The sequence below is a fragment of the Kouleothrix sp. 19917 genome, from assembly GCF_057073505.1.
Map to the genome: position 1 here is coordinate 461,374 of NZ_CP097099.1, position 57,671 is coordinate 519,044.

At 57.8% G+C, this 57,671-nt stretch carries 41 protein-coding genes and 1 pseudogene (2 of these 42 only partly in view); 16 read left to right on the forward strand and 26 right to left on the reverse strand.

All coding sequences use genetic code 11. The features are described 5' to 3' along the window. The 10 genes and pseudogenes from M1P90_RS01900 to M1P90_RS01945 all read right to left on the reverse strand — a co-directional run. Positions 1-908, reverse strand: partial view of a glycosyltransferase gene (locus M1P90_RS01900; protein WP_483700964.1) — the 5' portion only. 55 nt of this gene lie to the left of the window's left edge; only the first 908 of its 963 coding nucleotides appear in the window; its start codon is at positions 906-908; its stop codon lies beyond the left edge, outside the window. Between the two features lie 328 nt (positions 909-1,236). Beyond that, on the reverse strand, positions 1,237-6,036 hold the full coding sequence (locus M1P90_RS01905) for a hypothetical protein (RefSeq protein WP_483700965.1): 4,800 nt from the start codon (positions 6,034-6,036) through the stop codon (positions 1,237-1,239). A 114-nt stretch (positions 6,037-6,150) separates the two neighbouring features. Then, positions 6,151-7,367 (reverse strand): annotated as a pseudogene (locus tag M1P90_RS01910) (IS701 family transposase). A gap of 372 nt (positions 7,368-7,739) precedes the next feature. After that, positions 7,740-8,054, reverse strand: coding sequence for a DUF7210 family protein (locus M1P90_RS01915; protein ID WP_483700966.1), 315 nt, complete (start codon positions 8,052-8,054; stop codon positions 7,740-7,742). 2 nt (positions 8,055-8,056) lie between these two features. Beyond that, positions 8,057-8,998 carry a hypothetical protein gene (locus tag M1P90_RS01920; RefSeq protein WP_483700967.1) on the reverse strand — a complete coding sequence of 314 codons (942 nt, stop codon included), beginning with the start codon at positions 8,996-8,998 and terminating at the stop codon, positions 8,057-8,059. A gap of 13 nt (positions 8,999-9,011) precedes the next feature. Beyond that, the gene (locus M1P90_RS01925) at positions 9,012-9,395 is read right to left on the reverse strand and encodes a capsid cement protein (protein WP_483700968.1); all 384 of its coding nucleotides are present in this window, start codon (positions 9,393-9,395) and stop codon (positions 9,012-9,014) included. A 1-nt stretch (position 9,396) separates the two neighbouring features. Further along, positions 9,397-10,551, reverse strand: a complete 1,155-nt coding sequence (locus M1P90_RS01930) for a phage protease (protein WP_483700969.1) — start codon at positions 10,549-10,551, stop codon at positions 9,397-9,399. 118 nt (positions 10,552-10,669) lie between these two features. Continuing rightward, positions 10,670-11,965, reverse strand: coding sequence for a phage minor head protein (locus tag M1P90_RS01935; protein ID WP_483700970.1), 1,296 nt, complete (start codon positions 11,963-11,965; stop codon positions 10,670-10,672). Then, complete coding sequence (locus M1P90_RS01940) at positions 11,949-13,712, reverse strand: phage portal protein family protein (protein ID WP_483700971.1); 1,764 nt, start codon at positions 13,710-13,712, stop codon at positions 11,949-11,951. The genes M1P90_RS01935 and M1P90_RS01940 overlap by 17 nt, the downstream gene beginning before the upstream one ends. Positions 13,713-13,740: 28 nt before the next feature. Then, entirely contained in the window at positions 13,741-15,072 is a 1,332-nt protein-coding gene (locus tag M1P90_RS01945; protein WP_483700972.1) for a hypothetical protein, read from the reverse strand. A 152-nt stretch (positions 15,073-15,224) separates the two neighbouring features. Between M1P90_RS01945 and M1P90_RS01950 the strand changes: the two genes are divergently transcribed. Beyond that, on the forward strand, positions 15,225-16,439 hold the full coding sequence (locus M1P90_RS01950) for an IS701 family transposase (protein WP_483696970.1): 1,215 nt from the start codon (positions 15,225-15,227) through the stop codon (positions 16,437-16,439). Between the two features lie 202 nt (positions 16,440-16,641). Here the strand turns inward: M1P90_RS01950 and M1P90_RS01955 are convergent, their stop codons facing one another. Next, complete coding sequence (locus M1P90_RS01955) at positions 16,642-17,085, reverse strand: transposase (RefSeq protein ID WP_483700973.1); 444 nt, start codon at positions 17,083-17,085, stop codon at positions 16,642-16,644. Beyond that, complete coding sequence (locus M1P90_RS01960; RefSeq protein WP_483700974.1) at positions 17,076-17,480, reverse strand: transposase; 405 nt, start codon at positions 17,478-17,480, stop codon at positions 17,076-17,078. Before M1P90_RS01960 ends, M1P90_RS01955 begins: the two co-directional genes overlap by 10 nt. A 282-nt stretch (positions 17,481-17,762) precedes the next feature. Here M1P90_RS01960 and M1P90_RS01965 point away from each other — a divergent pair, with 282 nt between their 5' ends. The 3 genes from M1P90_RS01965 (at position 17,763) to M1P90_RS01975 (ending at position 19,046) form a co-directional block, all read left to right on the forward strand. After that, complete coding sequence (locus M1P90_RS01965; protein WP_483700975.1) at positions 17,763-18,167, forward strand: DUF4279 domain-containing protein; 405 nt, start codon at positions 17,763-17,765, stop codon at positions 18,165-18,167. A gap of 97 nt (positions 18,168-18,264) precedes the next feature. Beyond that, complete coding sequence (locus M1P90_RS01970) at positions 18,265-18,624, forward strand: hypothetical protein (protein ID WP_483700976.1); 360 nt, start codon at positions 18,265-18,267, stop codon at positions 18,622-18,624. Continuing rightward, positions 18,621-19,046, forward strand: a complete 426-nt coding sequence (locus M1P90_RS01975; protein WP_483700977.1) for an HNH endonuclease — start codon at positions 18,621-18,623, stop codon at positions 19,044-19,046. Before M1P90_RS01970 ends, M1P90_RS01975 begins: the two co-directional genes overlap by 4 nt. A 1,692-nt stretch (positions 19,047-20,738) precedes the next feature. On the opposite strand, the gene M1P90_RS01980 is transcribed toward M1P90_RS01975, so the two are convergent. Beyond that, positions 20,739-21,950, reverse strand: a complete 1,212-nt coding sequence (locus M1P90_RS01980) for a threonine synthase (RefSeq protein ID WP_483700978.1) — start codon at positions 21,948-21,950, stop codon at positions 20,739-20,741. Between the two features lie 611 nt (positions 21,951-22,561). Between M1P90_RS01980 and M1P90_RS01985 the strand changes: the two genes are divergently transcribed. From M1P90_RS01985 to asnB, 3 genes are all read left to right on the forward strand, one after another. Further along, positions 22,562-23,542, forward strand: coding sequence for an IS110 family RNA-guided transposase (locus tag M1P90_RS01985; protein WP_483697866.1), 981 nt, complete (start codon positions 22,562-22,564; stop codon positions 23,540-23,542). A gap of 264 nt (positions 23,543-23,806) precedes the next feature. After that, complete coding sequence (locus M1P90_RS01990) at positions 23,807-24,787, forward strand: IS110 family RNA-guided transposase (RefSeq protein WP_483698797.1); 981 nt, start codon at positions 23,807-23,809, stop codon at positions 24,785-24,787. A 98-nt stretch (positions 24,788-24,885) separates the two neighbouring features. Further along, positions 24,886-26,391 carry an asparagine synthase B gene (gene asnB / locus M1P90_RS01995; protein WP_483700979.1) on the forward strand — a complete coding sequence of 502 codons (1,506 nt, stop codon included), beginning with the start codon at positions 24,886-24,888 and terminating at the stop codon, positions 26,389-26,391. Positions 26,392-26,985: 594 nt separating this feature from the next. Here the strand turns inward: asnB and M1P90_RS02000 are convergent. After that, on the reverse strand, positions 26,986-30,258 hold the full coding sequence (locus M1P90_RS02000; protein WP_483700980.1) for a S41 family peptidase: 3,273 nt from the start codon (positions 30,256-30,258) through the stop codon (positions 26,986-26,988). A gap of 262 nt (positions 30,259-30,520) precedes the next feature. On the opposite strand from M1P90_RS02000, the gene M1P90_RS02005 reads away from it, so the two are divergent. The 7 genes from M1P90_RS02005 to M1P90_RS02035 all read left to right on the forward strand — a co-directional run bounded on the left by M1P90_RS02005 (position 30,521) and on the right by M1P90_RS02035 (position 38,734). After that, complete coding sequence (locus M1P90_RS02005; RefSeq protein WP_483700981.1) at positions 30,521-31,564, forward strand: hypothetical protein; 1,044 nt, start codon at positions 30,521-30,523, stop codon at positions 31,562-31,564. A 126-nt stretch (positions 31,565-31,690) separates the two neighbouring features. After that, positions 31,691-31,921 carry a hypothetical protein gene (locus tag M1P90_RS02010; protein ID WP_483700982.1) on the forward strand — a complete coding sequence of 77 codons (231 nt, stop codon included), beginning with the start codon at positions 31,691-31,693 and terminating at the stop codon, positions 31,919-31,921. A gap of 94 nt (positions 31,922-32,015) precedes the next feature. Further along, positions 32,016-32,768: an EI24 domain-containing protein gene (locus M1P90_RS02015; RefSeq protein WP_483700983.1), complete on the forward strand. Its 753-nt coding sequence runs from the start codon at positions 32,016-32,018 to the stop codon at positions 32,766-32,768. 251 nt (positions 32,769-33,019) lie between these two features. Beyond that, a complete protein-coding gene (locus M1P90_RS02020) occupies positions 33,020-35,566 on the forward strand; it encodes a S8 family serine peptidase (RefSeq protein WP_483700984.1) in 2,547 nt (848 codons plus the stop codon). 168 nt (positions 35,567-35,734) lie between these two features. Then, the gene (locus M1P90_RS02025; protein ID WP_483700985.1) at positions 35,735-36,220 is read left to right on the forward strand and encodes a hypothetical protein; all 486 of its coding nucleotides are present in this window, start codon (positions 35,735-35,737) and stop codon (positions 36,218-36,220) included. A 291-nt stretch (positions 36,221-36,511) separates the two neighbouring features. Further along, a complete protein-coding gene (locus tag M1P90_RS02030) occupies positions 36,512-37,057 on the forward strand; it encodes a carboxymuconolactone decarboxylase family protein (RefSeq protein ID WP_483700986.1) in 546 nt (181 codons plus the stop codon). A 3-nt stretch (positions 37,058-37,060) separates the two neighbouring features. Beyond that, positions 37,061-38,734 (forward strand): ATP-binding protein, encoded by a 1,674-nt coding sequence (locus tag M1P90_RS02035; protein ID WP_483700987.1) that lies wholly within the window; start codon positions 37,061-37,063, stop codon positions 38,732-38,734. A gap of 50 nt (positions 38,735-38,784) precedes the next feature. On the opposite strand, the gene M1P90_RS02040 is transcribed toward M1P90_RS02035, so the two are convergent. The 12 genes from M1P90_RS02040 to M1P90_RS02095 all read right to left on the reverse strand — a co-directional run bounded on the left by M1P90_RS02040 (position 38,785) and on the right by M1P90_RS02095 (position 56,633). Then, the gene (locus M1P90_RS02040) at positions 38,785-41,997 is read right to left on the reverse strand and encodes an excinuclease ABC subunit UvrA (protein WP_483700988.1); all 3,213 of its coding nucleotides are present in this window, start codon (positions 41,995-41,997) and stop codon (positions 38,785-38,787) included. Positions 41,998-42,150: 153 nt separating this feature from the next. Next, a complete protein-coding gene (locus M1P90_RS02045) occupies positions 42,151-42,813 on the reverse strand; it encodes a dienelactone hydrolase family protein (protein WP_483700989.1) in 663 nt (220 codons plus the stop codon). 127 nt (positions 42,814-42,940) lie between these two features. Beyond that, entirely contained in the window at positions 42,941-43,705 is a 765-nt protein-coding gene (locus M1P90_RS02050) for a metallophosphoesterase family protein (protein WP_483700990.1), read from the reverse strand. A 278-nt stretch (positions 43,706-43,983) separates the two neighbouring features. Next, positions 43,984-46,941 carry a GAF domain-containing protein gene (locus M1P90_RS02055; RefSeq protein WP_483700991.1) on the reverse strand — a complete coding sequence of 986 codons (2,958 nt, stop codon included), beginning with the start codon at positions 46,939-46,941 and terminating at the stop codon, positions 43,984-43,986. Between the two features lie 231 nt (positions 46,942-47,172). Continuing rightward, complete coding sequence (locus tag M1P90_RS02060; protein WP_483700992.1) at positions 47,173-47,925, reverse strand: ABC transporter permease; 753 nt, start codon at positions 47,923-47,925, stop codon at positions 47,173-47,175. Positions 47,926-48,009: 84 nt separating this feature from the next. After that, positions 48,010-48,951 carry an ATP-binding cassette domain-containing protein gene (locus M1P90_RS02065; protein ID WP_483700993.1) on the reverse strand — a complete coding sequence of 314 codons (942 nt, stop codon included), beginning with the start codon at positions 48,949-48,951 and terminating at the stop codon, positions 48,010-48,012. A gap of 88 nt (positions 48,952-49,039) precedes the next feature. Then, the gene (locus M1P90_RS02070; protein ID WP_483700994.1) at positions 49,040-49,669 is read right to left on the reverse strand and encodes a GNAT family N-acetyltransferase; all 630 of its coding nucleotides are present in this window, start codon (positions 49,667-49,669) and stop codon (positions 49,040-49,042) included. Positions 49,670-49,769: 100 nt separating this feature from the next. Continuing rightward, on the reverse strand, positions 49,770-51,473 hold the full coding sequence (gene betA / locus M1P90_RS02075; RefSeq protein ID WP_483700995.1) for a choline dehydrogenase: 1,704 nt from the start codon (positions 51,471-51,473) through the stop codon (positions 49,770-49,772). After that, positions 51,470-52,306: a MerR family transcriptional regulator gene (locus tag M1P90_RS02080; protein WP_483700996.1), complete on the reverse strand. Its 837-nt coding sequence runs from the start codon at positions 52,304-52,306 to the stop codon at positions 51,470-51,472. Before M1P90_RS02080 ends, betA begins: the two co-directional genes overlap by 4 nt. Before the next feature lie 155 nt (positions 52,307-52,461). Next, a complete protein-coding gene (locus tag M1P90_RS02085; RefSeq protein WP_483700997.1) occupies positions 52,462-54,540 on the reverse strand; it encodes an ABC transporter permease in 2,079 nt (692 codons plus the stop codon). A 5-nt stretch (positions 54,541-54,545) separates the two neighbouring features. Beyond that, positions 54,546-55,574 carry a quaternary amine ABC transporter ATP-binding protein gene (locus tag M1P90_RS02090; protein WP_483700998.1) on the reverse strand — a complete coding sequence of 343 codons (1,029 nt, stop codon included), beginning with the start codon at positions 55,572-55,574 and terminating at the stop codon, positions 54,546-54,548. Between the two features lie 84 nt (positions 55,575-55,658). Continuing rightward, the gene (locus tag M1P90_RS02095) at positions 55,659-56,633 is read right to left on the reverse strand and encodes an ABC transporter substrate-binding protein (RefSeq protein ID WP_483700999.1); all 975 of its coding nucleotides are present in this window, start codon (positions 56,631-56,633) and stop codon (positions 55,659-55,661) included. Between M1P90_RS02095 and M1P90_RS02100 the strand changes: the two genes are divergently transcribed. Then, complete coding sequence (locus M1P90_RS02100; protein WP_483701000.1) at positions 56,632-56,772, forward strand: hypothetical protein; 141 nt, start codon at positions 56,632-56,634, stop codon at positions 56,770-56,772. The genes M1P90_RS02095 and M1P90_RS02100 overlap by 2 nt on opposite strands. A gap of 205 nt (positions 56,773-56,977) precedes the next feature. Continuing rightward, positions 56,978-57,671 carry the 5' portion of an IclR family transcriptional regulator gene (locus M1P90_RS02105; RefSeq protein ID WP_483701001.1) on the forward strand. It continues 89 nt past the right edge of the window, so 694 of the gene's 783 nt are visible here — the first part of the coding sequence; its start codon is at positions 56,978-56,980; its stop codon lies beyond the right edge, outside the window.

Sequence of the window (57,671 nt, forward strand, 5' to 3'; positions counted from 1 at the left end):
TGATATTGTTTCTTGACCGTTTCTGTTGAATAGAGTGATATTGCTCGCTTCCTGATGTATCTGGGATTTAGTTTCTCAACATCTTTCACTGCTTGTACGAACTCTTTGAGTGTTCGACATCTGAACCCTGTTTTGCCTTGCTCAACTGTTTCGGCGAAAGCTCCCCAATCGGTACATATAACAGGTGTGCCACATAACTGAGCCTCTACGTTCACTCCTTCAAATGGTCCGACATAGAGTGTAGGGCAAATAAGGGCTAATGCTTCACTCATAAGCTTACCGCGCTCCTTGGCATTGACAACACCGCGATAGTCTACGCCTTTTGGTGGTATTCCTTGACCTGCAACAACAAGGTTCTTACCGGCCTTCTGAGCGATTTCTACGGCAATGCTTAGACCTTTTCTATCAATTAGCCTTCCGACGAATAACAGGTAGTCTTTCTTTTTGGCTCGATATGGGAAGTCTGATACTGAAAAGTAATTCGGAATTACACAATCATAGAAGTTGCCGTTGGCACTATACGACCCGTAGAGTTGACCATATACTGTATGCATCCAGGCATAGCTTTCAAAAACTCGGAAATCGCTAAATACTCCACTGTATCCCACACCGGCCTCAACAAAGAGTAGGTCGGTAAATGCGTCTTTTATTTGTTTGTCTGCTATACCTGCAAAAGATAGGATGAAATCCTTTTCTTTTTTGTTCTCGGCGATATGCTGTATGACCCTTTGATGGAATAGTTTCCATATTGGCATATCTGGGTTGAAATCATTTTTTAAGTAGTCGTGAGGACCATTGAATCCATACTCCCACTGTTCTTTTTTAGAAATAACGGTAACAAGGTGTGCGGTTGTCTCATTTTCTTCTGAGGCATAAAGAAGTACTTCGTGTCCGAGGGAAACAAGCATATTAGAAAGCTTGAGAACTTTCTGAGTGTATGCACAACGGCTATATTCTTTTGTTACTTGAGTGTGGGGAAGTCCTAATAGGTGGAACCGAAATGGTTTCATTTATGGATATATTTTTGAAAGAGTCATTTTGATAACCATAGAATAAGAGTTATCATCTCTTTTTATCCATTGAGGAGAAGCAACTATCTCAAAGCCTTGCTCTTGGCACAAACGCTGATAGTCTTCTAAAAACTTTTGCTCTGGGGATATCGCGGGCGATTGAGGCTGAGCGGGAACTTTTTTCTGATATTTATCGGATGTCATTTTGTGAAGTATAACAAATTTTTTACCAAGTTGCTATAGATGCACGTTTCCATGTATTGGTGGCAGTACAAATATATATATAGTTCGAATCCCATGCAATTTGTCCTTGTGTTCCCGTATCTGTCGCTGAAGCTGGTGTTTTAGCTGTTCTTATCCGAATCGAGCTATCGTTTATGTCTAATTTGCTTCCTGCTGGTGAGTTTGTTCCAATACCTACTTTATCGGCTGAAGCGTCTAAGAAAAAAAGGTTGGCATCTGTGTCGCCCTCAATTCTAAAATCTTGATTACCTCCATCATCATTAATTACCACAAAGTCCTCACCGTCTGAACCTTCGCCTCTTATCTTGATTATTTCATTTCCGCTATCTACAGTGTTGCCCCTTCTAAAATTCCATTCACCGTATGCGCCAAGAACATGAGAACCACTTTCTAGCTTCATATAGTTTCGTTGTGTGCCACCAAATCCTGCGGTGGACCAGACTGATAAATAAATGGGTTGCCCTGCTGCTTCAAGGTCCAATGCTCCCCCTGATGTCCTAAAGCGGTACTCTTTACCCGGTGTCGTGGAATCGCTGACCTGCAAGTTTCCTATTACATGAAACTTTGTAGATGGCGTACTGGTCCCAATTCCCACCCTGTCGGCTCCTGCATCAACGTATACTAGATTAGCATCTGTGTCGCCCTCAATGCGGGTGTCAACATCTGCACCTGGGTCGTTTATTACTATTGTGGAACCGAGCGCCATTCTTTCTACAGTTCCAGCCGTAAAAGACATAAAATCCGTACTGTGGTTATAGCCAATTTGGCCGACATCTATATCGTCTGTGTCTCCAAGATGAATAACAGAGAATCCAGCGTTTCCACCTAATATGGCAACGATTGAAGCATTGCCTGTTGAGCCGTTTCTTTCAAAAAGCCCTATTGTTCCAGTGCTAAGAGTTGGCACTGTAGAGCCACCCCCTACAACATGAAATTTTGCTGAGCCTGTTGCTGCTCCCACAATGACACGATCATTTGTGCCATCAAGATAAAGAAGGTTCGCGTCGTTGTCGCCTTCAAAACGAGTATCAACCGCAGCACCATCTTCGTTCACGACTATTGAACGGTAGAAGGTCGTAATGCCTGTTGAGCCTTCCATTATCATTCTATCGGTAAATGAACCTGAGAAGTTTTGAGATGTTATCTTTAACTTTGATGTCAAACCACTTGTCGTATCTTGGCCTATGATTGCTTCAATAGAACCTTTGCCTGGGGTTGAGCCGTATGTCTTGCCTGTCGCTTTGATGTATGCACCATTTAGGTAAGTATCAGCGCCAAATATTCCATTCTGTGCATTGGTTCCACTCCCAAAAATACCAGAATTATTTTGAATAATTTTATAAGCTCCCACGGTTAAGTCTGTTTTCATCTCTGCTTGGTTTCCACCACCATATCCGTAGGTATTGTTGTAGTCAGCCATGGCGGTATAGGAATCATACTTCGTGCGTGAGCCGTAGGAACCCATTGAACGTACTGCGGTTGTTCCATAGAGCGTTCCTGTGGTTGCGTAGTCTGTGAACTTAAAGTGCATCCACGCCCTGACTGTTGGATACATACTTTCAAGCTGGGCGACCATTGCGATGTTGTTTACTGCCTGTGTAGCAAGAGAGGTACTGGTGTTGTCGCTTCTGGAGCTTCCCCATTCAGTAATCAAGAACGGCTTGTCTGTTGCCGCCTTCATGTCACGTTCAAGATTGTCAAAGGCATTTCCTCGGTAGATATTGACACCCCAAATATCAATGCTTGGCACAAGGTGTCCATACGTTGCAATTGTTGAAACCTCGCCGTGTGCTGAAGTAAATATCTTGTCTGGAGCTATAGCTTTTCCTGCAACGATAGCTTCCTCTACAAGAGTGAACCAGTCTGTTAAAGAGGTCGAGCCGAGGTTGTAGTTGTTCTCATTTCCAAACATAAACCCGACAACCGAATCATGGTCTTTCAAATTGGTAATCATGCCAGTGAACTTAGCAATTGCTGCTGTTCTGTTGGCACTTCCTGTAGCAACAGAATAGTCGGTACCGTAAGTGATGAAACGATTAAGCATGACCTTAGCTTGTGGGTCGTTTGCAAGGAGTGTGTCCAAAGCTGATAAGTGAGAAGATTGGTTATTCTCGTCTGCATATATGCGGTATAAGTGCATACCTGCCGCTGCTATGTCTGTCACGTCGTAGGAGATTTGCCCTGTCTCTGTGTACCAAGGAAGTGAGCTAGAGCCACCGTTATAGATTGAAGTGTAATTTGTTCCTCGTAACTTATCAATCGCTATTAAAGGGTCACTGTAGTCTGCGTTGTTTAGTATTTGATTGGTCGTATTACCTGATTGATCGAGGATAGAACCCGTGACGTGTTCTGAAGCAAATACGTGATTACCATCAATAATGTTGTCTTCTGCTCCAGCGTCCAAGATTATGCCCAAGTCTTGAGTTTTGGTTGCTTGTCGATCAAACACTCGATTTCCAATAACTGAGTTCTTGTCTCCTGATATTCTGACACCTGCAAATGTACCTGCTCCTCCACCAAAACCGGCATTGAATACTACATTTCCTTCAAATCGATTTCCATTCCCTTCAATCTTTACCCCGTCGGCTGCTGCTGCTTCAAAGTAGTTTCCTATAACAATATTGTTTGCTCCTGTAATCTTGAGGTCATTAGTTCCACCACCTGATATGTGACAGCCCATGAATGTAGTTTCGTCGTTACCTAGACCAACAGCTGCTTCGCTTGTCGAGGAGCCGAATATACAATTTAAGACGTGATTATTTGGCGCATATGCACCAAAAACAAGATTAAATTGTCCTGACGCTGTATCTTGAACTCTACAATTACGGAACCAGTTGTTTAGGGCGATATTCGATGTTCCAGTAGCGACTACATCAATGCCATGCTCGGCTGTATCTTTGACAAATACGTTGTCAACAAGCCAGGTATGTGAATATTTCATGTAAATACCGCGTCCTGAACTGTTGTTTGCTTTGTTTCCATCTATACATAGGTCTTTTATGTTTACAAAGTAGATATTACCTGTCGCCGAAGCTGGACTCCTGAGAACATTTACATTTGCGCCATTGGCAAGCTTGATAATTGTTGCGTTTTTACCTGAACCCATAAGAGTCATATTGTCTGAAAGTTCGATGGAAGCAGTAACAGAAAAGGTACCTTCACTCAAAATCACGTACTTACTAACTGCGAGAGCTGCTAGGATTTGAACATGGTCGTCTGTACCGTCACAAACATAATCAGCACGAGCAATAACTGTTGCTGGAGCATTTGAGGCTGCTACAAGCAATGATGCTGAGCCTAGCCCAGTAGGTCCAGTTGGACCTGTAGCTCCTGTTGCACCTACTGCACCAGTCGCTCCAGTTGCACCTGCTATGCCTATGGGGCCGGTAGCTCCCGTCACTCCAATTGGTCCGGTAGCTCCGGTTGCGCCCGATGGCCCTGTAGGTCCAGTAGCTCCCGTTGCTCCTCCCGCTAGAAGATCATATTCTGTTCCTGCCCCATCTTTGTAGTATGGTTTGCTATCGGATGATTTGATATAAAACTTTCCATATCCTGACGTTGCTGATGGGGCTGTACCTTCCTGGATTATCAATCTCGGTACAGTCGTGTCTCCTACAACAATAAGCGCGTCGTCTGTCTTGAGAACATTTGCAGCGCTTCGATAGAGATTTGTGTCTGTCCCAAACGTAATACCTCCTGCCAATGTACCGCCTGTATCCGAGAGTTGAAGAGCATAGTTATTAGTACCGCCCGATGGGGCTGCGATACGCAAACCGATAACGCTTCCTCCGGTCGCCGTCACGTTTGATATATCAATACCAATGGCTCCGCCTGTATTTGTGTTATCTGTATCAACAAGAAGACCTTTTATCTGGGAGGTATTGTTTCCATCTCGATCTATTTCGACTGACGCGGTTGTGCCAGTATCGTCGTGGTCAACATATATGCCTCTGGAGTTTCCATTTTGGTCAATGCTGACACCTTCACCTGTACCGTTGTTTATCGTTTTCAAGACTGCTCGTGTTGTGCTTGTCGAAAGCTGCTCCAAAAGTACAAGCTCTGAGTTTGTTTGAGCTGCATTTGAATAAACGTGGAGTCCTCTTTTGCCGCTTCCTCCGCTAACTTCCATATTTATTTCGATACCATTTCCGTTGGCAGCACCGTGAGCTATGTTAATAGAATCTCCACCATCACCGTTGTTATCAATGGAAAGTCCACGAGAGTTTTGCGTAATTGTTCCTGATGTCTGGGTTTTATCTACTACTATTTCAAAGGAATGGTTGCTTACTGTGTAGCTTAAACCATCTGTAACAACGGGCTGATTTTTGAGCTGAAGAACTCTTCCTGCTGACATCGAAGGGCTTGTGGGGTTGTTGAATACAAAGTTTGAGCTTCCTGCTAGAACGCCGGCGTTGTTATATTGAACTTGGGTGGTACTTCCTCCCGGGGCTCCAGTAGGTCCTGTAGCTCCTGTGGGTCCCGTTGGACCCGTTACTCCTGTTGGTCCTATAGGACCAGTAACACCGACTGGGCCCGTCGAACCAACTGGACCTGTAGGACCGGTGTTGCCTGTAGGTCCAATGTTTCCTGTTACTCCTTGTGGCCCTATGGCTCCTGTGGGGCCTGTTGAACCAGTTGGCCCTGTAGGTCCAGTATTACCCGTTGCTCCAATTGGCCCAGTAGGTCCTGTAGCTCCTGTGGGTCCCGTTGCTCCAACTGGTCCACCTGGCCCTAGTCGAACCTGCAAATCATTCTCTGGAAAGCGAATAGTTAGTTCTGTCATGATGTGCGTTGTGTAACATCGGCTACAACGGTCAATACCCCCGGATATGAGGATTGAATAGAGCCATCTGCGTACTTAATTTGTAACTAAGGTTTTGCAGAAATAGGCGAAAGCTCAGGGTAAAGCCAAACGGAGCTTGATATCGGACAGAGTCATGCCTTGGTGCGATTGTTCGATGGCCCAAGCAAGCGTTTTGCCCAAGGTCTCGCGAGCGATGGTGCGACAGGACTCGCCAATGGTCATCAGGCGTGTGTGAGCCCATTCGAAGGCACGATCATGCTTCAATTGGCGCATCAGAGCCGTGTACGCCAGGACGACGAGGTGCATGTGCCTGGTCTGGCCCATCCCGTCCCTGAGCTGACACTCGCCCATGCCCAAATGCTGCTTCCCGTCCCGATGAAAGGTCTCCGTCCCTGTCCAGCGCTTTTTGTAGACCTTCAAAATGCGATGAGCTTCCCACTGGGTTCGGTTGCTGATCAGGATCTTGCGTGGCGTCGCAGCTTCTGCTTCTGACCACAACACCAGAATACGCACTGGGTGGTTGACATTGGGCAGACGAACGGACTTGGTGAAGCTACCATTGCGTGTGACCGCCGACCGTAAACTTGGTGCGAACAAGCGGCGTGAGCGTTTTGACCCACTCAGTCACGCTGGTCTGCTTCCCGCTGACTACAATCACTCGAGTTGGCTTTCAAATCACCGATGTAGCTGCGACCTTTGGCGTGGAGGGTGTTCATAATTGGCGCGTTGGTGAAGTAACTGTCGAAGGTGAAGTCGCCCGGTATGTCCTCAGCGACAACCCAATCGATCAGTTCCTTAGCGAGGTCGGTGTGATTCTTGAACGGGCGCTCGTCGTCGCACTGCTCGCGCTTGCGGAAGCGCCGGAAATCGAGCGGATAATGCTTCCCACTCGGGTTGACGTAGTTGGCAAACAGGTAATCGTGGGCGATCAGGTGGCGTTTGTCGGCATGGTCCCAGAAATAGCCGACATCCTCTATCAGTTTGCCGTCATGATCTATCAAAGTGTTATCGATCGCGATAACGCCGTCGTGACGATAGCGCGTTGCAGCGTCCTGTTGAAGCCATTCGAGCCGGTGCGCGTTGATGCGCTGGACATCCCAGGGCGCTTCAGTCAACCATCGATTGAGAGTGGATTGGTCGGGTGGGGCGGCAAACTCTCGCGTGATACCGCTCACGGTCTTGTGCTCCGCTACAAACAGCCCGGTCAGGTATTCGGCAAAGTGGCGGCGTGAAGGCTCATTTGGAAACAGGTCGGCGAACTGGACCAGCAGTTCCTCGACCACCTGTGGTATCGCGACAATTGCTGGCACCTGTGCCTCCCAACTGGTAGACCAACGCTCGCCTGATCATATGCTCAGAAGCTTGTTGCCGCAAATCTGCAAAAGTCCAGTTGTAAATCCCAATAGTATTCTCCTGCGGAGAGTAGTTCGGTGGTGGCTGACGGTACAACTAAACTTGTGAGGCCATTGGTGGGGTCAGTGTGTGAGGGCTGAGAAATAGAGACAACTGCGTTTGCATCATCGTCTGCAATGTCCTCTTTGACTGTGAAGAAAAGAGTGAAGCCAGTTATATTAACGGGTAAATCATCAGTATCAGTAATAGTTAGGTTAAAGGGGACCGTATCACCTCGTACAATGCGTAATCTATTGTCCATGTACCTATTATAGAATAGTTGTGTACCGTTATGCTAGGTGGTTTTCTTGAAGAAGTCTAAATATCTCGTCGCGACTTAACGTCTTATCTACTTCAAACTCATTTGCTTTTGCATAATCCAAAAGAACCGTTTTGGAAGCATTAGGCTTTGGCTTCTCAGCCTCTAATACTTCTTTTGGTGTTTCTTTTTCCTCTTTGGAAGGGACATCTTTGCCGTCTTTCGTTTCCAGAACACCAGCATCAATTAAAGCTTGTAATTGCTTTTCATTCATCTCTGGAAGAGCTTCGCCTGCTTCGTAACGTTTGCCATCATGTTCAACTGGTGAAAGAACAACGTATTTCATAATCAAGCAACTGCATTTTTAATCAAGTATCCTGCTTCTGTTGCTACAGTAAATGGTTGGAAGAAATCGTTGCCTCGAACGAATTCAGATTTCTTTGCTCTCTCATCCCATCGATCAACAAAGCGTGCGCTTTGTCCTTCTGGTGCAAGCTGTAACGTGTATCCTGGTGCGATTTGGTCAATTTCTGAGTTCGTTGGATACTGACCGATAAAGATATCTTTGCCCCATACATAAGAGAGTGATGGTGTTTGGCCTTCTTTAGCAGTATTGTATTTTGCTCGACCTACAATTACTTCATCGACATCAAAGAGAGATGCTAATTGAGCGGTTGTTAATGGTGTTCTTGTACTTGCGTTCCCAAGTCTGTTAATGAGTGCTGTGTGATTGCGAAGTTTTGTCCATACTTGATAACCCATAAACATCTTAATTTTCTCTCCGGAGATACCAGTTGCATCAATGGTATCAAGTGCCGTTTGGATAGTCGAAAATGGATCTGATGTATAGTCGCTAAATTGGCCTGAGCCTGAAAGAGTTACGTTCTGTGTGATTATGGAAGTATTTCTGACAGTATCAGCAACCATCTTTTCATGGTTTAACATGATTTTTGTCATTACGTTGTTCGTTGCACTTCTTCTTGCTCGATCTTCGCCAAGTGTTCTTTTCTCATCGTCAGTGATACCTTGCTCAAGAGAGTGTTCGAGGAGTGGTCCATAAGGTGCGAGAGTTAAATTGTAATCTACTCTGTTTGCTCGTGTAATACCTGATCGGAGGTCTTTTTCGATAGTAAATCCAGTTTTTGCACTATCTAAAACATAGTACTTACCGTTTTCACTATCAACATTGAGTCGTGGAAATACTTGATCTGCAATGAAGCTTTCGTTTGACCAGCTCTTTGCAATTCGTGTTAAAAGTGGATCTATTACGTAATCAACTGCTTGTGCCATATAATATTAAAAATTAGTAAATAATCTTTGCCCCTTCTACTTCTATAATGTCTCCTGATACTCCTGCTTGTCGAGCAACAGCAAATACCCATGAGCCTGGTTGTGCTCCTGCGGTTGCCTGAGTTGCCGAAACAGCTTTGCCGTTTGAGTCAGAAACTAATGGTGCTCCAACTGCTACAGTTCCACCAAGGATTACTTTGAAATTTCCTTCGACTGCGATTTCTGCTGTCTCTCCTGAACGTGGTTTGTTTTGGAGGGAGCCTAATACTTTGTCAGTTGCTGCGGAAGAAAGATTGCATGCAGTATCAGATGTTTGTTTTACCAAGTAATATTGCTTAGTGGATAGGTCGGCTGCTGCCGAAAGATTTAATGATCGTGGTGAGTTTGATACTGCCATGTTAGTTATTTAATTCTTCTTTATATTGATTCCAAAGTTCTTTATGTTCTCGTTGTACCTTATCCTGTGCTTGTGTCTCAGTAATTGTACCGTCTGCTGCTTTGTAATCTTCTATAATTTTCTCAACTTGTTCACGGGCTGTCAATAGGGATCTTTTGTCTGTACCGTCCTCTGCCTCAACATTTTGTACTGGCAATTCATTTAAGATAGCAAAAAGTTTATCTTTTTGTTCATCTGAACAAGTCATAACAAAGTCAACGAGTGCTTCTTTTTGTTTTGGTAACACTCTAAGATTATCACTTGCCATAAATGTATCAGTGATTTCTTTCTCTACTGCTGATTTTTTAAGCTCTTCTTGAGCAACAAGATACTTTTCCTCGATTTCTTTTAATCGGGAAAGTTCAGAAGCTTCAACTTGTACTTCGTCTTTGTTTTCTGGTTCTGGTGTTGGCTCAGGTTCCGGTGTAGGTTCTGGCTTAGATTCTGGTGCTGGTTCTGGTGTAGGATTTAACACTTCAGCAAATTTTTCTTTGTCTTCAGTAGAAAGTTCTTCTTGATGGGATTTAACGAATTCGATTTCCTCGGTCGTTAATTCTGAGGGGGTTTTGGAAAGTAGTGTTTGCAAATCCATATTAGTGGTATTTGCTAATAATATCATGACGCTATTAGGCTCTGTCAAGTGGGTATCGGTACTTTCACTTGCAACTAGTACCGGAAGTTCTTTAAAAAGAGGTCTATTAGTAAGTGAACCGGCAATAAGTACTGCGCCATGGGTGGTTCCATGTTCTGGGTCATGGTAATTAAAACTCCACTCTGGACTAAATAACCGATACTCTTTATTTTTAAGAAGCTTTTCACCATACTTTGTCCATTCGACATTTGCATAGAGTCCGTCGAGCTTTTCAATGAGACTGTTAATCCAGCCTGCTGCTTTTCCTTTGTCGTGGTCTACGTCTATAGGAACTGCGCGCCGAACATTCGCTGTGAAGTTGCTGATAATTTCTGTGATATGGTCTTTGGTTACTGATATCTTGCCATATGATTTTGTATTCCATGTTCCGAGAGGCAGTACTTGGATTTCTGACGGAAGTTTTCCGCTGTCATCTGCCTGAATATTTGAGAGGGTTTGAAACTCCTGACCGTTTAAAATGTCCATATTTAGTTGTTGTACCAGTCGTCAAATGAGAGTCCTGAACTGGTAAATACTTGATACATAATCTTAGCAAGCGGTACATTGTCTTGCAATCCCATAAGTTCTATAAAATGTTCTAGTGTCATTGTTCTACCACCATTACCTGACTACGCTTGAACACAACGTATTCGGTGTGGCCTCCTTCCTGCAATATTATCGAATCGTGATTTGCTTGTATATCCTTAATATATCTGCCAAAGTCTTTCCTTATCAGTCCATAGCCCCGCTCTGATTCTGCAATCATTTCCCTCGAACTGGTTATCTTAGGATTGGTGATATTGATTTTGACTGTTAGAGTATGCGGGTCTTTCTGATTCCTTGCGTAACTGTTAGCGACTGTGAGGTCATCTGTAAAGTATGACCCTTTCCCTGCCTTGCCCCAACCCGTTCTAAAGCCGTACTCTTTGATGCTTGATACATCCGCTCCTTTAGTGCCGTGGAAGACATCCTGAGTAATAACTGAGTTTTTTGAGAATTCTTCTGCTTCTGTACGTGTTCCGGCCGCTTTCCAGCTTCCATTTGCAGGTCCGATAAATATTCTTTTCCCACTTCTGAGCGTAACCCATCCGCCGTGTAGGATCTCTGAAGCTTGTATCTCACCTGGCATGAAGATTTTTACAAGGCAACGACAATTAGGATGTCTGGGTGGTGCATCGTATTCACCATCAAAAAGCTCGTCGAGGGAAACGACTTTGTTGTCCAATGCCTGACATAGTGGACAGGGCCCTACCGTAGCATCCCACATCTTGTGTGTAGCCCCGATCTGGCGAGCTACTTCCATTCTTCCAGCGCTGAAGGCTCTGACTGTTTCAGTGTGTGCAATACGGGCTGCACGCTTTGGGTCGTCTATAACACTTGCCAACCTACTTACTGCCTGTGTTTGGCTTTCTCCGTTTTGTATTGAAAGTGCTAAAGATTGGCGTATGCGTTTCTCGGTAGTATCAGTGAGTTGCTTGGCCAGTTTCACCGTGTATTTATTCAGAAACTCTATGGCTGGATGCTCTTTCGAACTCCAACCAATATCAATACCTGTTTCTTTTTCAAGAAGATTACCGCCTGCGGTAATGGCAAATACCAGTGTACCGGTCAGAATAACCCTGAGATTAAGGGCCTCTTCGTCCCAATTGGCTAAGATGAAGTCTTTAATTGAGGCGGTTAGTGCTTCCCCTTGATATGCGTTCCAATCGATATACTGTTCGATACGTGAAGCGAAGTCCTTGAAGTAACTGGTGAGCTGGTTTTCAAGTTCTGTATCAGTTCTGACAACATTCCTAAATATGCTCTTTTCCTTACGGTAGTCTTTGTGGAACTCTTCACCTGGCAGTGCTGAGGCGTAGATTGTGGATGCTTCGTAGGCGATATCAATTAGTGTTTTCATGACGGTCAATCAGTCGGTTGAGCCTTTGAATAGCACCTGAGAGAATAGATGCTTTTTTGACCGGCTGTTCTGGCTGTTGACTTTGTGCGTTGTCTTTAATTTGTGATATTTCCTCTTTAAGCTTTCTGATTTTGCTTGCTAGAACTTCCTTCTTGTCCATGATTTCTAGTTGCTTTTTCGCTTGGTCTTCTGGAGAAAGCTTTATACCCTTAGCTCGAAGCTCTAACATCTCGCGTCTTACCTGAGCGCTGAAGGCTCTGACTTCCCCTTGTAGTGCTGCGATTTCCTTTTGGCGGCTTGCAATTTTGGGGTCTTTCTTCTTTTTAGCTTTGCCTGTTGTTTTACCCCCGTGGAGTTTTTTAAGTGCTTCTGAGATTTTGCGCTTTGTTTCCTCTGATAGTGGCTGGCCGAGCACACCACCGTACAAGGTTATATCAATGCCTGCTTCACTGGCTTTTTGTAAAAGCTCTTCGCCTGGCTGTTCTGGTTCGCCTTCACCTGATAAGTCGGCCATTTCGCTATTTAGGTCATTGAGTATGTCGTCTGCCATTGTTGGGTCTGCAAGATTATCCCCTACCTCTTCGGGCAAATCCATAACATCTCTGACGTGCCGTTTAAGGGTATCGTCAACCGCGACCAGTCCAGCGGTAACAACTTTAGTGAGTGATTCCGAAAACGCTGCAAGGTCAATCGAGCCTATTTTGTCGTATACCAATTCTGGGTATGCATCAACGGTGTAGTTGTAATCGACAAGCTTTTTAATAACATAGCGGTTGAAGGTATCGCACACATAGCGGGCTACTGATTCCAGCGAAAGAATGAAAAGTGCGCTCTGGTCCTTGGAAAGTGCAAAGCTTCCTGTTGATGTTGCACCAAGATTGAGAAACTGAGCAAGTACGTTTTTGGCTATTTGTCTATCGTGGTGCTCGATGATTTCTTTCGGGCTTTTGGTCGTGCCTGACTTCATGTCGAGGAAACCTATTTCAGTACCATAGGGCATAATCACATAGGCTTTCTCATTGGCACGCATATTTTGAAGTATTTCCTCAGTTGCATCTGTATCTACTGAGTTTGAGGGACCAGTAGGTTTGGCATAAGGAACACCAATACCTTGGCGTTCTACCGCTATGGCTTCGACAAGATATAGCTTGTCTTTCATGTACCAGTGTTTGTAAGCTGAACGGTAGATACTGACACCTTCCCAATTGTCGCCTTCTTTTTGGTTTACAAATATAGCCATCTTCTCAATAGGAATTGAGAATTTTTCAAAGCCTGAGACTTGGGTCACTCCATCTTTTCCGTCGGCGGTTTGCCATTCGTAGATGGTGTCTGGCCAACGTGGGGCAAGCTTACGCAGTCCTATGAAACTCTGTTCCTTGCGGTACTCGTAGACAAGCTCGAAGGGCATAACTCCGTAGTCGAGGTACAGAAGCACATCGCTAAGCATTTGCTGCCAGGTCTTTGTACCGTTGTCAAAAAGTTCTTTTTCTATCGCTTCGGCGACTTGGGTATCAAGGCGAGATTCTGAGGCCGGTTTAATATCCCATCGAGCAGAGAGAAGAGGTAGTTTTATTGCTAGTGATGTTGCGTTCACAGTTGCATCACCTAAGCGCATAAGGTCATACTGTCTGATTCTTTTGATTCCGGTTAGATTGCTATTGTAGTCTCTACTGGAAACGTAACCGCTGTATCTTTCTTGATTTGTCCTTCCTAATTCTTTGAGGTTAGGTTTTGTACCGCTTGGCATATAGCAATCATATCATTTTTAATTATATTTATCTCCAGTCATTAGAGTTAGTCATACCCGAGAAAACAGGTTTATCTTGGGTCTTTCTCCGTTCCTCTACTTGGGAGTGCTTCTCTGGGTCTGACTTTTTATCTCCGAAAGCATTGGTGAAAAGCATAGCATAGAGTGCTGCAAGTCCGTAGTGGGTAGCATCTGAGCCATGGTCGTTTTTCTTCTCTGGTAATTTTGAGTATGTACCGTCTGCATTTTTCTTCCATTTGTATGCTTGTAGTTCCCATCTGAAATTTACGCATTTATCGGCAAGCATGAGCCTACCAGATTGAAGAAACTTTTTGACTAACTTGATTCCATTATCAACGGTATACAAATCACTATCTTCATTTTTGGGAAGTATTGGTGCACCTCGTATGGTTCTATCGTGTATTTCTGTGAGACCGTGGTAATCGCATGCCCAACCTTTGAGCTCTGATACTGTGAGGTTGTATTCCTGAAGTTTGCCAACTATGGAATTCCAAATATCATCAGTGCCGTATTTTGTCATATACAGCTCGTCAAAGATAACCAATCTATCTGCTTGAGGCGGTATCCACACGAACAGGACAGCATCTGGATGGTCATCGCCATACCCAAAGTCCTCGAACAAGTAGACACCGCCCAAAGCAGACGGATCTGGGGACCAACCATATAGTAGGTTATTGTCATCTGAATAAGAAGTACCATAAATAAGCCCTTCTTTACCTGGGCGTAAACACAACCATTCTGTTTCCCAGGTTTCGCTATCAAGCGATTTGTACTTTTGGATTGCATCACTCCAAGTGTAATAGCCGTTTGCCTTTTGGACATTTCGGGGTAGTGCTGAACCGAAAACATCAAGGACGCGTTGATGTTTATCCTTTTCCTCGGGTAGCTTTTCTATGACTTCCCAGATACACCACTGATAGGTTTTGATTTCTCGTGTGTTTGCCTCATCTAAAATGCGCTGCATAGGGCCTGCGCCAAACTTGCGGGTTGATGTAAGAACTGTTTTAGCTTCTACCCCGTGCTTACTCTGAGGCATTGAGAGAGCTTGTTGAAGCACCTGCCATTGCATGAGGTCTATTTCGTCTAAAAAGAGAAGTTGTGGATGAGGTGAATTCACACCACTCATAGTACCCACAAGAACCTGAACCGATGAGTTGTTGACACAATCGGTTTGCTTCATTGTAAAGCGGTCTATATTGGATATAAATGGCTGTCGTTCTGAAAACCCCTTGAAGTAGTCGTATGCTTTTTGTGCTTGGAACTGGATAGCTCCGACTGTAGCTATTTCCGTTTCGTCTGCAAGAAATGCCATGATTGCATCGAGCATGCCGAAAATCATGGTCTTGCCACCTGAACGATTAGCAAGGGCTACAGCGTCTTTGATATTTCCGAAGAGGTAATCTGATACAAACTGGACTTTTGCAGATTTGCGGCAACAAGCTTCTGAGCATATGATCAGGCGAGCGTTGGTCTACCAGTTGGGAGGCACAGGTGCCAGCAATTGTCGCGATACCACAGGTGGTCGAGGAACTGCTGGTCCAGTTCGCCGACCTGTTTCCAAATGAGCCTTCACGCCGCCACTTTGCCGAATACCTGACCGGGCTGTTTGTAGCGGAGCACAAGACCGTGAGCGGTATCACGCGAGAGTTTGCCGCCCCACCCGACCAATCCACTCTCAATCGATGGTTGACTGAAGCGCCCTGGGATGTCCAGCGCATCAACGCGCACCGGCTCGAATGGCTTCAACAGGACGCTGCAACGCGCTATCGTCACGACGGCGTTATCGCGATCGATAACACTTTGATAGATCATGACGGCAAACTGATAGAGGATGTCGGCTATTTCTGGGACCATGCCGACAAACGCCACCTGATCGCCCACGATTACCTGTTTGCCAACTACGTCAACCCGAGTGGGAAGCATTATCCGCTCGATTTCCGGCGCTTCCGCAAGCGCGAGCAGTGCGACGACGAGCGCCCGTTCAAGAATCACACCGACCTCGCTAAGGAACTGATCGATTGGGTTGTCGCTGAGGACATACCGGGCGACTTCACCTTCGACAGTTACTTCACCAACGCGCCAATTATGAACACCCTCCACGCCAAAGGTCGCAGCTACATCGGTGATTTGAAAGCCAACCGAGTGATTGTAGTCAGCGGGAAGCAGACCAGCGTGACTGAGTGGGTCAAAACGCTCACGCCGCTTGTTCGCACCAAGTTTACGGTCGGCGGTCACACGCAATGGTACTTCACCAAGTCCGTTCGTCTGCCCAATGTCAACCACCCAGTGCGTATTCTGGTGTTGTGGTCAGAAGCAGAAGCTGCGACGCCACGCAAGATCCTGATCAGCAACCGAACCCAGTGGGAAGCTCATCGCATTTTGAAGGTCTACAAAAAGCGCTGGACAGGGACGGAGACCTTTCATCGGGACGGGAAGCAGCATTTGGGCATGGGCGAGTGTCAGCTCAGGGACGGGATGGGCCAGACCAGGCACATGCACCTCGTCGTCCTGGCGTACACGGCTCTGATGCGCCAATTGAAGCATGATCGTGCCTTCGAATGGGCTCACACACGCCTGATGACCATTGGCGAGTCCTGTCGCACCATCGCTCGCGAGACCTTGGGCAAAACGCTTGCTTGGGCCATCGAACAATCGCACCAAGGCATGACTCTGTCCGATATCAAGCTCCGTTTGGCTTTACCCTGAGCTTTCGCCTATTTCTGCAAAACCTTAGTTATAATTGGCGGTGCTGCATATATCGCAATCGATTCGGCAACTCGATATGCACGCGAACATCCGATCAACTGGGGAAATTATTATAAGTCAGATACTTCGACTGAAGAGGAATATGATGAAGACTCAAGCATTGATCGACCCCTTCAAACGGGTGGAAACACTATGAACTAAATTAAACTTCCGCGATAAGGCGGCGGAGATTAATCAGGGCGAAGGCAATATGGTGAAAGCCCAGACAATAGGCTGCTTTGCGCTCGAAGCGGACTAACAACGTCTTGAATTTGTCAATCCAGGCGAAGGTACGCTCGCTCACAAAGCGATGCTGATACACCTCAGGATTGAAAGAGCGTTTTCGTCCACGTTTCACAGTTTTGCGATTACGTTTGTTTTCGGGAATGTTGGGTTTGACGCCGCGATTCCATAACAGCTTCCGCGCTGCGCGTGTGTCAAAGCCACTGTCCATGTTGAAGATCGCACCCTGATAGTTCAAACCACAGCGTTTCAGGTCGTCGAATACCTGCTTGAGCTTCTGTACAAGCTCATAACTATCATTGTGATTGCCGGCAATCACCCCAGTTGTGGCAATAATCAAGCCATTCGCATCCGTTACCGGCAAGATGTTGCTCGTCTTGGCCTTCTTGCGACCTTGATAGGCGACTTCTTCGCCCCCTTTTTTGCAGCGCTGTGGCTGCCATCGAGGTTGAGTTCAGATAAATTCAATTCGCCCTTGACCGAAAGAATACTTGCATCAAAGAGGCGCTGGAGGCTCCCATCCTTGCTCCATTTGCGGAAATGATACGAGGGAACTTGAAAGGACATCACGGGTAGACCATCTGGCCCTTTCTCGATCGGTAATGCCGGCCAGGGGCAGCCAGTATAGAGTTTATAGAGAATGTGATTGAATATTTGATAGAGCGGTTGTTCACTCACAAAGCCGTGCTTTGCTTTTGACAGATATGCTTCAACGTATGTCTGAAATTGCAACTCGGTTAGTTCTGTCGGGATTTTCATCCAATTCTCCTGGCTTTATTCTGAGCCTCTTGCAGGCTCCTCTCTGATCCCCGCAGGGATCGTGCCAGAAGTTTAATTTAGTTCTATTAAAAACAACACTGCCAATGCTCTAAACAAAGCCCATGACCTGGATTTGAGTAGACGTGAATGGGGACGAGCTCTTGAGGCACTGAAAAAAGACACCGGTTTGGGAAACAATCATCACGGCAAAATAATGGAGTCGGGTGATTATGTTGATGCTGATACTGGTGAGTACCTGGGTAATTTATTGGACTATTTGCCATGAACAGCTCTCACGACCAACATATCGCGCGAATCGAACTTGTCATCACGGGAGATATACTCGTACCCGACGATGTCACGGCTACTTTAGCAATTTCTCCAACGCGTTCATTTGCTAAAGGGGATGCTTCTTCCAAACACGATGTTAAGCGGAAACGACCTTGGGGTTTATGGGCATTGGAGTTTGGAGGAATGGATGTTCAGGAGCTTGCAGAATGTCTTCTAGAAGCCTTGCGCGGAAAAGAAGAAGCTTTAAGCAAGGTTGCCGATATGAGTGGAGTGCAAATTGCGATCGCAATCTGGTGGGATCCTGCTGAAAACCAAGGGGGATTTACTTTATCATCTGCAACTTTAGCGCAACTCTGTAATTTGAGTACACAAGTCCATTTTTATTTTCCTGGCTGAAACCAAGTGCCGAATACGTCCTTTTCGGCACCTACCGCCGAGCGCGCAGCATGGTACAATATCGCCATCACTCAATGCTGCCCGCAAGGAGAGATCTATGACGATTGAGCTGACCATTCAAGTTCCCGATACCCTTGGGCGTCAACTCCAACAGATTTCCGGGCGCTTGCCCGAAGCGCTGGAACGCGGTCTGCGCGAAATCCTTGCCGAAACGACCACTGCGCCCCATGACGAGCAGACCATCGTCGCGGTCTTGGCCAGCCAGCCAACTCCGGATCAGGTACTGGCGCTCCATCCATCCCCAGAGCTGCAAGCTCGCGCGAGCGACCTGCTTGCACGCAGCAGCGAGGGCTTGCTTACCGCACACGAGCATGCCGAACTCGAACGCTACCTGCTGCTCGAACATCTGGTGCGGCTTGCCAAAGCCAATGCCTATCGCCGCCTTGCCGCGTCATGACCAGCTACATCCCCGTAGCGCTTCGCCAGTTCGTGATCGAACGGGCCGCTGCTTGCTGCGAGTATTGCTACTATCCCCAGGATGCCGGCTTTCTGGCTTTTGCCATCGATCATGTCATTGCTGAAAAGCATGGCGGGTCGACGACAGCCGAGAATCTTGCGCTGGCGTGTGTATTCTGCAACCGCTTCAAAGGCACCGACCTGGGTTCGCTTGATCCCGAAACCGGGCAACTCACAGCGTTTTTCAACCCACGCACCCAATCGTGGGAGGCGCATTTTCGCATCGAGAATGGCTCCATTCTTCCGCTCACTCCAGCAGGGCGGGTGACCGCCGCAATTTTGCGCTTCAACGACCCTGAGCGCGTGCAGGAACGTTTGCTGCTCATCGAAGCCGGGCGGTATGGTGTACAGCCGGAAAGCTGACCCATAGCCATGCCTTGGGGCGAACACACGGTTCGCCCATACAGCGTTCGATGTACGCTGCCAGCCTTTGGCACAACGGAGGCATGGTGGCGAAAAGAGTGTTTGTCGGGGTCTGCGCGACCCCGTGCCCCGCGGTCAGGGGCCGACGGCGGCCCCTAACAACCCCACCGTCGGGGCGTTGCCCCGAACCCCTCAAAGAACGTGATCTAGAGATGAAGAGCAGTACGGTCATGCCTCCGTTGCGGGATGCGCTGGCATCTTGCGATGTAGTACGTGCTAGATTGAACGCTTCTATAACCAACGATGCTTTCTTCGTCCGTTGCCAGCTTTTTGGCACAACGGGGGCATGGTGGCGAAAAGAGTGTTTGTCGGGGTCTGCGCGACCCCGTGCCCCGCGGTCAGGGGCCGACGGCGGCCCCTAACAACCCCGCCGTCGGGGCGTTGCCCCGAACCCCTCAAAGAACGTGATCGATAGATGAAGAGCAGCACGGTCATGCCTCCGTTGCGGGATGCGCTGGCATCTGGCGATGTAGTACGTGCCAGCTTGAGTGCTTTTACAAACAACGATGCTTACTTCGTCCGTTGCCAGCTTTTTGGCACAACGGAGGCATAGCGGCGAAAAGAATGTTTGTCGGGGTCTGCGCGACCCCGTGCCCCGCGGTCAGGGGCCGACGGCGGCCCCTAACAACCCCGCCGTCGGGGCGTTGCCCCGAACCCCTCAAAGAACGTGATCGATAGATGAAGAGCAGTACGGTCATGCCTCCGTTGCGGGGTGCGCTGGCATCTGGCGATGTAGTGCGTGCCAGATAGAATGTTTCTGTAAACAACGCTGCTTCTCTCATCCGTTGCCAGCTTTTTGGCACAACGGAGGCATGGTGGCGAAACGAGTGTTTGTCGGGGTCTGCGCGACCCCGTGCCCCGCGGTCAGGGGCCGACGGCGGCCCCTAACAACCCCACCGTCGGGGCGTTGCCCCGAACCCTTCAAAGAACGTGATCGGCAAACGAAAAGTAGCACGGTCATGCCTCCGTTGCGGGGTGCGCTGGCATCTGGCGATGTAGTACGTGCCAGCTTGAATGCTTCATAAACAACGATGCTTACTTCGTCCGTTGCCAGCCTTTCGGCACAACAGAGGCATGAAACGCCAGCACTGCGGAAACCAGCCACATCAAATTTGGGGTTCGGGGCGATAGCCCCGACGCCGGGTGCCGGGGCGGCGCGAGCCCCGGCGGCCCTGCGGCCCGAGCAAACTGGCTTGGGTGAGTTGTTTGTGTTTATATCGCGGCACGCCCAAAGGGCACCCGGCCCCCGTGCCCTCCTTCGACAGGCTCAGGACAAGCCGACCGGAGGAATCCTTGCCGGTTTCCCGAACCCCTTCCGGCAATGAGCGCCAGTATCAAGCGCAACGCTCGTGATCCTGCCTTGGGGCGAACACAAGCCAGTAGAGTTTTGTGAGCAGAAGCCTCTGTCGGATACTGCCGGCTTTTTGGCACAACGGAGGCAGGACATCTCGCACAGGGCGCGGGGCATTTCGCACAGGGCGCGGGGCATTTCGCACAGGGCGCGGGGCATTTCGCACAGGGCGCGGGGCATTTCGCACAGGGCGCGGGGCATTTCGCACAGGGCGCGGGGCATTTCGCACAGGGCGCGGGGCATCTCGCACAGGGCGCGGGGCATCTCGCACAGGGCGAAACTCACACCTCTGCCCTCCAATCCCCATTCCCTTGTTCCTGCGACCCCCACAAGTGCGCATACTTCAGGCCAGTGCCGGTATTGAACAGCACCACCGTCTCGTCGGGGGCGATCCAGCCCTGGGCCAGCAATGCCACCTGCGCGGCCAGGCACGCGCCGCCCTCGGGCGCGGCAAAGATGCCGGTATGCGCGCCCATCAGGTTGGTGTGCTCAATCATCGCGGCGTCGTCGACGGCGAGGGCGGTGCCGCCGCTGGCGCGAATGGCGCGGATGATCAGGAAATCGCCGACGGCAACGGGCACGCGCAGCCCATCGGCGACGGTGTGCGCGCCCTGCCATAGCTCCGCGTGCTCTTCGCCGGCGCGAAACGCCTGCACGATTGGCGCGCAGCCTGTGGCTTGCACACTCACCATGCGCGGGCGGCGGGGCCCGATCAAGCCCATCGCTTCCATTTCGTCGAAGGCCTTCCACATGCCCACCAGTCCTGTTCCTCCACCCGTTGGGTAAATGATGACATCGGGCAGACGCCAGCCAAACTGTTCGGCCAGCTCGTAGCCCATGGTCTTTTTGCCTTCCAGGCGGTACGGCTCCTTGAGCGTGCTCAGGTCGAACCAGCCGTGTTCGGCTGCGCCGGCCCGCACGCGCGCGCCACAGTCGTTGATCAGGCCGTCGACCAGGGTGACGCGCGCGCCCAGCGCCAGGCACTCGGCGCGAAAGGGCTGCGGCACGTCGGCGGGCATAAAGACGTGCGCGGGCAGCCCGGCCAGCGCGGCATAGGCGCTCATGGCCCCGGCGGCATTGCCCGCGCTGGGGATGGCCAGCTCGCGCGCGCCCAGCTCGGCGGCGCGGCTCACGGCCACGCCCAGGCCGCGCGCCTTGAAGCTGCCGGTCGGGTTAAGCGATTCGTCTTTCACAAAGGTGTTTGGGCAGCCGATCCGCTCGCCCAGGCGCGCAGCATGGAGCAGCGGCGTCCAGCCTTCGCCCAGGCTCAGGCGGCGCTCGGCGCTGCGCACGGGCAGCACTTCGGCGTAGCGCCACAGCGTGGGCGGGCGCTCGCGCAGCGCCTCGGGCGTGAGCGTGGCGCGGGCGCGTGCGAGGTCGTAGCGGGCGAGCAGTGGGCGCGCGCAGGCTGGGCACAGGTTCCACAGCTGGTCGGCTGGGTAGGTTGCGCCGCACATGCCGCACTCCAGGTGCGTGAGGGTCGATTCGATCATTGCAGGCTCATTTCTCGTTCGGGTGGAAGCGTGCCCATGGTACCACGCGGAGCGGGGGAGCGGTCGGCAGGAGGCAGTGGGCAGGAGGCAGTGGGCAGGAGGCAGTGGGCAGGAGGCAGTGGGCAGGAGGCAGTGGGCAGTGGGCAGTGGGCAGTGGGCAGTGGGCAGTGGGCAGTGGGCAGTGGGCAGGAGGCAGGAGGCAGGAGGCAGGAGGCAGGAGGCAGGAGGCAGTGGGCAGGAGGCAGTAACCTGCAACGTGCGAACGTGGAACCTGTAAACTGGTAAACCTGCAACGTGCGAACGTGGAACCTGTAAACCTTCAAACGTGCAAACCCTCCGTGCCTCTGTGTCTTGTCTAAAAAGCCGCCAAGTGGGGCGGGTCAACAAAAGACCAATGAAGGCTCGCAGAAGTGGCTTGGCTCTGCTATCCTATGCCTTGATGCATCTCAAGGCCGCAAAAGACCGATGCGCTCGACGCTGTCACAGAGAATGGCTTTCGATGCATCGTATCGCTTGTTTCACAAGACCGTGTAAGATCCCAGTGCCCACGAGCACGTAGCCTCAAGACTGGTCCGAAACAAGCTCCTTTTCTTGTCCTTTGGAGAGCTATCATGCACATTCTCGGCATTGACCTCGCCAAACTCACCTTCGATGTCACCCTGCTGCGTGAGGGTGGCGACCGTCGCCACAAGCAGTTTCCGAACACCTCCGCTGGTTTTGAGCAGCTCCAGCAGTGGCTTCGCTCCCAGCACATTGAGCACGTGCATGCCTGTATGGAGGCAACCAATGTCTATTGGGAAGCGCTGGCTGCCTTCCTCGCCGATGCTCAGCACATCGTCAGTGTGGTTAACCCTGCCCGTATCAAGGGTTTTGCCCAAAGCCAGATGATGCGCACCAAGACCGACAAACAGGATAGCCGCATCATTGCGTTGTTCTGCTTGCAATGCCAGCCCGAAGCCTGGACACCACCCTCTGCCGCCCAGCGCCGCTTGCGTGCGCTCACACGCCATCGCGACGACTTGCTCCAAACGCGCACGCAACTGTCCAATCGCTTGGGCGATACCAGCGACACGGTGGTGCGCACGTCGCTTGAAACGGTTCTGGCAAGCGTAGAGGAGCAGATCACAAGCGTCGAGGCACAACTCAAACAGCATCTCAAAGACGAGCGTGACCTGGGCGAGCAAGCTGCGCTTCTCACGGCGATTGTCGGAATAGGTACAATCACTGCCGCTAAGTTGCTGGGGGAGTTCTGCGATATCGACGCGTATACATCGGCCAAGGCGCTGGCGGCAGACGCGGGAGTAACACCGGCGCAGCACAGATCGGGAACGAGTGTGCGGCGGCGAACACACCTCTCGAAAGTGGGCAAGGCGAGCGTGCGAGCGGCGCTGTACTGGCCGGCAATTGTGGCGATGCGACGATGCGAAGGGTTCAAGGCGTTTGCGGAACGGCTGGCAGCGCGCGGCAAAGCCAAGGGTGTGATCATCGGTGCGGTGATGCGCAAGTTGTTGCACGTGGTCTATGGTGTACTCAAGCATAAAACGCCCTTTGACCCAAACAAAGTCCTTGGCCCGACCCGTTCTTCAACGTAATATCTTGTCTAAAAAGCCGCCAAGTGGGGCGGGTCAACAAAAGACCAATGAAGGCTCGCAGAAGTGGCTTGGCTCTGCTATCCTATGCCTTGATGCATCTCAAGGCCGCAAAAGACCGATGCGCTCGACGCTGTCACAGAGAATGGCTTTCGATGCATCGTATCGCTTGTTTCACAAGACCGTGTAAGATCCCAGTGCCCACGAGCACGTAGCCTCAAGACTGGTCCGAAACAAGCTCCTTTTCTTGTCCTTTGGAGAGCTATCATGCACATTCTCGGCATTGACCTCGCCAAACTCACCTTCGATGTCACCCTGCTGCGTGAGGGTGGCGACCGTCGCCACAAGCAGTTTCCGAACACCTCCGCTGGTTTTGAGCAGCTCCAGCAGTGGCTTCGCTCCCAGCACATTGAGCACGTGCATGCCTGTATGGAGGCAACCAATGTCTATTGGGAAGCGCTGGCTGCCTTCCTCGCCGATGCTCAGCACATCGTCAGTGTGGTTAACCCTGCCCGTATCAAGGGTTTTGCCCAAAGCCAGATGATGCGCACCAAGACCGACAAACAGGATAGCCGCATCATTGCGTTGTTCTGCTTGCAATGCCAGCCCGAAGCCTGGACACCACCCTCTGCCGCCCAGCGCCGCTTGCGTGCGCTCACACGCCATCGCGACGACTTGCTCCAAACGCGCACGCAACTGTCCAATCGCTTGGGCGATACCAGCGACACGGTGGTGCGCACGTCGCTTGAAACGGTTCTGGCAAGCGTAGAGGAGCAGATCACAAGCGTCGAGGCACAACTCAAACAGCATCTCAAAGACGAGCGTGACCTGGGCGAGCAAGCTGCGCTTCTCACGGCGATTGTCGGAATAGGTACAATCACTGCCGCTAAGTTGCTGGGGGAGTTCTGCGATATCGACGCGTATACATCGGCCAAGGCGCTGGCGGCAGACGCGGGAGTAACACCGGCGCAGCACGAATCGGGAACGAGTGTGCGGCGGCGAACACACCTCTCGAAAGTGGGCAAGGCGAGCGTGCGAGCGGCGCTGTACTGGCCGGCAATTGTGGCGATGCGACGATGCGAAGGGTTCAAGGCGTTTGCGGAACGGCTGGCAGCGCGCGGCAAAGCCAAGGGTGTGATCATCGGTGCGGTGATGCGCAAGTTGTTGCACGTGGTCTATGGTGTACTCAAGCATAAAACGCCCTTTGACCCAAACAAAGTCCTTGGCCCGACCCGTTCTTCAACGTAATATCTCTGTGGTTGATATCCCAGTCGTCGGCCTTGTACCGCGCGGCGGGATCGGGTAGTATACGCGGCACCCGAACAGGCCACAGAAGGAGTGCAGCAATGTGCGGAATTGCAGGGCTTTGGGGCGCGAACGACCCGGCGCCAGTGCGGCGTATGCTCGATGTGCTCAGCCATCGCGGGCCAGATGACCATGGCCTCTACCAGTCGCCGGGCGGTGCAGGCGTGCTGGGCCACCGGCGGCTGAGCATCATGGACCCACAGGGCGGCCACCAGCCGATCTTCGACGCCGGCGGGGCGCGCGCGCTGATCGCGAATGGCGAGATCTACAACTACCCGCAGCTGCGGCCCGCGCTGGCGGGGCGCTACACCTTCCGCACCGCCAGCGACAGCGAGGCCATTCTGCACCTGTACGACGCGCACGGCCTCGGCGCGCTGCGGCACCTGGAAGGGATGTATGCCTTTGCCATCGCCGAGGGCGACCGGCTGGTGCTGGCGCGCGACCCGATCGGCATCAAGCCGCTCTACTATGGCGAGCGCGACGGCGTGGTGCTGTTTGCCTCCGAACTGAAGGCGCTGACTGGGCAGTGCGAGAATGTGCGCGAATTCCCGCCCGGCGCGTGCTACAGCTCCGACAGCGGCTTTGCGAGCTTCTACGAGCTGCCCGACACGCCGCCGATTGACGACACCGCCGAAGCGTATATCGCCGAGCTGCGCGCCACGCTGGAATGGGCGGTTGGCACGCACCTGATGAGCGATGTGCCGCTGGGCGTGTTTCTTTCAGGCGGGCTCGACAGCAGCATCATCGCCGCGCTGACGCGCAGGCAGATCAGCAAGCTGCACAGCTTTGCGGTGGGCGTGGCAGGCAGCCCCGATCTGCTGGCGGCGCGCGCGGTGGCGCAGCACCTGGGCACGCAGCACCACGAATATGTGATGACGGCCGCCGAGGTGCTGGCCGCGCTGCCGACGATCATCTACCACCTTGAGTCCTTCGACCAGGATCTGGTGCGCAGCGCGATACCGTGCTACTTCACCTCGCGCCTGGCCGCGCAGTATGTGAAGGTCATCCTGACAGGCGAGGGCGCGGATGAGCTGTTTGCCGGCTACACCTACCACAAAAGCATTGGCGACCACGTCAGCCTGCACCGCGAGCTGCGGCGCTCGATCACCACGCTGCACAACATCAATCTCCAGCGCGTCGACCGGATGACGATGGCGCACGCAATCGAAGGGCGCGTGCCATTCCTCGACCTGCGGATGATCGAGCTGGGGCAGCGCATCCCGGCCGCGCTGAAGCTGCCGCACGCGCACGCGCAGGAGAAGTGGATTCTGCGCAAGGCGTTTGAAGATCTGCTGCCGCCCGCGATTGCGTGGCGGCGCAAGCAGCAGTTCGACGAGGGCAGCGGCGCGGCCGACCTGCTGCCGCGCGTGCTGGCCGGGCTGATGAGTGAGGCAGCGGCAGACGCGCACCGCCGCCGCCACCCCGAGGTCTACCTGCGCTCGGCCGAGGAGTGCTACTACCACCAGCTTATGCTCAGCGTGTTCGAGCACCCCGCGCCGATTGTGGCGAATGTTGCGCGCTGGGCCGAGCGCCCGCTGGCAGCATAGCGAGGGTAGGTTTGAGTGCTGAGTAAGGTTGCCGCCGGGGCGTATCGCATACGCCTGTTTCAGGTTGGAAGGTTGCAGGTTGGAAGGTTGCCGCCGGGGCGTATCGCATACGCCTGTTTCAGGTTGGAATGTTGCAGGTTGGAAGGTTGCCGCCGGGGCGTATCGCATACGCCTGTTTCAGGTTGGAATGTTTCAGGTTGGAAGGTTGCAGGTTGGAAGGTTGCCGCCGGGGCGTATCGCATACGCCTGTTGCAGGTTGGAAGGTTGCAGGTTGGAAGGTTGCCGCCGGGGCGTATCGCATACGCCTGTTGCAGGTTGGAAGGTTGCAGGTTGGAAGGTTGCCGCCGGGGCGTATCGCATACGCCTGTTTCAGGTTGGCATCCTGAGTAGGCCGTCAGGCCGTATCGAAGCGTGCCAGAATTCCGCATCCCTGCGCTCTTTGCGCGCTTTGCGGTGAATATTTCGGTTGGTCGTTCGTCATTCGTCGTTGGTCGTTCGCCTGTCATCGCTGGGCTAAAAGAAAAGGGTGAAAGGATGAATTTCTCACCCCTTCACCCTTTCACCCCATCACCCTCTCACCCCGTCACCCCGTGCTCACCCCGCGTCGATCTGCGCGAGCAGCGCTGCCGCCGCCGCGTCGAGCTGGCGGTCGATGCCGCGCGCCCACTCGCCCAGCGGCAGCTCGGCGTCGATGTCGACGGTGCGCCCTTTGCCTTCGAGGTCTTCGCCCTCGGGCGTGGCGACCTTCTGGCGCGGCAGGCGGAAGTTCGTGCCGTCGATCAGCGGGTAGTCGTAGGTGCCGATCACCGCGCCTCCGCTGGGCCGACCCACCACCTTCCCCAGGCCCAGCCGCCGGTAGCTTTCGGCCATGATCTCGGCGTTGGAGTGGGAATTTTCATTGATGACGAGAATGGTTGGTTTATTGAGCAGGCGATTGCCGCTGGCGTAGCCCGCATCGATTGGGCGGCGGTTGCGGAAGGTTTTCAGCAGCACGCTGCGCCGCGCCAGCACATCCAGAATGAAGGTCGAAATGAAGCCGCCCGGGTTAAAGCGCAGGTCGACAATCACGCCGGCCTTGCTGTGGTTCTCGCTGTCGAGATCGACCAGGAACTGCTGGTAAGAACCGTAATCCATGCGCCGAATATGGACATAGCCCAGCCGGCCATTGCTGACTTTATTGACATAGGCTTTGTTGGCATGCACCCAGCCACGGTAGCGCAGCTGATCGTAGGCGGCGGAAGCGACCGGGCGCAGCGCCAGCTCGTATGGCTCGCCGCCAGCGGGGGCCAGGCGCAGGCGCACGCGCCGGCCGGCCGTGCGGTGCAGCAGGCTGTCGATATTCGCGCCGGGCTGGATTTCGATCTCATTCACGGCCAGCAGCTCGTCGCCGGGCGCGATGGTGCGGCCATCCACCGGCAGGGCGGCCGGGCTGTCGGGGATGATCGACGCGACGACCAGGCGGCCGCTGCGCGCCTGCTCGGCGGCGTCGAACAGAATGCCCACATAGCCGTCGTGCTCGTCGTAGCCGCCGCCGCCGCCAATGCCCAGGTGCGAAGCGCGCAGCTCGCCAACCATCAGGCGAATGACGGTGTGCAGGTCGTCGGGGGTTTGCGCGCCGGCGGCGAGCGGCGCAAACTGCGCGTGGGCGGCCCGCCAATCGAGCCCGCGAAACGTCGGGTCGTAGAAGCGGTCGCGGATCAGGCGCCAGCACTCGTCGAAAATCTGGCGCTTTTCCTGCTGGAAGTCGATCACGACCTCGGCGGCGATTGGGATCTGCGTCTGGTCGCCGCTGGGGAATTTGCGCGTAAACACCTGGCCGTTGTCGAGGTAGAAATAGCTTTTGCCATCGGGCGCGAACTGCACGCACCACTTGCCGCCCGGGCTCACGGTCAGCTGGCGCGGCGGCTGATCGCGGCGCGCTTCGTCGAGCGGCTGCGTCCACAGGTTCGATTTGCCGGCTACGCTGGCGCGGAAAATCATGTCGCGGCTGTCGGGGCTGATGCATTGCAGCCAGGCATCCATTTGCGTGGGCGTCAGAAAGCGCAGCCGGCGCGCAACGCCCTCGAACACGATCTCGACGCCGGGCTGCGCGGGCGCTTTTGGCTCGGGTTGCGGCTCGGGCGCGGGCGGCGCGGCGGGCTGTGGTTCGGGCTGCGGCTCGGGCGTGGGCGGGTCGAGCTGCGCTGCGGGCGCGGCGTCGGCGGTGCTGGCGGGCTGGGCCGGTTCGCTTGGAGGTGAGTCTGGCAGTGGCGCGGCAGGTGGCTGCGGATCTTTCGGCTCGGCACGCGGCTCTTTATTTTCAAACAAACGGTCGAACTCGGCCTCGCGGAAGAAGGGCGCGAGCGGCTGCAAATCGACGCGAGCGATCTGGGTTTCGTTGCGATACTGGCGCGTGCTGAACAGAATGAAACGTCCGTTGGGCGACCAGATTGGGCTATAGCTGTCGATGTTGCTGAGAAAGGTGATCTGGTGGGCGCTGGTTTCGCCAACGCGCTGGACATACAGGTTTTCGAACTGCTGGTCGTCGAGCGCGGTAAACGCCAGCCAGGCGCTGTCGGGCGACCACGAATAGTCGGTGTGGTAGTCGCGCGGGGCGCGCACAAAGGGCGTGTCGGCACCAGTGGCAACCTCCAGCAGGCGAATCTCGTCGTCGCCGCAGGCATAGGCGATCCACTTGCCGTCGGGCGAGTGAACGGGCGCGTGTTTGGGGCCAGGGCTGTCGGTCAGGCGGGTTTCCTGGCGCATCAGGAAGTCGTAGCGGTAGATTTCCTCGTCGCCGTTTCGATCCGAGGTGTAGGCCAGCGCGCGGCTGTTGGGCGACCAATCAATGGCCTGCTCGCGCGCGGGCGTGTTGGTGACGCGGAATGCCACGCCCTGGCGCTGCTCTTTGTCGGTTTCTTTGTCGGCAAAATCGGCAAACACCTCGCCGTGCCAGACAAACGCGATCTTCTTGCCATCGGGCGCGAGCGCCAGCTCGCTGGCACGCGTGAAGGTGTCGGTATACACTGGCGTGGCGCGGCTGTCGGCGCTGACGCGCAGCGCGATGGGCGCGGCTTCGCGGCTGGGCACATCGAGCCGCCAGATCGAGAAATCGCGCTCGAAAACGATGGTGCTGCCGTCGGCGCTGATCGAAGGCCACAAGAGGCGGCCTTCCGCGAAGCGCGTGATCTGCTCGGCCGGGCCGCCCAGCGGCTGAAACCAGATGTTTTCGATGCCGTCGCGGTCGGAAACGAAAAACAGCCCTTGCCCGTCGCCCGCCCACATCGGCCAGCTGTTCAGGCCCAGGTAATCGCTGATCTTGCGGTAGTCGGTTGCGTGGGGCGCGTTGCTCACCAGCCACAGATCCGAGCCGCCGTAGGGGTTTGGCCCGCGCCGCCACCAGCGGTCGCGCACGACGTTGAAGGCCAGCGTGGCGCCGTCGGGCGCGGGCGCAAGGTTGCTGATCTGCTCGTAGGGCTGGCTGAGCCAGGCCACTGGCGTGCCGCCGCCCGCTGCCACGCGGTAGATCGCCGCGCTCTGGTGCTCGCGCCCCGACGTGAAGTAGATGAACTGGCCATCGGGCGACCATGCCTCGGCGCTGTTGCCGGCGCGGTGTGCCGTAATACGGCGCGTCTCGCCGCCGTCGAGCGAAAGCACGTAGATATCGAACGACGTGGCGCGCCACGAGCTAAAGGCCAGCTGGCGGCCATCGGGCGACCAGCGCGGCGCGCTGTTGCCGGCGCGGTGGGCGGTGATGCGCTCGGCTCCACCGCCGCCAATCGGCGCGAGCCAGAGGTCGGCGGCGTAGAGAAAAACCAGCTGCTGGCCATCGGGCGAGATGCTTGGCGTGCGAAAATATGGTCGTGGATGTGGTTGTGCTGCAGTCATGCTGCCCCCATTGTGTTGCGTAGCGCGATTGAGGAACTGCACGATTATAGCAAATTTTTGCGCCGCCGCACGACACAGGTGCGTAGGAAATAGCGAGGTAGTTCCAGCCCCGTGCTGACCATTTTGTGCGACCATAGACGCAACTCTTTAGTAGCTCCGGACGTCAGCTTCAGTATTATCACCAACACTATGCATAAACGAAGCTCTGGCGCAGCTGGCCGGAGTTGTAACTGGTTTATATCATATGGTGGGAGGTATGCGTATGCTTCGTCATGATGGTGAAGGTGCCCGCGCATCGCGGAACGAAGGCTTCGTGCTGGTTGTGTTTGGGCTGTGGCTGATCGCGTTTCTGCTGAAGCATGGCGGTTCAGCCTGGGACGTGGCCTGGCATTTCCGCTACCCGTTTGGCGTGTTCGAAGCGCCACATCTGGTGAACATCAGCGGTTCGGCGATTGCGGCCGCGCTGATTGTTTTTCATACGCTGACGGGCAAAGGAACCGATCGCATCGGCTTGATGATCATGCAGGGCGGCTTCGCGCTGTTTCTCCTTTCGGTGCTGCTGGATGCGCTGAATCACCTGATTTTTGGTCTGGATGTGACGGTGTGGAGCCCAAGCCACCTGCTGACCTTTGCAGCTACCACGATCCTGCTGCTGGGCGTGATCTGGGCCATGCTGCACACGCTGCCGGCTGGCCGCTGGCGGCTGGCGTTCGGCCTGGCATTCTGGGGGCTGCTGCTCGACGACGCGCTGTTTCAGCTGAGCCAGCAGGAATATGGCGTGCTGGCAATCGACGCCTACCTGCGCGGCCAGTCGCGCGCCAGCGCGGAGCTGCTGGCGCTGGCCGGCCGCAACCCAATCGCCTTTATCGAGGGTGGCATTCCGCACTGGGTGTACCCACTGTGGCTGGTGGCGGTGGGCACGCTGGCCATGGCGACGGCGCGGCCGGTGCTGGGCTGGCGCTGGGCTGCAACCGCCACGGCGCTGATCTACCTGCTGGGGCGGGCGCTTGCCTACGCCGTGCTGGCGCTGGCCGAATTCCCTTTGTCGTTCATCCCGGCCATGTTGCTGCCGGCGGCGTTTCTGATCGACCTGGCGGGGCAGCGCCACTGGCGGCCGCTGGTCGCCGCTCTGGCGCTCACTGTATGCTTTTATGGCGGTGCGCTGCTGGTAGGTACGCTCACGCTGATGCCGCGCTTCGCGCTCAGCACGGCCCCGCTGGCGTTCGCTTTGCTGTGGGCTGGCTACGCGGCTGCACCCTCCCTGGCGCGCTGGCGAACGCGACAGCATGCGGTTCCGGCATTGTGATGCCGTAAACCGCAAGTCGGAGAATCGCGGTACGCATGTTGCAAAGGAAGGCCTGTATCTGCCAGCGTGCAGAACCAGGAGTACAATGTGCGGCCAGCGCGCCGCCACCTGAGAGAGGAGAACACAATGTATCCGAAGAACCGTTCGAGCGCCCTGCTGGCGCTGCTGGCTGCCGGTGGCCTGTATGCCTGGCGCAACCGCGATAAGATTCAGGGCTGGATCAATAAGAATGCGCCAACCAGCACTGACACCACGCCAGCAAGCTACCCGGCCTTTGGCGAAACGCGCCGGCTTGGCGCGGATGGCAGTGGCGCCGAGCCCAGCACCAACGAAACGTCGTACGGCTCGGGCATCTAGCGCAACCATCGCATGACGCGCAACGTCTCAGCGGGTAGGGCCTTCTGGCTCTGCCCGCTACTATTTTCGCCCGCTGCGCTGCCCGAGGAGAATAATGATACAAGCATTGATTGCTGGCCTGGTCTATCCATTTCGCGCCCTGCGCATAATCGGTGGCACGCCGCGCCTGTGGCGCTTTGTGCTGGTGCCGATTCTGGTGAATGTGCTGGTGGGAGCGACACTGTATGCTGGGTTGCTGTTCGCCGGTTTTCGCGCAATCGACGGCGCGGTGGCGACGCTGCCGGGCTGGGCGGCGGCGTTTGGCGCGCTTCTGCGGGTGGCGCTGATTGTGCTGCTGCTGATCGGCACGGGCTTTGTGCTGGTGCGCTTTGGCGTGGTGCTGGGCGCGCCCTGGTATGCCCGCATGTCCGAGCAGATCGAGCAGATGCAGCGCGGAACCCTGCCCGAGGCTGGCAGCGGCCTGGCCATGGCGCTGCGCGACCTGGGCCGCGCGCTTGGCTTCGAGATGAAGAAGCTTGTGCTGGTGCTGCTCGTTGGCGCGCTGCTGCTGCTGCTGAATTTTATCCCGGTTGCCGGCCAGGTGCTGGCCACCGCTGGCAGCATCGCGCTGGGCGCGACGATCGCCTGCCTCGACTTTCTCGATTACCCGCTTGAGCGCCGGCAGCTCGGCTTCCGCCAAAAGCTGGGCGCGATTCGCCGCCACCTGCCTGCCACCGGCGGCTTTGGCCTGGTTGCCCTTGGCCTGGTCAGTGTTCCCCTGCTCAATCTGCTCGCCATTCCGATCTGTGTGGCTGCCGGCACCCTGCTGTTCTGCGAGCGCATGGCGAACGACGTGCAACGCGTCTGAGCATACCCCACTCCATCCGCGAATAATTCAGGTGCTGCGTTCCCCTTTCGCCACAGCGTAGCACCTGAAACGAAACGGATCAAACGGGTTTGGTATCACACTTCATTCACCACGCGTAACTCCTTTGCTGCGCCAAGAGTTAGGATAGATGGGCTATGGCACGAGCACACGAAGTTGTGTAGCATGGGCCGTATCCGTCTCTCTGCATATACGCCCGCGTTTCTTGGCCGATCGGAGGATTCATGCGCGTCGTGAAGGTCTTGATTCTTTTTGCATGCTGTCTTGCCTCGGTGGTGGCGGCAGGGGCGCAACCTGCAAGCGCGCCGCCCTTGTTACTGCACCGCGCACGCTTACGCCCCAACGCTGCGCCCGCGCAGGCTGCCAGCCAGCTGCTTGCCGGCGCATCGGGCGAGTACCAGATTATTCAGTTTGGTGGCCCAATCGCCACTGCCGACCGCGACGCGCTGGCGGCCACGGGCACCGAAATTCTTGAATATATTCCCGAATTTGCCTACGTGGTGCGTGGCACGCCTGCGCAACTTGCTGCCGCCGCGCAACTTCCCGCAGTGGTGGCGCAGCAGCCCTTCACCCTGGCCGATAAAATTTCCCCGGCGCTGTATGGCGCGCTTGAACGTGGCACAGCGCCCGGCCCACTGCGAGTGATCGCATGGCCCGGCCAGGAAAGCGCGCTGGCAAACCAGTTGCGCGCCGCCGCCGTCCAGCCATCCGCGCTACCCAATACAAACGCGCTGCTGCAAGTGGCGAACCTGTCGGCGGTGCGCTGGGTTGAGCCTGCTGGCAAGCCCAAATTGCTGAACGACGTGGCGCGTGGCTTTATGCACGTCAATGCGGCGTGGCAGGATCGCGGGCTGTATGGCGCGGGGCAGACGATCGCTATCGCCGACTCGGGGCTGGATACGGGCAACCCAGCCACGCTCAGCCCCGATTTCGCGGGCCGCATTGCAGCGGCGCACATTCTCGCACCGGGCGGCACGCTGGCCGATGAGTTTGGGCATGGCACGCACGTCGCTGGCTCGGCGGTTGGCGCGGGCGTGCAGTCGGGCGCGCAGCCGGGCAAGCACAAATACAGCGGCTCGTTCGCGGGCGTTGCGCCCGAGGCCAAGCTGGTGGTGCAGGCGTTTGAAGTCGATGCTGAGAACAATGTCGTTGGCCTTGGCGACGACTACTACCCCATGTTCGCCCAGGCCTATGCCGACGGCGCGCGCATCCATTCCGACAGCTGGGGCGACGAAACCGGCCCGGCCAGCGACCCGGCCGCGCAGTTTGGGCGCTACCCCGCCACTGCCCAGCGCACCGACCAGTTCGTATGGGACCATCCCGACATGGCGATCTTCTTCGCGGCGGGCAACTCGGGGCGTGATGGCGTACCGGGCGGTGAGTATGGCTTCTGCCTGGGCAACGACGGTATAGTCGACCCCGACTCGCTCGTGGCTCCTGGCACGGCGAAAAATGTCATTACCGTAGGCGCAAGCGAAAGCGAACGCAGCGAGGGTGGCTACAGTCAGGTGCTGTGGGTCTATTTCGGCGGCGAGAAATTTTGCCTTTCGGCTGACCCAGTCGCCTCAGACTCGGTTTCGAATAACGCGAATGGCATGGCGGCATTCTCGTCGCGCGGCCCAACCGACGATGGTCGTATCAAGCCCGATATTGTCGCGCCCGGCACGAATATTCTTTCCAACCGCTCGCACGTTGCCGGTGCCGACACGCTCTGGGGCGAGTACGACGCGAACTACGCCTATTCGGGCGGCACCTCGATGGCTACCCCGCTGGTGGCGGGCGCGGGCGCGCTTGTGCGGCAGTGGCTGGCGGCGCGCGGCCTGCTGAACCCGAGCGCCGCTGCCGTCAAGGCCACGCTGCTTAACACCACCTATGACATTGGGCCTGGCCAGTATGGCACTGGCGCTGCGCGCGAAATCCCCACCACCCGGCCCAACAGCGTCGATGGCTGGGGCCGCGCCGACCTGGCATTTATGAGCGCTGCGCAGCCCTATACACTTTGGGTCGACGACCATACGCAGGGCATTGGCACCGGCCAAACTGTTTCTTACACTTCGTCGGCGGCGCGCTCGCTCGACGTGCTCGACAGCTCGCAGCCGCTGCGCGTGATGCTGGCGTGGAGCGACCCACCCGCGTCGCTTTCGGTCGCCAAACAGCTTGTGAACGACCTTGATCTTGTGGTAATTGGGCCGAACAATACCGAATATCGCGGCAACGGCGTGGCTGGTGGCGACCGGCTGAATAATGTCGAAGGTGTGATCATTCCGCACCCGGCCGTAGGGCGCTACACCATTCGCGTGCGCGGCTACAACGTGCCCGTCAAGAGTCAGCCCTATGCCCTGGCTGTGGCTGGCGCGCTCAGTGCCAGCGGCCAGATGCTGCTCGCCGGCAGCGCCAGCCCGGCGGTCGAGGTAAATCCGGGCGAGCTGCTCACCTACACGCTCGCGCTGAGCGCCAACCGCAATGTTACCAGCGCGGTTGCCCTCACCGACGCACTGCCGCCATACACGCAGTTTGTCAGCGCCTCGGATGGCGGCACGTTTGCAAATGGCAAAGTGAGCTGGTCGATTGCGCCCTTTGCTGCGCATGCCACACCAACGCGCACGCTGGTTGTGCGCGTGGCGGCGGGGGCCCCGGCTGGCACGGCAATCCTGAACAGCCACTACCACGCAACTGATGGCGCCAGCCTGCAAAGCGATGGCGCGCCAATTGTTGTGCGTGTGAAAGGGCCGGTTGCGGTCGCGGGCGCGCGCGTGTTCGTGCCGATGGCCGGGCGCTAGCGTTAGAGGTTTCAAGGGTACTCGTGCGGGGGTGGCGCAAGCTGCTCCCGCATTTTTTTGTACCACTTTTTGTCATGCTTTCTGTCAGTCAAAGTGGCCCCAGGGCCAGGCCCCAGCATGGTGTAATGCATTCAGGCAAAACGAGCTGTGAATGCAATGGAGGGCACCATGAACGCAAATCTGCAACTTCGGCCTTCGCTCAAGAAGAACTGGCGCAACTGGCGGTGGATGGAAATGATCGTGGCAAGCATCATCGTTGTGCTGGTAGCGGGAGGGCTGGCCTATCGGCTTGCGCCGCGCAACACACCGCTGCTCTCGGCCCTGCCCGACCCGGCCGCCCCCAGCATGATGCGTTACATTCAGGCGCACGAGGCGCTGAGCGCGCCAGCGGCAATCGACCCGGTGGCGTCGGCAACGCAGAGCTACATTCGCGCACACGAGGTGCTGAGCGCGCCAGCGGGAGTTGACCCGGCAGCTTCGGCAACGCAGAACTACATTCAGGCGCACGAGGCGCTGAACGCGCCAGCGGGAGTTGACCCGGCAGCTTCGGCAACACAGAGCTACATTCAGGCGCACGAGGCGCTGAACGCGCCAGCGGCAATCGACCCGGCGGCGCAGAGCGTGCTCGACTATCTGCGGATGCACGCAAACTAACAGTCGTATCATTCCCGTTGTTTCTCACAACAGCATCCACCGAGCAAGCCCCTCGCTCGGTGGATGCTGTTGTGAGCGCGCCCGCTGCAGCGAGCGCGATCAAAGTGTTTCAGCCGCGCTCCCTGTGCTGGCATCGCCACAATGCGCCACATTATCCCTGATTACGAGTGATGATCGCATATTGTTTTTGGTTTGAATGGGTTCTTCTCTTCTTTCTTGCGCCATTTCAGGGTACCATAGCCATGCCACGACCTGCCTACATCCATGCAGCCATATAGTAAGGAGCAAAGGATGAACACCTTCCCACTTATTCCCGAAGAAGAAGCGACCGATCCTGAAGTGGTGGCAGTGTACGATGAAATTCGGCGCGAACTGGGATTTGGAATGGTGCCGAATATCTTCAAGTCTATGGCCATCCGCCCGACGCTGCTCCGCGCCAACTGGAACAAGTTTCGGGCGACCATTCTGCAAGGCTACCTGCCGCGCACCCTCAAGGAAATGGTTGGTGTTCTGATCTCGCAGGCGAATGGCAGCGAGTATGCGCTGCGCGTGCACCTGCATGGCCTCAGCGCGCTTGGCATGTCGGAAGAAGTGCTGCACATGCTGGTGCGCGACTACGAAAACTGCCCCTTGCCCGACCGCGACAAAAGCATTTTGCGCTTCGGCCTGCTCGCCGCCACCGATCCGCTGAAGCTCAGCGAAAACGATTATGCAGCCTTGCGCAAACACCACCTGAGCGACGAAGAAATTTTCGAGGTGATTGCGACCGCCGACATGTTTTCGTCGGTGAACGCCTACACAGACAGCGCTCGTGTGCCGATTGATAATCTTGGGTAGGATATGCCGCGTCGCGTTGTTCGCCCGCTGCCATCGCTTGAAAATCAGCTGCACGAGCTAGACTCGGCTGCGCTGGTTGGGCAGGTTCGCTCGTTACTCGCTGAAGCGCAGGCTCTTTCGGCGCGCCTGGCTGCGCTCAACGAAGTAACGCTGGCGATGCAGACCGACCTTTCGTTTGAGGGCGTGCTGCAGGTGGTAACGCGCGAGGCGCGCTGGCTGCTCGATTTCCAGTATTGCTCAGTTGCGCTGTGCAGCAGCGATGGCGCGACGTACCAGGAACAGGTGCTGCTTGGCGAGCAGGATGCTACACGCCGGCGAACGTATGCGCGCGAGGCCGGGGCAATTGGCCAGGCGTTGGTGAATGGTCATGCCCTGATTCTCCATGAACTCAATCAGGCCGACGCACCTTCGGGGATGCGATCGGCCCTGATTGTGCCTTTGCGCAGCGGTGGCAGCGACTTTGGCACCCTTAACTTCTACGCCACCGCCCCACGCCATTACTCCCAGGCCGATTTACGGTTTGCCTCGGCCTTTGCGGGCCAGATATCGGCAGCCCTGCAGAATAGTCGCAGGTTTGCGACGGTTCAGCAGGCGCGCAATGATCTGCGCACCGTGCTTGAGTCGATTAGCGATGCGGTGCTGGTGATCGACGCAGATGCGCGCGTGCGCCTGATCAATCGTTCGGCGCAGCGCATGTTTTCGGTGCCGGAAAAAGGCATTGTGGGGCGGCCGACGCTCTGGTTTCGGCGGGTGCGCTATACCCGCGAAAAACCCTTGATACCCCCCGAAACGTTTCGTGATCTGGTGCGTGCCTGGCAGGCGCAGCCGCGCACCGCCGCAAGTGGCACCTGCCAGCTGGCCGATGGCCGCCATTTCGAGTGGGCCTACGCGCCACTGCGCGGCGTGGGCATTGCCGCCGGGGCGGTCGTTTCATTCCGCGATATCAGCGCGCGTGTCGAGCTGGAGCAGATGCGCGATGACATGCTGCATATGCTGGTGCACGACCTGCGCACCCCGCTCACCGGCGTGATCATGGGTATCGACATGCTGATGATGCCGGGTGATTTTGTTCCGCCCGACGAGCGCCATGCGCTCTTGTCGCAAACCTATCGCGCCGCCGAGAGCTTGCTCGAACAGCTGAATACGGTGCTGGATGTGCGCAGGCTCGAAGTTGGGCGCATGGAACTGGATTTAGTGCCGCTCAGCGTAGCAGATCTGATCGAGTACGCGCTTCAACCAATGAAGGCGCTGATACAGCATAACAAACAGACCTTGCGGCGCTGGGTTGGCGACGACCTGCCCGTGGTGGCGGGCGACGTGCGCCTGCTGCAGCGCGTGCTGGAAAATTTTCTGGGCAATGCGATCAAGTTTGCGTCGCTGGAAGGCGAGCTGGAGATCGGCGCGCGCTATCAGGCCGATGCGGGTTGCGTGCGCGTGTGGGTGGGCGATAATGGGCCGGGTGTGCCCGAAGTGCTGCGCGAGCGAATTTTTGAGAAGTATAGCCAGGCACCGGGCGAGGAGCGGCGCGGCACTGGCTTGGGTTTGGCCTTCTGCAAGCTGGTGATCGTGGCGCACGAAGGCACTATTGGTATGGAAGATCGGCCGGACGGCGGGAGTATTTTCTGGTTCGATCTGCCCGTTCACGCCGAAGATGCAGCAACGCCGCACGCGGAGTGACGTGCGGCGTTGCTTTTATATCCACAGGCTACGCAGATACGCTATTGGTGTCAGGCCGCAATCTCCTGCTCGGCCGGCACCAGAACTTCGCGCAGGAAGTAGCCGGTGTGCGAACCTTCGACCTGCGCGACATGCTCGGGCGTTCCTTCCGCCACCACCTGCCCGCCGCCGTCGCCGCCCTCCGGCCCCATGTCGATGATCCAGTCAGCGGTCTTGATCACATCGAGGTTGTGTTCGATCACGACCACGGTGTTGCCCGCATCGACCAGGCGGTGCAGCACTTCCAGCAGGCGCTGCACGTCGGCGAAGTGCAGGCCGGTGGTTGGCTCGTCGAGGATGTAGACGGTGCGGCCGGTTGCGACGCGCGCCAGCTCTTTCGCCAGCTTCACGCGCTGCGCCTCGCCGCCTGAAAGGGTGGTGGCCGGCTGCCCCAGCGCAATGTAGTCCAGCCCAACGTCGTGCAGCGTCTTCAGGATGCGCTTGATGCGCGGCACATTGTCGAAGAACTCCAGCGCCGTCTGCACATCCATCTCCAGCACGTCGGCGATGCTCTTGTTCTTGTACTTCACCTGCAGCGTCTCGCGGTTGTAGCGCTTGCCCTTACACACATCGCAGCGTACCCAGACATCGGCCAGAAACTGCATGTCGATACGCTTTTCGCCATTGCCCTCGCACGCCTCGCAGCGCCCGCCCTTGAGGTTGAACGAGAAGCGCCCAGCCTCGTAGCCGCGCAGCTTAGCTTCGTTGGTTTTGGCGAACAGGTCGCGGATCAGATCAAACAGCTTGACATAGGTGGCCGGGTTCGAGCGCGGCGTGCGGCCGATCGGCTGCTGGTCGATGTCGATCACTTTGTCGAGGTGCTCAAGACCGTTCAGCGCGCGGTAGGGGCCGTGCTTGAGCTGGGCTTTGTTCAGGCGGTTCGCGAGCGACGGGTAGAGCGTTTCGGTGATCAGTGACGACTTGCCCGATCCCGAGACGCCGGTGATGCAGACAAACGAGCCGAGCGGCATGCGCACGCTGACATCGCGCAAATTGTTCATGGTCGCGCCTTGCAGCTCGATCCACTGTGGCTCGGCTGGCGGCGCTGCGGCTTTAGCCTTTTTGGAAGCCGTTTTCAGCGCCTTTTTGCCCAGCGGCAGGCGCGCAGCATTGACCTCTTGCGGGCCATCCAGGCGCGCAGTGCGGCGCACGGCTGGCACGGCAATTTCGAGCTTGCCCGAAAGATACGCGCCCGTCTTCGACTCGGCCACCTGCGCAACCTGCGCGGGCGAGCCGGCCGCCACAACTTCGCCGCCCTTGACGCCCGCGCCCGGCCCAAAGTCGATCAGAAAGTCGGCCGCCTGCATGGTCTCCAGGTCGTGCTCGACGACGATCACGCTATTGCCGAGGTCGCGCAGCTTCAGCAGGGTGTTGAGCAGCTTGCGATTGTCGCGCTGGTGCAGGCCAATGCTGGGCTCGTCGAGGATGTACATCACGCCAACCAGCCCCGAGCCGATCTGCGAGGCCAGGCGGATGCGCTGCGCCTCGCCACCCGAAAGCGTGGGTGCAGGGCGGTGCAGCGTCAGGTAGTGCAGGCCGACGTTCAGCAGGAAGCCCAGCCGCTCGCGGATCTCTTTCAGGATTTCGCCGGCGATCTCAAGCTGGTACTCGGTGAGGGTGCCTTTGCTTGCGTGACCATTGGTCGCGATTTCCTGGCTGGTAGGCTGCGAATCGCCACCCGACAAAGTCAATGCCCAGTCATACGATTCGCCAATATTCTGCGAAACCACGCGCTGGATTGACAGATCGCCCACCGTCACGGCCAGACTTTCGGGGCGCAGGCGCGCGCCTTTGCAGGCCGGGCAGGGCTGCTCGCTCATGTACGAGGCGTACATCTCGCGCGTCCAGTCGCTGTCGGTCTGGTTGTAGCGGCGCATGATTTCGCTTGCCAAACCTTCCCACGGGCGCATAAATTCACCACGCGAGCCACCCGCGTCGCTCCAACTGAAGCGCACTTTTTCCTTGCCACTGCCGTGAATCACGACGTCGCGCGAACGCTCGGGCAGATTCTCCCATGGCATGTCGAGATCGAAGCCGTACTGGCGGCCAATCGAGGCCAGGCAGCGGTAGGCCCACGAGTCTTTCTTCTTGCGCATCTCGCCCCAGTAAGGCACCGCGCCTTCATGCAGCGAGAGCGATGGGTTTGGCACGAGCAATTGCGGGTCGAGCTCCAGGCGTGTGCCGAGGCCGCTGCAGCTTGGGCAGGCGCCCTGCGGCGCGTTGAACGAGAACATCTGCGGCGACAGCTCGGGGAAGGAGATGCCGCAGTGCGTGCAGGTGTTTTCCTCGCTCATCAGCCATTCTTCAGGGGTCTGGGGTTTGGGGTCTGGGGTCTGGTCACTCGCCTGTGGTTCTTCGGCGTTTCCTGATCCCTGAGCACTGCTCCCTGATGCTTGAATGCTGATCAGCACCATGCCCTCGCCCACGCGCAACGCCTGCTCGATGCTGTCGGTCAGGCGGGTGACGAACGAGCTCCACTCGTCAGGCTCGTCGGTCTGCGCCCGGCCCTTCGGGGCAGAAGTGCCATTCGAGCTGCCGTTTGTAGAGTTCGAGCTATGGCCTTTGGTGGTTGGTCGTTCGTCTTTGTGCGGCATCGCCAGGCGGTCGACCACCACCTCAATGGTGTGCTTGACCTTTTTGTTGAGCTTGATATCCTGGCTCAGCTCCATCATCTGCCCGTCGACGCGCACGCGCGAAAAGCCCTCGGCCCTGGCCTCAGCAAAGACATCTTTATACTCGCCCTTGCGCTGCGAGACCAGCGGGGCCAGCACCATGAAGCGCGTGCCAGCCGCCAGCGTCAGCACGCGATTGACCATCTGCTCGGCCGATTGCGAGCCAACTTCGCGCCCGCACTGGTGGCAGTGCGGCGTGCCGACACGCGCATACAGCAGGCGCAGGTAGTCGTAAATTTCGGTGACGGTGCCGACCGTCGAGCGCGGGTTCTTCGAGGCGCTTTTCTGCTCGATGGCGATGGCTGGCGAAAGGCCGCCGATAAAATCGACCTTGGGCTTTTCCATCTGGCCGAGGAACTGGCGCGCATATGCCGATAGCGATTCGACATAACGGCGCTGCCCTTCGGCATAGAGTGTATCGAATGCGAGCGACGATTTGCCCGAGCCAGACACACCCGTCAGCACCACGAGCTTGTCGCGCGGCATCTCAAGATCGACGTTTTTGAGGTTATGTTCGCGGGCGCCTTTGATGACGATCTTGTCTCTCGACATGGCAGATATTCCTGATTCTACTGCAAGATAAAACGCCGCTTCATCGCGCGCTGTCGCTCCGATGCGGCGTCGTAAATCTGAACGGGTGTGCGAGAATGAAGTATAGCACCCGGCCTTTCATCCGTCAAAGCATTAGCACGAATTGCGCCGCTGCTATGCCCCTGCCTCAAGCTGCTGCGCCAGGAATGCCAGCGTGCGCTCCCAGGCCAGCTCGGCGTCGGCCGGGCGGTACTCGGGGCGGTCGTTTTCCATAAACCAGTGCTGCGCCTCCGGGTAAACGTAGAACGTAACATCGCGGCCAGCCGCGCGAATTTCGCTTTCCATCTCGCGCACGCCATCCAGCGGCTCCATGTCGTCCTGTTCGCCAAAATGCCCCAGGTAGGCCGCGCGCGCCGGGCTGTGGTCGAGGCCGGTGTACGCGCCATACATGACGACTGCCGCCCGCACATCCTCGGGGCGCTCGGTTGCCAGCACTGCCGCCCATGCCGCGCCAAGCGAAAAGCCCAGCACGGCGACCGGGCCATTCACTGCGGGGTTTGCGCGCAGGGTGCTGAGCGCATCGTTGGCAATTTCGTCCAGGCGCTCGTTGGGGTGCTGGCCGCGCAGCGCTTCCGCGCCCTCGATGGTGTCAGTAGTATCGCCTTCGTACAGGTCGGGCGCGAGCGCCACAAAACCCGCCTGCGCCAGCCGGTCGCACACACCCTCGAAGAAGGGCGTGAAGCCCCACCAGGCGTGCAGCACCAGCACGCCTGGCGCGGGCGTTGTGCCGGGCTGGGCCAGGTAGGCGCGCGCCCCGCTGTTTGGAAGATCAATCATGCGCTATTCCTCTCTGCTCGTATGCGCGTGTCTGGCGTAGAGTGTAGCAGCAAATGCGGCAGGAATCGACCCTGATTAGAAACAAATTTGCGATATGTGTGGGCATCGGCGGGGCATGTGAGGCAGCTTATGCAGTGCGGCTGGCGCCTATTTCCATTGGCGTGAAGACCGCAAGTGCCTCGGCTTCGGAGGGAATGTGGAGGACATTATTGTCGGCAAAATCGTCGCGCTGCGGGTAGCTGGTTGCGCGAATACGGGCAGCGGCGCGCTCGTGGTCGTAGCTGGCGCGGCGCGGCTCGATGCCGGGGCCAAGCAGCAGCCAGTGCGCGCCGGGCTCGCCGTAAGGCATTCCGACGCTGCCGGCGTTTACCACGCGCACGCCACCGATCTGCCGGTCGAAGGGCATGTGGGTGTGGCCGCACACAACCAGCGTGGCATCCGTATCGCGAAAGGTATCGAGCAGCTGCGCTTCGGGCGTCGTGCGCGTGAAGACGGGCGTGTCGCTGCGCGGGGTGGCGTGGCAGAACAGGACCGTGCCAAGACCAGGGATGGGCAGGCGCAGCGTCAGCGGCCAGCTTGCGAGAAAGCGACCATCGTCGGGGCCAAGCTGGCGCGCTGCCCAATCGACAATTTCCCGCACGTGATCGGGCAGCGTGTTGTCGGGAACCGCGCCGGCCATGCGCTCGGCGATCTCGCGGTCGGCGTTGCCGCGAATGAAATGCACGGGGAGCGTCAGCGCGCGCAGGCATGCCAGGGTTTCGGTGGGCATTGGGCCGGCCACGACGTCCCCGCCCACGACAATCGCGTCGGCCTCGGCGCGGGCGATCTGGTCGAGCGCGGCTTCGAGCGCGGGCAAGTTGCCGTGGATGTCGTACAGCGCAGCAATTCGCACGAGAAGGTCTTTCTTCTGGGAGACGTATAGAAAAATAACCGAACCACCAAGACACGAAGGCACCAAGAATCAACAATGGTGAGGTAGCATGCAACAGTGGGGAAATGTGCGGTGGAATGGGTGCTCTGGTGCTGAAGCCTGGCTGTTTGTGAAACTAAGATTAGAGCAGCGGCGCTAGTGCATTATCAAGAAAGCAATGCGGGAATCGGGTAAGAGTTTTTGTATTGCAATCACCAAACCCTATCCCCTATTCCCTAAACCCTGCGCGTTCACGCGCACTAGTGCGCGTTTTCCTTGACCTCGTACTCGATCTCGTAGATCTGCACTGGCTCTTGCTTGCCCTTGAGGTAGACGCGGTCGCTTTTGCGGATGGGCCAGGGCGCATCCCACTCGCCCGGCAGCGCGTCGATCAGCTGGCTGGCGACAATGATCTGCCCGGCGTGGGCGATGCCATTGAGGCGGCTGGCGGTATTGACAACATCGCCAATCAGGGTGTAGTCCATGCGTTGCTCGGAGCCGATGTTGCCGACGACCGCGCGCCCGTAGGCAATGCCGATGCCCATGCCGATCTCGCGCTTGAGGTCGGTGATCCAGCGCTCGCGCAGGCCAGCGAAGGCGCGCTGCAGATCGACGGCGGCGAGCAGGGCGCGCTCCACGTCGTCGTCGCGGGCAATCGGGCTGCCAAACACGCCGATCAGACCATCGCCCAGGAACTTGTCGATCGTGCCGCCGTGGCGATACAGCGCCTCGGTCATCGCGGTAAAGTAGCGATTTAGCACCTGCTCGACCAGCACGCGCGGCGGCAGGCCCTCGGTCAGGGCCGTATAGCCGCGAATATCGGCAAAAATCACCACCACATCGCGCTCGATTGGCGCGCCAATATCGCCGCCGCCGGCCAGCACTTCTTCAACCACCTGGGGCGACACATAGCGGCGGAACATGCTGCGCAGGCGCTCCTGCTCGCGGCGCTCAAGCTCTTTGATCGCGGTGATATCCTGCAGCACCGTCACCCGCCCAATCAGCTCGTTGTCGGCGCCGTGCACGGGCGCGATGCTGACGTTGAACGTATCGCCCTCGGGCAGCACCACTTCATTCAGCGGGTAGGAACTGTGACCATTGCCGTTGCCGTTGCGCTTGTCGCTCAGGGCGTGGAGCAGATCGTCGTGCTTGATCAGCGCGGACAGCGGCTGCTGCTCGGCGTGAACGGCCAGGCCCAGGCGCTCGTGCGCTGCGCGATTCGCCAGCAGCAGGCGGTCGTCGGGCCCGATCAGCAGAATTGGGTCGGCCGCGCCGCCGAGCACCGCGTCGAGCGTGCTGCGCTCTTCCGTCACTTCGCGGTACAGGCGCGCATTTTCCAGCACCTGCGAAAGCAGGCTGGCCACGGTTTCGAGCAGGCTGGTTTCGGCGTTGGCGAATTGCCGGGCGCGCCCGGTGATGTCGAGCACAATCGTGCCAATGCGGCGGCCGCTATTGATCAGCGGGGCCAGCACCAGCGCCTCAATTCGGTGCTCTTGAAGGGTTGCGCGCACGGTTTCCACACGCGCATCGCTGCCCGTGTCGGCAATCACCTGCACGCCGCGCAGCTCCAGCGCGGCCAGATCGTGCATGGGCAGCGGGAAATGAATGTGCGAGCCGGCGGTGGCAGGCTGCGCGCTGTGGTTCGCTATACGCACGCCGCCGCGCCGCTCGTCGCCCAGCATCACAATGCCGCAATTGTCGATCCCGAAGATGGTGGCAATCGCCGCCGATGCCACGCGCAGGTTGTCGTTCGCGTCGAGCTGGGCGGTCACCGCCACGGACATGGCGTTGACGTTATTGAGCTGCCGCACGCGGCGCTGCTCGGTATCGAAGAGCTGCGCATTCTCGACCGCGACGCCGAGCTGGCCGGAAAGCGTATCGAGCAAACGAATATCGTTTGGGCCGAACGCGCCAACTGCCTCGCTCTCGACGTTCATCACGCCAAAGACCTCACGCGCCGTCAGGATCGGCACCGAAAGCTGCGAGCGCGTGTCGGTCGTGCCCAGCCCTGCCACCCAGCGCGGGTCGTTGCGCACGTCGCCCACGCACAGTGGCTCTTGCTGCAGCGCAGCGTGGCCGGTGATGCCCTGGCCAATCGGGATGCGCCGGCCCATGCGCGATTCTTCGTCGGAGATGCCGGCCACCGCGCGCACCACCAGGTCGTCGCCATCGCGCAGCAGAATGGAAACCGTTGGGTAGCCAAAGGTTAAGTGCACCAGGTACGAAACCAGCCGCACAAGCTGCTCGGGCCGCATCAGCTCGGTGAGCAGGCGGCTCACCTGATTGATACGCTGGAGTTCTTCGTTGCGGCGTTCGAGCAGGTCGTTTTGCGAGCGGGTCAGGCGGAACAGTTCGGCATTTTCCAGCGCGATGGCGCTTTGCGCCGCCACCGAGTCGAGCAGGTCGAGGTGCTCGGGCGTGAAATAGCCGGGCGTGTGGTGCACCAGCGTGATCGCGCCAAGCGCCCGGTCTTCGCGAATAATCGGCACCGCCGCGACGCTGCGCACCATCTGCTGGTGCGGCGTAGTTGCTACCCAGCGCGTGTCTTCGCGCGTGTCGACAATAATCGCCGGGGCGCGCTCGCGCAGCACCCAGCCGGCAATGCCGTCGCGCACAATGTCGGTAGGCACGACCTTGGGGCGGTTGCGGATGCTGGAGAATAAGCGCGGCTGCTGCTCGGTCGTCAGAATAATGCTGGCGCGCACCGCGCCCACCGCGTCGGCAAGCCGGTCGAGGAAGTGCGTCAGCAGCGCCTCGAGATCGAGCGTGGTGCCTAGCTCGCGGGTCAGGTGCAGCAGCAGCTCGGTTTTGCGCTGCTCGGCGCGCAGCGAGCGCTGGCTGCGCTGCAGGCGCAGCATGGCGCGCACGCGGGCCAGCAGCTCGGCAAACTCAACCGGCTTGACCAGAAAATCGTCTGCGCCAGCGTCGAGTGCCATCACCTTGGACTTGGCATCGTTGCGCGCCGTGACCAGAATGACTGGAATAAAGGGTTTTTCGGGATTAGCCTTGATGCGCTCGGTGACCTGCTGTCCGTTGATGCCAGGGAGCATCAGATCCATGAGCACAAGATCGGGCGTGACCAGTTCCATGTAGGCGAGGGCTTCTTCGCCAGTGGAGGCCGTGGAAACGCGGTAGCCGGTTTCGTTCAGCAGGAGCTGCAGCATCCTTCGGATGCTGGCATCATCGTCAACAACTAAGATGTGCGCCTGCTCAGTCATGAGAGCGCTCCGCGACGAGAGGGTAAAAAAGGGGCCGATGCCCCGTGTGTATTGTAGCCGCACGGCGGCGATTTTGCAATAGAGCGGATTGTGACGCTTTCGCGATGAATTGGAAGTTTACGCTGCACAGTAGACGGCAAAATAATCCACAGATGTACAAGAACCGGGAACCGGCGTGCACTTGTTAACCATCAAAATCGTATTTGTGTAATCTGCGGATAGTAGTCTGCCCTAGCGAATTGTGCGCTGGAACGACATGAGCGCCAGCGCCATGCCCAGCGTGGCGAACAGCGCCGTCACCGCAAACGAGATCGGCAGCGCAATGGTGGCGGTGCCGCCAAACGTCAGGCCACGCAGCGCGTCGATCAGGTAGGTGGTGGGGTTGGCGAGCGCAATCACCCTGATCCAGCCCGGCATGTTCACCAGCGGGTAGAGCGCGTTTGAGGCGAACAGGAGCGGCAGGTTGAACAGAAAGATCAGCCCGTGGTAGCCCATGATGCTTTTCGAGCGCGCGGCAAAGGCCAGCGCAATGCCCGCAAAGCCAATCGTGAAGAGCGCCAGCAGAATCACGAGCGCCAGACAGCCGAGCGGGTTGGCGGTGATCCGCGCGCCCATCAGCGCGCCGACAATCAGGATAATTGCGGCCTGGAACAGCGCCTTGGTGACGGTGCTGGCGGCGTTGCCGAGCAGAATGCTCAGGCGCGGGATCGGCGCGGCCAGGTATTCCTTCAGAATGCCGCGCAGCCGCTCGTCGAGCAGCGCCATGCCGCCGCCAACCGCGCCGCCCAGGGCGGTGAGCGCCAGCACACCCGGCAGCATAAACGACATGTAATCGCTGCCGCCGACGTTGCGCACCAGCGCGCCCATGCCCACGCCAAACAGCACCACCCACAGGATGGGCTGGAGCAGCAGGCCGCCAAGCTCCTCGCGGTTGCGGAAGAACTTGGTCATGTGTTTCGACCAGATGGTGATTGTTGCATTCATAGTGTTGAATTTTGAGTTTTAAGTGCTGAATTTTGAATAGCCATATGCTGTATTCAAAACTTAGCACTCAACATCCAGAATTGGCTAGTCGCGCAGCGCGCGGCCCGTGTATTTCAGAAAAACATCGCCCAGGCTCGGGCGAACGATTGCCACATCTTCGATCTGGAAGCCATTGCCGCTGGCCTGTGCCACCACCTCCGCCAGGCGCCGCCCGCCGTGATCGACGCCAAGTTCCAGGCCATTTTCGTGCGGCGCGATGGTTTCCACAAACGGCAGCGCGCGGAGCTGTGCCTCCAGATGGCCCGTGTCGCCGCTGCCGCTGATGCGAATGCGGTCGGCACCAAGCGCGGCCACCAGCGCGGCCGGCGTTCCTTCGGCAACCTTGCGCCCGCCGTCGATGATGCCGACGGTGTCGGCCAGCGCCTCGGCTTCTTCCATGTAGTGCGTGGTGAGCAGCAGCGTCAGGCCGCGCTCGCGGCGCAGCATGCGCACGTAATCCCAGATCGTCGCGCGATTCTGCGGGTCGAGCCCCTGGGTTGGCTCGTCGAGGAACACGACTTCGGGGTCGGTCATCAGGCCGCGCGCCAGCTCGAGCCGGCGTTTCATGCCGCCCGAGTAGGTTTTCACCAGGCGGTCGATTGCGTCGCCGAGCTGCACCAGTTCCACCAGCTCGTCGATGCGCTGGCGGCGCAAGGCGCGCGGCTGGCGATACAGGCGGCCGTGAATGTCGAGCACCTGCCGGCCGGTCAGGTCGGGATCGATTACAAGGTCCTGAAAGGTGACTCCAATGCGCTTGCGCACCTCGCCGGCCTGGCGCTGCACGTCGAAGCCGGCTACCTGCGCGCTGCCGGCAGTGGGCTGAGCGAGGGTGGTCAGGATGTTGATCGCCGTGGTTTTGCCCGCGCCATTCGGGCCGAGCAGCGCGTAGATCGTGCCGCCCGCCACCGCCAGGTCGACGCCGTCAAGCGCGGTGACGCTGCCGTAGCGCTTGACTAAGCCCTGGGTCGCAATCATCGAACGTGTCACAGAACGGTCTCTCAAAAAACGAACCAGGGCGCGTTGCACGCTCCTGGCTCGTGAAATTCGCCTCGGTACGCAGCTTGTGCGAACGCGGCTATTGTACCACGTCTGGCGCGTCTGCTTGCTGCGCCGCGTCATTCCAGCGGATGCCAACCACCTGAAACCAGGGCGGCTCGCTTTCGGGGTTCGTTTCGATGTGCATGCCGACCCTGCGCATCACGCCAATCGAGGCGTGGTTGCTGTGCTCGGTCGTGGCAATGATGCGCTTCAGGTTGAGGTGCGCAAAGGCATAGTCGATCAGGGCGCGCGCGGCCTCGCTGGCGTAACCCTTGCGCTGGTGCGCCAGCCCGATCTGCCAGTACAGCCCGAACTCGGGCGTGAAGCGCCGCGCGCTGGCAAGCTCTTCATTCCCGCGCAGCGCAGGCAGCAGGCCAAATGGCCCCGTGGCAGGCGTGTAGCCGCACGCGCCAATCAGCTCGCCGCTGCTCTTCAGCACGATTGCGCGGTCGCCATAGGGCGGCTGGTACATCCACGCCAGCTGGTCGTAGTTCAGCACGCTCCATTCGAGCCAGGTGCGGCGCTGCTCGCGTGTCTGCGCGCCGGCGGTGCCGGTTTCGGCATCGGCCTGCTCCAGGTCGATAATACGATGGATCGCGTCCAGGTCGCTCAGCGCGAATGGGCGAATGATCAGGCGCTCGGTTTCCAGGTTGGGCATGCGCGTCATGGAGTCTCCTTAGGTCTGGAACGGTGGCGCGTAGACGCACCCCCTTCGCCACGCTCGGCGCTACTCAGGATGCGCCCGTCGGCGTTTTCCACCTTTCATATCACTCAACTACGGCGTGCTCGGCGCGAAGCGGCTGCACTGCCGGTGCGGGCTTCTGGTGGCGGTAGAAGTTGACTTTTGCGGGCGTGAGCGGCGTGTTACTCATAATCAGGTCGGCGGCCTTTTCGGCCAGCATGATCGTTGGCGCGTAGATATTGCCGTTTGTGACGTAGGGCATCACCGAGGCATCCACCACGCGCAGGCCATCCAGGCCGTGCACTTTCATCGTCGCCGGGTCGACCACGGCCAGCGGGTCGGTGCCCATCTTGCAGGTGCACGAGGGATGATACGCTGTTTCGCCATCGCGCGCCACCCAATCGAGAATTTGCTCGTCGGTCTGCACATCTGGCCCGGGCGAGAACTCGCCGCCATCGAACTCCGCGAAGGCGGGCTGGCGCAGAATTTCGCGCGCGCAGCGAATGGCCTCGACCCACTCGCGGCGATCCTGCGCGGTCGAGAGGTAGTTGAAGCGCAGGGCCGGGTGCTGGCGCGGGTCGGTCGATTTGAGCTTCACGGTGCCGCGCGCGTCGGAATACATCGGCCCGACATGTACCTGGTAGCCGTGGCCGCCCTGCGGCACGGTGCCGTCGTAGCGGATGGCGAGCGGCAGGAAGTGGAACATCAGGTTCGGGTAGTCGACGTCCTCGTTGCCGCGCACAAAGCCGCCCGCCTCGAAGTGGTTGGTTGCCGCCGGGCCGCGCCGAAAGAACAGCCACTGGAAGCCGATCCACGGCTTGTTGTACCACAAGAGCGCCGGGTAGGCCGAAACCGGCTGCGTGCAGGCGTGCTGCACATACACTTCCAGATGATCCTGCAGGTTTTCGCCCACGCCCGGCAGATCGTGCACCACCGGGATGCCCAGTGCCTCCAGCTCGGCGGCGTTGCCCACGCCCGAAAGCTGCAACAGCTGGGGCGAGTTGATTGCGCCGCCACAGCAGATGATGTCGCCGGCATAGGCGCGCTGCGCCGCGCCGCGCCCAACGGTGTATTCCACGCCCACGGCCCGCTGCCCTTCGAACAGAATGCGCGTGGTGAATGCTCGCGTCGTCACCGTCAGGTTGGGGCGATTGATGATTGGGTGGAGGTAGGCGCGCGCCGCGCTGAGCCGCCGCCCGTTGTGGACGTTGCGGTCGAACGCGCTGAAGCCTTCCTGGCGGTAGCCGTTCACGTCTTCGGTGAGCGGGTAGCCAGCTTCCTGCACCGCCGCAAAAAAGGCCCCGAACAAGGGCGAGTTGGCTGCGCCGCGCTCAAGAATCAGCGGGCCGTCGTGGCCGCGAAACTCGTCGCTGCCGTGCAGGCAGGTTTCCATGCGCTTGAAGTAGGGCAGACAGTGCGCGTAATCCCACTCGGCCATGCCCGCGTCGGCGGCCCAGCGCTCATAGTCGAGCGGGTTGCCGCGCTGGAAGATCATGCCGTTGATGCTGCTGGAGCCGCCGAGGATTTTGCCGCGCCCGTGCGAGATGCGGCGGTTGTGCATAAATGGCTCGGGCTCGGAGTGGTAGCGCCAGTCGTAGAAGGGGCTGCCGATCGGGTAGGTGAGCGCCGCCGGCATGTGGATGAAAATGTCCCAGAGCGAGTCGCGCCGCCCGGCTTCGAGCACCAGCACGCGGTGGCCCGGGTCGGCGCTCAGGCGCGCGGCCAGCACGCAGCCCGCCGAGCCCCCGCCGACAATGATCGTATCGAATCGCTGGTTGTTTGCGCTCATGGCCCACCCTTCATTGCAACAGGAATCTGGATTTCGGTAACAAACTGCGCCGGGTCACCGCCGACCTGGTAGTTCAGGTAGATTTCGCGCGTTGGCGTGGCAATGCGGTAATTGTTGGTATCGATCCAGCGCAGAATGGCGGTATTCGCCTGGATCAGCGTTTCGTCGTATGGCCCGTGATGCACCACGCAGGCCATTTCGGCCACGCCCGGCAGCTCGCGCACTTCGATGCGGCCCGCGCCCGTTGCTGCCCCGGCCAGCTCGATGCCAGCCTGCACCTGTATGCCCTGCGCCTCGCTATCGTAGAACAGCGCCAGGCGCGGGCCAGATGCGCGCAAGCCGTGCTGCTGCAAAAAGGCGTCGAGCTCGGCATACAAGCCAATGAAAATCGGCTCGGAGCTGATGTAGTCGGGGATGCTGCCCCGCACCATCGCGGCCCACTGCGGCTCGATCCGCTTGAGCACAATCTCGTAGTCGCCCAGCGCGTCTTCCTGCTCGATCTGGCGCAGGCGCGCCGCAATGCGCGCCAGCTGGGCGTGCTCGGCCGCCACGCGCCGTTCGACCTCGGCGCGCTTCATCACCAGCATGCCGCGCAGCTGCTCAGCAGTCAGGTCGCCGCGCAGCACTTCGGCAATCTGGTCGAGCGAAAAGCCCAGGTCTTTCAGCGCCAGAATGCGGTTCAGGCGCGGCAGCTGATCGATTGAGTAGGAGCGGTATTCCGTCAGCGGATCGACCGCAGCGGGCTTCAAAAGGCCGAGCTTGTCGTACAAGCGCAGCGTTCGCGTCGAAACCTGGGCGATGCGGGCAAAACTACCAATTCGGATTGTGCTCATACTATAAACCTTGACGCTACGTTAAAGTCAATTCTTTTCACAAAGAATCATGGCAGTTGCGGAAAGAGCTATTTTCCACTCCGCGCAGCGAAAAACGCAAAGGCACGAAGATCGATCTTCGTGCCCGGGGCGCTGCGTTTATTCGGGACGAAACGCTATTCCCTGGCGGCCCACGCCTGCGAAATCCGGTCGAGCATAATCGCCAGCAGCACAATCGAAAGGCCCGCCTCGATGCCGCGCCCGGTCTGGTTGCGCGCCAGGCCCGTCACCGCTTCCAGGCCCAGGCCCTCGCCACCCACCAGCCCGGCGATGATCACCATCGCCAGCACCATCATGATCATCTGGTTCACACCTGCCATGATCGAAGGGCGGGCCAGCGGCAGCTGCGCCTTGATAATCGTCTGGCGGCGGGTCGAGCCAAATGCGCGCGCTGCCTCGACGACCTCGGCGGGCACGTGGCGGATGCCCAGCTCGGTGAGCTTGATGCCCGGTGGGATGGCGTAGAGCGCGGCGGCGATCAGGCCCGGCACGCGCCCAACGTTGAACAGCATGATCACTGGCACAAGGTAGACAAACGTCGGGATGGTTTGCAGGAAATCGAGCACGGGCCGCAGCAGATTGCGCATCAGCTCGCTCTGCGAAGCCAGCACGCCCAGCGGAATAGCCACCGCAACCGTCACCAGCATGGTCACAATCACCTGGCTGAAGGTGTCCATGCTTTGCGGCCACATGCCGAGCAGTCCGATGGCGAACATGCCAAGCGCGCAGAACAGGGCCAGCCGCCGCCCGCCGGCCCAGAAGCCCAGCGCGGCCATGCCCAGCACCAGCACCGGCCAGGGCAGGATGTCGCGCAGCAGCGTGCGCATCGGGTTCAGCAGGTAGATCGTCAGGAAGTTGCTGAGCGGCCCGGTGCCAAAGGGTGTGTTGCCGATCTGGTACAGGTTGTCGCGCATCCACGCCACCGCCGCGTCGGCGGGGTCGCGCAGCGAAAGGCGCAAACCTTCGGGGAAACTGCCAAACAGCACTACGGTATCGAGCAGGTAGATGATCACAATCAGCAGCACGCTATTGATCAGCGGCGCGGCGGCGCGAATGCGGCGCTGTGTCTCGGGCGTGCGCGCCAGGCGGCTGAGCAGCGCGGCCGGAATCGCGCCGAGCGCGCTCAGGCGGTTTGCCACGCGGTAGATGCCGCTTTCCCATCGCTCGGGCACCCAGGTTGGCAACTGCAAAGTGCGCGGCCGCCCGAGGTCGGAAAAATCGAGCTTGCTCAGCGCGTCGCTCAGCCGGTCGAGCATAATTGCCAGCAGCACAATCGCCAGCCCGGCCTCGAAGGCCAGCCCAACCTGCAGGCGCTGCAATGCCACCAGCACCTCGCGCCCCAGCCCGCCTGCGCCGATCATCGCGGCGATCACGACCATGCCCAGCGCCATCATAATCGTCTGGTTCACGCCCACCATAATCGAGGGCAGGGCCAGCGGCAACTGCACCTGAAACAGCAGCTGGCGCGGGGTCGCGCCAAACGCGCGCGCCGCTTCAATCGCGGGCGGGCTGACCTGCCGAATGCCCAGGCTGGTCAGGCGAATTGCGGGCGGGATGGCGTAGATCAGGGTTGAAACCACCGCTGGCACGCGGGCGACGCCAAAGAACAGCAGCACCGGAATGAGGTAGACAAACGCCGGCATGGTCTGCATTGCGTCGAGGATCGGGCGCAGGGCGCGGTCGAAACTGTCGCTGCGCGCGGCCAGAATGCCAAGCGGGATGCCAATCAGCAGCGCGCACAGCACCGAAAAGGCCATCAGCGCCAGCGTTTGCATGCTCTGCTCCCACAGGCCGAACATGCCCATCAGCATGAGCGCGACCATGCAGCCCAGTGCCAAACGTGCGCCGGACAGCAGCCAGCCCAGCAGACCAAAGCCGGCCACGACCGCAACCCACGGCGCGCCCAGCAGCATGTCTTCCGCAAAGCGCATCCCGAAGTCGATGGTTGCGCTGAGTGGCGTGAAGAAATACTGAAAGAGCGGATGCGTGGCGCGGTTGCTGATCACCCAGCCCTGGAAGGCGTCGATTGGCGCGCGCAGGCCCAGGTTCCACTGTTCGGGGAACTGGCTGCTGAACAGCGGCAGCAGCTGCCCGGCGAGCCCGGCCAGCAGCAGCAGGCCCAGCACGGCCAGCGCAGGGGCGAGGCGCTGCCACAGCGGGCGCGCAAGCGGCAGTGGCTGTGCGTGTGTCGCCATGGGCTTTACTCCTGCGTAACCAGCGCTTGCAGCACTTGCGCCCGGTCAATCACGCCCAACGGCGTGCCATTCGCCACTAATACCGGGCGCTCGGTTTCGAGCAGCAGCGGCATGAGCAGCTCGATGCTGGCGTCGGGCGCGACCTGCGGGCAGCCGCTCGGGTCGAAATCGGCCGGGCAGGGCGCCATAATTGTCGCGGCGGTGATGACCTTGGCGCGTGGCGCATCTTTCACGAAAGCGTTGACATAATCGTTCTTTGGGTGAAGTACTAATTCTTCGGGCGTGCCAACCTGCACAAACTGGCCGTGCCGCATAATTGCGATGCGGTCGCCCAGCTTCAGCGCCTCGGCAAAGTCGTGGGTGATAAAGATGCTGGTTTTGTGCAATGTGCTTTGCAGGCGCAGCAGTTCGTCCTGCATTTCGCGGCGAATCAGCGGGTCGAGCGCGCTAAACGGCTCGTCGAACAGCAGAATCTCGGGGTCGACCGCGAGCGCGCGCGCCAGGCCAACGCGCTGCTGCATGCCGCCCGAAAGCTGGCGCGGCAGGTGGTATTCCCAGCCGGCCAGGCCCACCAGCTCGATCATCTGCGCGGCGGTTTCGAGGCGCTCGCGCTTAGGCATGCCGCGCACCTCCAGGCCATAGGCCACATTGTCGATCACGCGGCGGTGCGGGAACAGGCCAAAATTCTGGAACACCATGCTGATCTTGTGGCGGCGCAGCTCGCGCAACTCTTCGTCGCCCATCTTCATGATGTCGCGCCCGTCGAACAAAATCTCGCCGCGGGTTGGGTCGCTCAGGCGCGAGATGCAGCGCACCAAGGTCGATTTCCCGCTGCCCGACAGGCCCATCACGACAAAGGTTTCGCCCTTCTGCACCTCGAACGACACGCCGCGCACCGCGACGACATGGCCGGTTTGCTCGAGCACCTGGGCGTGCGTTTGCTCGGGGCCGATCTGCGCGATTGCGCGCTCGGGCGTGCGCCCGAACACCTTCCAGACATCACGGCAGACGATTTTGGCGCTGGCTTCGCTCACGGTTGTGCCTTTTCCATCCAAGTCGGCGGCAGGCAGCCGGCACTGCGCCACGCTGCTCGCTGCCTGCTGCTCGCTGCCTGCTGCTTATTTCGCCGGGATCCAGGCCTTCCACACGCTCTCGTTCTTGCCGATCCAGTCGCGCGCGGCTTGCTCGGCGGTTTTCTTGTCCAGCTCCACCGCCGCGATCATGCCAATCTGATCCTTGTCGGTGTACTGCATGTTCTTCAGGAACTGATAGGCGTCGGGCGCTTTGGTTTTCAGCTCGCCCCAGGCGATCTTGAACAGCACGTCCTTCGGGTAGTCGCAGCTCACGCCACCCGACGACGCTTTGGAGTAGCAGTCGTCGCTGTACTCGGGCAGCTTCACCGCCGTCAGGTCGTACTTGGCGTGGATGGAGTGCGGGGTCCAGAAGTAGAACAGGATGGGCTGCTTGCGGCTGTAGGCCGAATCGAGCGCGGCCAGCACGGCCTGCTCGGAGCCAGCGCGCACAACCTTCAGGTCGAGGCTGTTGTTCTTGATGATATCTTCGTCGTACTGCACCCAGCTCGGGTCGCCGGCCAGGAACTGGCCCTTGTCGCCCGACTCGGCTGTTTTGAACAGTGTCACGTCTTCGGGCTTCTTGAAGCCGTCGATCGTCGCCAGCTCGGGGTGATCCTGCACGACGTAGGTTGGCACGTACCAGCTGATCTTGCCAACCACGCCGAGCGGCCCGAGGTTCTCAACCACTTTCTTTTCGTCAATATACTGCTTGACGTTGGCGGCGTGCCCGGAAGGCCAGACCTCCAGGCTCGCGCTCAGGTCACCATTGCCAAGCGCGGCCCACTGGGCATTTTCGTCGATTGTCACCAGCTCGACTTTATAGCCAAGCTGCTCTTCCAGCAGAATCTTCGCGACGTTGACATTAATTGAAGAACCAGTCCAGGCATTTTCAGCGAGCTTGAGCGGAATTTTGGCCTGGCTGGCGGTGCCGCCGCTGCCACACGCAGCCAGGATGAGCGCAACCAGCACGAGCACGGCTGCCAGGGTTCCGATCCGACGGGGGGCGAGGCGTTGGTTCATGAAGACCTCCTGTGCGAAGCTGATCCGTCATGCAATGGCCGGGCGAACTGCGCGCCTGCACGCAGACAAGCCCGCGCTGACCGGGCAGGCGGGTGGTGCGATCGGCGCGGATGTGCGTTTGGCTGAGCGACTGCGGTAAAATCATGCCCGGCGTGCTGCATGCTGAGCGTTTGTTGCGCATCCTGCAACTGGTACGACCGCGTCACAACGATGCTCTTTTTGGCTTGGGCTTGGTGTATGTCGAGTATATGTCTTTTTGCTGGAAAGTCAAGAAATTGGCCATTGACATGTTTTTTGGGCGGTGCTACCATAGATGTTGCACGATACGGTTAATGTCTCATATTATGCAACACACTGATGAACACGAGCCAGGAACGCTAATTCAGTCAGTGCGCCGCGCTGTCGCCCTGCTGAAGGTGTTCGACAACGGGCCGACTGAGCTTGGCGTAAGCGAGCTAAGCCGCAAAACGCGCCTGCACAAAAGCACGGCTTCGCGCCTGCTGGCGACGATGGAGCGCGAAGGCTTGCTTGAGCGTGTGCCCGGCACCGAGAAGTATCGCCTGGGCTTTATGCTGCTGCGCCTGGCCGGGCAGGTCACGCATTTTGGCGACGTGCGCACGGCCGCGCGGCCGATCCTGATTGATCTGGCAGAATCCTCGCGCGAAACGGTGATTCTGGCCGTGCGCGATGGCGACGAAGTTATTAATGTCGAGCAGTTTTCTGGCCCGCACCTGGTGCGCGACGCGAACTGGGTCGGCCGGCGCACCGCGCTGACCTGTGTGGCGAATGGCAAGGCGCTGCTGGCCTTCCAGCCCGCCGCCGAGATCGAGCGCATTCTGGCGCGGCCGCTGCCACGCATCACCGACCGGACGATCACCGACGTGGTGCGCATGCGTGCCGAGCTGGCGCTGGTGCGCGAGCGCGGCTATGCGCAGGCGGTGGGCGAAGTTGAAGAAGGGCTGCATGGCGTGGCCGCACCCGTGCGCGACGCCAGCGGCGCGGTGATCGCCGCCGTAAGCATTTCCGGGCCGTCCTACC

Excerpts from the sequence above, each read along its gene's own strand:
- M1P90_RS01960 (WP_483700974.1), bottom strand. The coding sequence starts at position 17,480 with ATGAAAATCCCGACAGAACTAACCGAGTTGCAATTTCAGACATACGTT.
- M1P90_RS01945 (WP_483700972.1), bottom strand. The coding sequence starts at position 15,072 with ATGATTTTCGGCATGCTCGATGCAATCATGGCATTTCTTGCAGACGAA.
- asnB (WP_483700979.1), top strand. The coding sequence starts at position 24,886 with ATGTGCGGAATTGCAGGGCTTTGGGGCGCGAACGACCCGGCGCCAGTG.
- M1P90_RS01935 (WP_483700970.1), bottom strand. The coding sequence starts at position 11,965 with ATGAAAACACTAATTGATATCGCCTACGAAGCATCCACAATCTACGCC.
- M1P90_RS01920 (WP_483700967.1), bottom strand. The coding sequence starts at position 8,998 with ATGGCACAAGCAGTTGATTACGTAATAGATCCACTTTTAACACGAATT.
- M1P90_RS01925 (WP_483700968.1), bottom strand. The coding sequence starts at position 9,395 with ATGGCAGTATCAAACTCACCACGATCATTAAATCTTTCGGCAGCAGCC.
- M1P90_RS02045 (WP_483700989.1), bottom strand. The coding sequence starts at position 42,813 with ATGATTGATCTTCCAAACAGCGGGGCGCGCGCCTACCTGGCCCAGCCC.
- M1P90_RS02025 (WP_483700985.1), top strand. The coding sequence starts at position 35,735 with ATGAACGCAAATCTGCAACTTCGGCCTTCGCTCAAGAAGAACTGGCGC.
- M1P90_RS02085 (WP_483700997.1), bottom strand. The coding sequence starts at position 54,540 with ATGGCGACACACGCACAGCCACTGCCGCTTGCGCGCCCGCTGTGGCAG.
- M1P90_RS01965 (WP_483700975.1), top strand. The coding sequence starts at position 17,763 with ATGAACAGCTCTCACGACCAACATATCGCGCGAATCGAACTTGTCATC.
- M1P90_RS02000 (WP_483700980.1), bottom strand. The coding sequence starts at position 30,258 with ATGACTGCAGCACAACCACATCCACGACCATATTTTCGCACGCCAAGC.
- M1P90_RS01905 (WP_483700965.1), bottom strand. The coding sequence starts at position 6,036 with ATGACAGAACTAACTATTCGCTTTCCAGAGAATGATTTGCAGGTTCGA.
- M1P90_RS02055 (WP_483700991.1), bottom strand. The coding sequence starts at position 46,941 with ATGACTGAGCAGGCGCACATCTTAGTTGTTGACGATGATGCCAGCATC.
- betA (WP_483700995.1), bottom strand. The coding sequence starts at position 51,473 with ATGAGCGCAAACAACCAGCGATTCGATACGATCATTGTCGGCGGGGGC.
- M1P90_RS01915 (WP_483700966.1), bottom strand. The coding sequence starts at position 8,054 with ATGAAATACGTTGTTCTTTCACCAGTTGAACATGATGGCAAACGTTAC.
- M1P90_RS01980 (WP_483700978.1), bottom strand. The coding sequence starts at position 21,950 with ATGATCGAATCGACCCTCACGCACCTGGAGTGCGGCATGTGCGGCGCA.
- M1P90_RS02015 (WP_483700983.1), top strand. The coding sequence starts at position 32,016 with ATGATACAAGCATTGATTGCTGGCCTGGTCTATCCATTTCGCGCCCTG.
- M1P90_RS01975 (WP_483700977.1), top strand. The coding sequence starts at position 18,621 with ATGACCAGCTACATCCCCGTAGCGCTTCGCCAGTTCGTGATCGAACGG.
- M1P90_RS02035 (WP_483700987.1), top strand. The coding sequence starts at position 37,061 with ATGCCGCGTCGCGTTGTTCGCCCGCTGCCATCGCTTGAAAATCAGCTG.
- M1P90_RS02080 (WP_483700996.1), bottom strand. The coding sequence starts at position 52,306 with ATGAGCACAATCCGAATTGGTAGTTTTGCCCGCATCGCCCAGGTTTCG.
- M1P90_RS02030 (WP_483700986.1), top strand. The coding sequence starts at position 36,512 with ATGAACACCTTCCCACTTATTCCCGAAGAAGAAGCGACCGATCCTGAA.
- M1P90_RS02040 (WP_483700988.1), bottom strand. The coding sequence starts at position 41,997 with ATGTCGAGAGACAAGATCGTCATCAAAGGCGCCCGCGAACATAACCTC.
- M1P90_RS01985 (WP_483697866.1), top strand. The coding sequence starts at position 22,562 with ATGCACATTCTCGGCATTGACCTCGCCAAACTCACCTTCGATGTCACC.
- M1P90_RS02100 (WP_483701000.1), top strand. The coding sequence starts at position 56,632 with ATGAAGACCTCCTGTGCGAAGCTGATCCGTCATGCAATGGCCGGGCGA.
- M1P90_RS02060 (WP_483700992.1), bottom strand. The coding sequence starts at position 47,925 with ATGAATGCAACAATCACCATCTGGTCGAAACACATGACCAAGTTCTTC.
- M1P90_RS02010 (WP_483700982.1), top strand. The coding sequence starts at position 31,691 with ATGTATCCGAAGAACCGTTCGAGCGCCCTGCTGGCGCTGCTGGCTGCC.
- M1P90_RS01990 (WP_483698797.1), top strand. The coding sequence starts at position 23,807 with ATGCACATTCTCGGCATTGACCTCGCCAAACTCACCTTCGATGTCACC.
- M1P90_RS02070 (WP_483700994.1), bottom strand. The coding sequence starts at position 49,669 with ATGACGCGCATGCCCAACCTGGAAACCGAGCGCCTGATCATTCGCCCA.
- M1P90_RS01940 (WP_483700971.1), bottom strand. The coding sequence starts at position 13,712 with ATGCCAAGCGGTACAAAACCTAACCTCAAAGAATTAGGAAGGACAAAT.
- M1P90_RS01930 (WP_483700969.1), bottom strand. The coding sequence starts at position 10,551 with ATGGACATTTTAAACGGTCAGGAGTTTCAAACCCTCTCAAATATTCAG.
- M1P90_RS02005 (WP_483700981.1), top strand. The coding sequence starts at position 30,521 with ATGCTTCGTCATGATGGTGAAGGTGCCCGCGCATCGCGGAACGAAGGC.
- M1P90_RS01970 (WP_483700976.1), top strand. The coding sequence starts at position 18,265 with ATGACGATTGAGCTGACCATTCAAGTTCCCGATACCCTTGGGCGTCAA.
- M1P90_RS02095 (WP_483700999.1), bottom strand. The coding sequence starts at position 56,633 with ATGAACCAACGCCTCGCCCCCCGTCGGATCGGAACCCTGGCAGCCGTG.